Source organism: Pseudomonas sp. (genome assembly GCF_036387035.1).
Taxonomy (GTDB): Bacteria; Pseudomonadota; Gammaproteobacteria; order Pseudomonadales; family Pseudomonadaceae; genus Aquipseudomonas.
Window position 1 is genome coordinate 1 of record NZ_DASVUM010000105.1, and the last position, 57247, is coordinate 57247.

Consider the following 57247-nt stretch of genomic DNA (forward strand, 5'->3'; position numbering starts at 1 on the left):
GACTGCGCACGTCTTTGCGACAGTTTCTGGTTGTAGGCATCGCTGCCCACGCTGTCGGTGTGGCCGCTGACGTGGAGTTGCACGTTCGAGGCTTCGGTTTTGAGCTTGGTCGCGACCATGTCCAGTTGCTGTTTGTCACCGGGTGTCAGCGTGGCTTTGTTGAACTCGAAGTGCACATCACGGATCGTGATGGTTTCTTCTTTCGGCAGCACTACCGGGGCGGCCATGGGTTCAGGGGCCGGGGTCACGATCGGGCAACCGGTGGCATCGACCGGAGTGCCTTTCGGCGTGTCCGGGCACTTGTCCTTGCTGTTGAGGACGCCGTCACCGTCGTCATCGCCATCACCGTGGACCCAGCAATACGCGCCGGCCATCACACCCACTGCGCCGCCGAAGCCTGCCGCCACCGACGCACTCTGGAAGGCGCCGATCGCCGCGCCGCTCAGCGCGCCACCTGCCGCACACAGAGGCCAATCGGTCTTTTGCAAGCCCGCACAACCCGTCAATACACTGGTAACCAAAATCAGAGGTAACGCTGTCCGAATCATGCTCATACAGTTCTTCTCCTTTGGTATCGGCTAAAACCGACTGAAGTGCAGTAAAGACGCGTGTGGAGCCGTTCGCCACCCAGATGACAGGGGTTTTACGGGATTTCGCCGCACAACTGGGACTCTTCCTTGGGGAATAGCCTTTTGCCTTCACTCCGTACGCTTTGTCATATCCCGAAATCGAAAAGTTCAAGCACTAGGCCGCTGTCGATTGGCGCGCTAACCTTGCCCGCCTGACTGAGGATCTCCAATGACTGACCGCTTTTCCAGCCGCACGCCGCAACAGGCCTTGGCCGCCCTCCTCGACCGCTATGCGCCGAAGCGTCTGCTGCTGATTGGCGCCGAGGGTTTTCCGGCGTTGCAGGCGTTTTGCGAAGCGCATCCGCAGACCGAACTGGCTCAGGCGGGTCCCGGGCTTCTACCCCCGGATCTGGCCGGGCAGCGCTTCGACCTGGCGCTGGTGGTCGACTGCCTGGAGCACATCCCCAAACGTGCCGGGCTAGAGCTGTTGGGCGGCATCCGCAACCTTAATGCCAGCCGGATCGCCGTGCTGGCGGATCTTGATGCCTGCGGCTGGCAGCCGACAGACTTCTACTCGCTGGCCCTGCAAGCCAGTGAATGGTTTTCCCGTGAGGAACAGGTCCTCACCCTGTTCACTTACGATCTGCGCGAATACAAACAGGTGCCGGACTGGCTGAACGCGAAGTTCTGGGCCAACCCGGAAAACTACGGCAAGTACTGGTGGTGAGAATCGCATCATGAGCAGCGCGACATGCCCTTGCGGCAACGGCAATCTCCTCGAAACCTGCTGCGGCCGTTACCACGCCGGTCACCCCGCGCCGTGCGCCGAAGCGCTGATGCGTTCGCGCTATAGCGCGTATGTGCTGGGCCTCGTCGATTACTTGCTCGACACCACATTGCCGGCGCAAAAGGCCGGGCTGGATCGTGATGCGATAAGCCAGTGGAGCGCCCGGAGCACCTGGCTGGGCCTTGAGGTCGAGGGCGCCGAGTTGATCGGCAGCCAGCCTGAACATGCGTTCGTGACATTCACCGCGCGCTGGCACGATGCCGACGGCGAGCACCGCCACCGCGAGCGCTCGGCATTCGTGCAGCATCAGGGCCGCTGGTATTTCATAGACCCTACGGTGTCGCTCAAGGCCGGTCGTAATGACGCCTGTCCGTGCGGCAGCCAACAGAAGTTCAAGAAGTGCTGTTCGGCGTATCTGAGCTGATCTCCACACCGCAAGACATCACCAATCATTCAATCACGGGCAGCCCTCATGCCAGCCTGATGTGGGAAACGTCCGGCACCAGCACGTGCTCGACCGGCCTGTCCTGACCCAGATCGGCGCCCGCCGGGGCCAGGCTCAAACCGGACAGGTCCAGCTGGGGCGCACGCGGCGGCGTTTTCGGGTCTTGCACGTCCTGCCCCGGTTCAGACAGCGTGAAATCAGGCGCCTCGACGTCGACGAATGCTGCCATGTAGACATCGCGTGGCTTGACGCTGGCTTTGCGCATCGGTGTGGTGTCAGTGCTCGGCCCCGTCGGGCTTGAGGGCTTGCGCGTCCAGGTCGGCTGGTCCGGCGGAGGCGCCAGTTCCACCTCTTCCACTTCCACCAGACCCGGCGCTTCCACCACCGGGGCCATTGGCACGACTTGCGCCATCGCCCCCGCACGTTCAAGGGTCGCGCGGTACTTTTCGGCCGCGGCCTCATCCAGGTTGTTTTTCAGGACCAAGCGACGACCGGAGAACAACAACGCGATGCGCTGAGCGTCCGCCTGGAACAGCTTGGCCATGTTCGCCTCCACCCGATCCGGCTGTGCGCCCGGGACCAGTTGGCCGGAAAATACGATTTCATAGAGCTTCATGGTCAATACTCCTTCGACACATGGCGCGAGTATGGCGCAGGCTGTGGAGAACGGCGAGTCACGTGCAGTGGCCGTCAGACCGGGCATATCAGACCGGACATAAGGGAGCGACCCATGATGTATGCAGCACACGTCCTCAGAATCGCAGGCCTCTGCGCGTTGCTGGCGCTGTCCGGCTGCTCGACCTGGATCACGGGCGGTTTCGAAGACCCCGACGTCAAATTGCTCAAGGTTGAAGTGGTCAAGGCCAAGTTGTTGCGCCAGGACTTCAAGCTGCGCTTCAGGGTGGACAACCCCAATGATTCGAGTCTGCTGGTCCGCGGCCTGCGCTACAAGATCCTGCTCAACGACATGTTGCTCAGCGAAGGCGTCTACAGTGACTGGTTCATCGTCAAAGCCAACAGCCACAAAAACTTCTCTGTGCCCATCCGCACCAACCTGTGGGAACACCTCAAAGACATCTCCAAGGTCCTCGGCAAGCCCAATCAACCGGTCCATTACCGTCTGGAAGGCAAGCTCAAGACCGGATTTTTATTCGGACACAGCGTGCGCATCGGGCGCAATGGCGACATAATCCCCGGCGATTTGATTCCGGAGTGACCCCATGAACCAGCAAGCCCACGTACACGGTCCCGATTGCGACCACGATCACGATCATGCTCACGCTCACGACCATCATCATGACCACGGCCACGTGCATGGCCCCCATTGCAACCACGCGCCTCAAGAGCCGGTGCGCAACACGCTCAAGGACGTCGGCCGCAATGACCCCTGCCCTTGCGGCAGCGAGAAAAAATTCAAGAAATGCCACGGTGCTTGATCGCCGTACCCTGTTCCACGGCCTGAATCTTCAGGCCGTTTTTATGTGTGCGATAGGCGTTTGAGCGCACAAAGCTGCCTCAGTCTGGATGGCATGCCGGAACAACCTCCGCTGCGCACCGAAACGCCCGAAAATAAACTCCCTTCTCCGGCTTGCGTGGCGCCCGCCTGCTCTCTAACGTAGCGCCTTTTCTACGTCCACCCCCGCAGGAGCTTCATCATGGCCTCGCCAGCCCTTTCAACCTTGAAAACGCGCATGAGCGCGGCCGCTGCCATGATCGGGTTCCTGAGCCTGGCCGGTTGTCAGCTGGGCGGTGAAGACCGCGACAGCCTGCCGCCCGCCAGCGGGGTGTTCGCCATTAAAGGGCTGGCGCAAAACGTTTCGATTCGCCGCAATAATCTGGGAATGCCGCTGATCGAAAGCAGCACGTTCCATGACGCGCTGTTCACCCTCGGGTATGTCCACGCCAGTGATCGCATCACGCAAATGATGCAGATGCGCCTGCTCGCCCAAGGCCGACTGTCGGAAATCGCAGGGCCGGGCGCCCTCGATCTCGACCGCATGATGCGCGCCGCCAATCTCAAACAAACCGCCGGCCAGCTGTACAACGCCTCTTCGCCGCGCCTCAAGCGCTTCTTCGAGGTCTACGCCCGCGGCGTCAACGCTTACCTGTTCCGCTATCGCGACAAGCTGCCGTCTGACCTCGCGGATTCGGGTTACAAGCCTGAATACTGGAAGCCGGAAGACTCTGCGCTGATCTTCAGCCTGCTCAACTTCAGCCTGTCGGTGAACCTGCAGGAAGAGCTTTCATCGCTGGTCCTCGCGCAGAAAGTCGGCCCCGACAAGCTGGCCTGGCTGCTGCCGACGTACCCCGACGAAGCACTGCCGTTCGCTGAAGCCGACAAGCTCAAAGGCCTGAACCTGGGCAGCCAACTGCCGGGCCTGAGCGATCTGGACAAAGCGGCGCAGCAGCTGTCCGACCTCAACCTGCTGGGCGTTTCAGCCTCGAACAACTGGGTGATCTCGCCCCAGCGCGCGCGTGCTGGCAAGAGCCTGTTGGCCACCGACAGTCAATTGGCGCCGACCCTGCCGTCGATGTGGAATTTCGTGCAGATCCGCTCGCCGAAATACCAGGCCGCAGGCGCGACTGTAGCGGGCCTGCCGCTGGTGTTGTCGGGCTTCAACGGCAAACTGGCCTGGGGAATGGGCCCGGCGATGGGCGATAACCAGGACCTTTTTCTGGAGAAGCTCAAGCGCGAAAACAACCGCCTGATGGTCATAGCCGACGGCAAGTGGGTGGCGGCGGGTGCGCATGAGGAAACTTACTTCATCAAAGGCCAGAGCCCGGTGCGCGAGCCCGCGTACGAAACCCGTCATGGCCCGCTGCTCAACGCAAGCGCTGCTCAACTGGCCAGCGGTTTGGGCATTGCACTGCAGACGCCAGACGCCAAGGACGACAAAACCCTCGACGCCCTCTTCGACCTGACCCGTGCGGCAAACGTCCAGCGCGCGTTCGACACCACCCGGGAAATCCGCGCCATTACCCTGAACATGGTGTTCGCCGATGCGTCCAACACCGGTTGGCAAGTGACCGGCAAATACCCGAATCGGCGCGACGGGCTCGGCCTGATCCCGTCGCCGGGCTGGGATGGCCGGTTTGACTGGGACGGTTACGCCGACGCCATGCTGCATCCCTACGATCAGGACTCGCAACAAGGCTGGATCGCCACAGCCAACCAGCGCACCGTGCCGAAAGGCTATGGCATGCAATTGTCCAATTCGTGGGATTACCCGGAGCGCGCCGAGCGCATCGCTGAACTGGCCAACGCCAGCAAGCAGGACACGCGCAGCACCGTCGGTATGCAGTACGACCAGACCACGACGTTTGCCGCCAAACTCAAGAAAATGTTCGCCGCGCCCGGCATGTCTGCGCCGCTTAAACAAGCCATCGACGCATTGCCAGCGCCAGACCGCGACAAAGCCCGCGAAGCGCTGGGCCGCCTGATGGCGTTCGACGGACGGCTTTCGCCTGTTTCTGCGGATGCGGCCGTTTACGAGCTGTTTTTGCAAGAAAGCGCGCGTCAGACCTTCCTCGATGAACTTGGCCCGGAAACCAGCCCAGCCTGGAAGGCTCTTGTGCAGAGTGCGGACTTGTCTTACTCGCCACAGGCCGACCACCTGCTGGGCCGTGAAGACAGTCCGTACTGGGACGACGTGAAAACGCCGCAGAAAGAAGACAAACCCGCCATTCTGGCTCGCAGCCTCGCTGCCGCGATTACTGTGGGCGAGAGCCAGTTGGGCGCCGATCACAAAGCCTGGCAGTGGGGCAAACTGCACCAGATCGTCTGGACCTCCCAAAGCGCCCAACTGACCGCCGCGCTGGGCGGAAGCAAAGCAAGCGTAATCAAAGGCCCGATCGCCACCGGCGGCGACCACACCACGCTTAACGCTTCGGGTTTCCACTGGGGCCAAGACTTCAACGCAGCCGTCGTCCCGGCCATGCGCATCATCGTCGACTTCGCCCAGCAAGAACCGATGATGGCGCAAAACGCCGCCGGCCAATCCGGCAACCCCGCCAGCCCCTACAACGCCAACGGCATCGACCCTTGGATGAAAGGCCTGTACATGTCAGTGCCGATGCAACCCGAGAACTTCGAAAAAGCCTACGGCAAACAACGCCTGACCCTGACGCCCGGCAAGTAAATCGCGGCGTGTTCCAGGATGACGCGGAGCGTCAAACAATGCGTTCCCACGCAGAGCGTGGGAACGCTCTAGCGCACAGCGTGGGAACGATCCCGTGTTGAACCGCATAAAGAGAGGGTGCCCAAACCGGCCCCTTCCCGGCTAAAGCCGGTCCCACTAAAAACAGCAGCGCGTGCAGCCAGTTGGACCGGATGTACCCGTCCCTTGCCGGCTAAAGCCGGTCCCACAAAAAGCAATGCGCGCATCAATAAGACCGGCGGCGCCCCGTAGGACCGGCTTTAGCCGGGAAGCTTTTGATCCGCTTTTGATCTTCAGACACAGATAGCCCAGTCACCGCCAATCGCGACTTGGGTGCAGGCTGAACGCAGGTCTCGCGCAGCGGGCCGAGCCGCATGGAGGCGGCGAGAGCGCCGTCAGGACATGGATGTCCGTTCGGCGCGGGCCCACGGAGCGAGATCGGAGTGAAGGAACCCCGACGCAGGAGGGGCCAAACCAGGAGCAAGCACCCTTGGTTACTTGGGGTGCCTTTCCAAGTAACTCGCCGAAGGCGAAACCCGAGGCCGTTAGGCCGACGCTCTTGATCTGGATCTACATCCGGATCCAACCGAGATTCTGGATAAACACGCAGCGATACGAAGCACCTCGACCGAACTTCTGCGACCCGCCACCGCTCTACCTGACAAGTCCCCAAACCGGTCAAACCATGGATCTCGTCATTGCTCGCCCCGAAGGCCTTTACTGCCCGCCCGGTGATTTCTACATCGATCCGTGGCGCCCGGTCGAACGCTCCGTCATCACCCACGCCCACGGCGACCACGCCCGCACCGGCAACCAGCATTACCTCGCCGCCGCGCCAGGCGAAGGCATCTTGCGCTCCCGACTCGGCCAGGACATCAACCTTCAAACCCTTGCCTACGGCGAAAGCATCACCCACCACGGCGTCAAACTCAGCCTCCACCCAGCCGGCCACGTCCTCGGCTCCGCCCAGGTCCGCCTCGAATACCAGGGCGAAATCTGGGTCGCCTCCGGCGACTACAAAGTCGAACCCGACGGCACCTGCGAACCCTTCGAACCCGTGCGCTGCCACACCTTCATCACCGAATCCACCTTTGGCCTGCCGATCTACCGCTGGCAGCCCCAGTCGGAAATTTTCGCCGGCATCAACGAATGGTGGCGCGCCAATGCCGCCGCGGGTAAAGCCAGCGTCCTGTTCGCCTACTCATTCGGCAAAGCCCAACGCATCCTTCACGGCATCGATTCCAGCATCGGTCCGATCCTCGTCCATGGCGCCGTCGAACCGCTGAACCGCGTCTACCGTGAAGCCGGCGTGCGCATCCCGGAAACCCAATACGCCGGCGACTTCAAGAAAACCGATCCCGCGTTGCGCAGCGCCCTGATCGTCGCGCCGCCCTCGGCCGGCGGAAGTACCTGGATGCGCCGTTTCGGTGAATTCAGTGACGCCTTCGCCAGTGGCTGGATGATGCTGCGCGGCACCCGACGTCGGCGCGGCGTCGACCGCGGTTTCGCCCTCTCCGACCACGCCGACTGGCCGGGCCTGCTCTGGGCCATTGAAAACACCGGCGCCGAAAGGGTCATGGTCACCCACGGCTCGGTGGCCGTGCTGGTGCGCTACCTGCGTGAATCCGGGCTCGACGCCCAAGGCTTCTCCACCGAATACGGCGACGAAGAAGACGACGCAGCCGCCAAGACCGAGCCCACAGAAGAGGCCGCCCCATGAAGGCCTTCGCCGAACTGTATTCCGACCTCGATGCCACCACCTCCAGCAACGCGAAACTGGCGGCCATGCAGGCTTATTTCAGCAAGGCAGCGCCCGAAGACGCAGCCTGGGCCGTGTATTTCCTGGCGGGCGGACGGCCAAGGCAACTGGTGCCGACGCGCATGTTACGTGAGCAGGCGCTCCTGCTGTCTGGATTGCCGGAATGGTTATTCGAGGAGAGTTATCAGGCTGTGGGTGATCTGGCAGAGACCTTGTCACTGCTGCTCCCCCCAGCCAGACACAGCTCGGAAGAAGGCCTGGCCAGCTGGATGGAAAACCACCTGCTGCCCCTGCGTGGCTTGCCGCCGGAAGAACTGCTTGAGCGATTACCCACGTTCTGGTCGCAACTGGACCCGCAAAGCCTGATGGTCTGTCTGAAACTCATCACCGGCAGCTTCAGGGTCGGCGTCTCCAAGCTGCTGGTCACCCGCGCCCTCGCCGCGCTGGGCGATATCGACAGCAAGCGCGTGGCCCAACGGCTCGTGGGCTACACCGATCTTTCTCATCGCCCCAGCGCCGAGGGCTATTTGAAGCTGATCGTCGAAGAATCGGCAGACGAACACGCTCAACGCGGCGGCCGGCCGTACCCGTTTTTTCTCGCCCACTCCTTGCAGCAACCCGTCGATCAATTCGAGGGCCTGCTGGGGGCCGCCGAGAATTGGCAGGTGGAATGGAAATGGGACGGCATCCGCGCGCAAGTGGTCAAGCGCGAAGGTCGCTTGTGGATCTGGTCCCGCGGTGAAGAGCTGGTCACGGACCGCTTCCCGGAACTGCACAGCCTGACCCAGTGTTTGCCCGACGGCACCGTGATCGATGGCGAAATCGTGGTCTGGAAAGCCGCGCCTGCGCCAGGCCCGGAAGACAGCGACTTTGCCCTGGAAACGCCTGCGCCCGGTACGCCTGGCGAAGCCACCCCCTCGGTGCAGCCCTTCGCCCTGCTGCAACAACGCATTGGCCGCAAGACCCTGGGCAAGAAGATTCTGGAAGACGTCCCCGTGGTCGTGCTGGCCTATGACCTGCTGGAGTGGGAAGGCCACGACTGGCGTAGTCGCCCGCAACACGAACGGCGCACGCAATTGGAACAGGTCATTGCCGATGCCCGCAGCCCGGTTCTGATGCCCTCCCCTGTGTTGACCGGCACGGACTGGCTGGACCTCGGCCGGCAGCGCGAGGCTTCGCGGAGTCTCGGCGTGGAAGGGATGATGCTCAAGGCACGGGATTCCATGTACGGCGTGGGCCGCACCAAGGACATGGGCGTGTGGTGGAAATGGAAAATCGATCCATTCAGCGTTGATGCTGTGCTGATCTACGCCCAGCGCGGCCATGGCCGTCGCGCCAGTCTGTACAGCGATTACACGTTCGCGGTCTGGGACGGCCCGCCGGAGTCCAGTGAACGGACACTGGTGCCCTTCGCCAAAGCCTACTCGGGCCTGACCGATGAAGAGATGCGCAAAGTCGATGCGATCATCCGCAAGACCACCGTCGAGAAGTTCGGGCCGGTCCGAAGTGTTACCCCGACCCTGGTGTTCGAGCTGGGCTTCGAGGGCATCGCCCTGTCGAAACGGCACAAGAGCGGCATCGCCGTTCGCTTCCCCAGAATGCTCCGCTGGCGACTCGACAAACCGGTGGCCGAAGCCGACAGCCTGGCGACGCTGCAAGACCTGTTGTCCTGAGCACCGTCGCGGTGCGCGGACCTGGTTCAAGGTCATCCCAAATGCGCTGAAATGGGGCGCATCTCACGGCCAACATTCCGATACCAAGCCCCGCCAGGCGTTTCGAATCTTCACCGAACGTCACTGAGCCGGCCGGGCCACCCCATCGCTGCAACTTTTTCGCCCACTCTCAACGGGATACGGCTACTCTGCCGGTGCCTGCGGGACCCCAAAAAAAGGCAAAAGATGGCGCTGAGTCATCATTGCGACAACTCCGTACATTTAAAACGCGCGTTCGTTTGTTTGGTTCGGAAATTGCTGTCTATTTGCGGTCTGGCTTTTGCCGGTAGCAAGCCTTCGCGTGTTCCCAACGCTCAATTTGGTTTTAAGGACTGAACGATGAAAAAAGCATGGCTGACCCTTTCCGCACTCGCCATCTGTCTGGCCGCCGGTAACGCAATGGCCAAGGAGTACAAGGAGCTGCGTTTCGGCGTCGATCCTTCCTACGCGCCATTCGAATCCAAAGCCGCCGATGGCAGCCTGGTGGGCTTCGATATCGACCTGGGCAACGCGATCTGTGCTGAACTGAAGGTCAAGTGCAAGTGGGTCGAAAGCGATTTCGACGGCATGATTCCTGGCTTGAAAGCCAACAAGTTCGACGGCGTGATTTCTTCCATGACCGTGACCCCGGCCCGAGAAAAAGTCATCGACTTCTCCAGCGAACTGTTCTCCGGCCCTACCTCGCTGGTCTACAAAAAAGGCTCCGGCCTGAGCGCTGACACCGCGTCGCTCAAAGGCAAGACCGTGGGTTACGAGCAAGGCACCATCCAGGAAGCCTACGCCAAGGCCGTTCTGGACAAGGCGGGCGTGAAAACCCAGGCCTATGCCAACCAGGACCAAGTGTATGCCGACCTCGTATCGGGTCGTCTGGACGCATCGGTTCAAGACATGCTGCAAGCCGAGCTGGGCTTCCTGAAGTCGCCACAAGGCGGTGACTACGAAGTCAGCAAGCCAATCGACGATCCTCTGCTGCCAGCCAAAACCGCGGTCGGTATCTCGAAAGGTAACAAGGACCTGAAAGCGCTTTTGGACAAAGGCATCAAAGCACTGCACGATGACGGCAAGTACGCCGAGATCCAGAAGAAGCACTTTGGCGATCTGAATCTGTACAGCGGTAAATAAGCAAACAGACGCCCGTCAATTTCAGCCAGAATCCCCCGCTGAAGTTCACGGGCGTTTTTTATTGACTGTATAGGTTGCACATGTTCGAAACTCTCCTGCAAAACCTGGGACTGTCAGCGTTCAGCCTGAAAGGCTTCGGCCCGCTGCTGCTGCAAGGCACCTGGATGACCGTCAAATTATCGGTAATGTCGCTGCTGCTGGCCATTGTGCTCGGCCTGCTGGGCGCCAGTGCCAAACTGTCAAAAGCCGCCGTGTTGCGCGTTCCGGCTCAGGTCTACACCACCCTGATCCGTGGCGTACCGGATCTGGTACTAATGCTGTTGATTTTCTACAGCCTGCAAACCTGGCTGACCACGCTGACCGAAGCGATGGAATGGGATTACATCGAAATCGATCCGTTCTCTGCTGGCGTCATCACATTGGGCTTCATTTATGGGGCGTACTTCACCGAGACTTTCCGCGGTGCGATTCTTGCCGTACCGCGCGGACAGGTCGAAGCCGCCACGGCCTACGGGCTTAGCCGCTCCCAGCGCTTTCGTCTGGTCGTGTTCCCGCAGATGATGCGCTTCGCTCTGCCGGGCATCGGCAACAACTGGCAAGTGGTGCTCAAGGCCACTGCGCTGGTGTCGATCATCGGCCTGGCTGACCTGGTCAAGGCCGCGCAGGACGCCGGCAAGAGCACGTATCAGCTGTTTTATTTCCTGGTGCTCGCCGCACTGATCTATCTGGTCATTACCAGCGTCTCCAACTTTGCCCTGCGCTGGGCCGAACGACGTTATGCCGCCGGTAGCCGGGAGGCTCAGCGATGATCGAATTGCTCCAAGAGTACTGGCGCGCCTTCCTTTATACGGACGGCCAGAACATCACCGGCCTGGCCATGACGATGTGGCTGCTCAGCGCCTCCATCGCCATTGGTTTCATCGTGTCGATTCCCTTGTCCATCGCCCGCGTATCGCGCAACCCGCTGGTGCGCTGGCCGGTGCAGTTCTATACCTACTTGTTCCGAGGGACGCCGCTCTACATTCAGCTGCTGATTTGCTACACCGGGATTTACAGCATCGCCGCCGTGCGCGAGCAGCCCATGCTCGGGGCGTTTTTCCGCGACGCGATGAATTGCACCATCCTGGCCTTCGCCCTGAACACCTGCGCCTACACCACGGAGATTTTCGCCGGTGCGATTCGCAGCATGAACCACGGCGAAGTCGAGGCGGCCAAGGCTTACGGTCTGACCGGCTGGCGTTTGTACACCTACGTGATCATGCCGTCCGCGCTGCGCCGCTCGCTGCCTTATTACAGCAACGAAGTGATCCTGATGCTGCACTCGACCACCGTGGCCTTTACCGCCACCGTGCCGGACATCCTCAAGGTCGCGCGCGACGCCAACTCGGCCACCTTCCTGACGTTCCAGTCGTTCGGCATCGCGGCGCTGATCTACCTTACCGTCACGTTCATTCTGGTGGGCCTGTTCCGATTGGCGGAACGCCGCTGGCTGGCCTTCCTCGGCCCGACTCACTAGGAACCCTGCATGCGACACCAGACCCATGATCTGCTGGCCCCGGTGCCAGGCACCGCGCGGCAGATCCACAGTTTTCACTACGGCCCGGAACACGGCGCCTGCAAGATTTACATCCAGTCGTCACTGCACGCCGACGAACTGCCGGGGATGCTGGTTTCCTGGTATCTGAAGCAGCGATTGGCCGAGCTCGAAAACGCCGGGCAGTTGCTCGGCGAAGTGGTGGTGGTCCCGGTGGCCAACCCCGTTGGTCTTGAGCAGGTCCTGATGGACATGCCGCTGGGCCGCTACGAGCTTGAAAGCGGGCAGAACTTCAATCGCCGCTTCGTCGACCTCGGCCAGCAGGTTGGCGATGAGGTCGAATCGCGACTGACCGATGATCCCGAGCAAAATGTCGCGCTGATTCGCAACACCTTGCTGACGGCACTGAACGACTGCGTCGGCAGCACTCAGCTGGAGTCCCAGCGCCTGACGCTGCAACGCCTGGCCTGTGACGCCGATGTGGTGCTGGACCTGCATTGTGATTTCGAATCTGTCGAGCACCTGTACACCACGCCTGAGGCCTGGCCGCAGGTTGAGCCGCTTTCGCGTTATCTCGGGGCACAGGCCAGCCTGTTGGCGACCGACTCGGGTGGGCAGTCCTTCGACGAATGCTTCACCCTGGTCTGGTGGCAGCTGCAGCAACGGTTTGCCAAGCGCTTCCCGATCCCGCTGGGCAGCTTTTCCGTGACCCTGGAGTTGCGCGGTCAGGGTGATGTCAATCACGCCCTGGCCAGCCGCGATTGTCAGGCGATCCTCAGCTACCTGATGCACCACGGCGCCATTGCCGGCGAGCCGGTTGCGCTGCCTGAACTGATTTACCCGGCGACGCCGCTGGCCGGCGTCGAACCTGTCGCCACGCCGGTTGGGGGTCTGCTGGTGTTCTGCACACTGCCCGGCGAATACGTCGAGGCGGGGCAATTGATCGCTGAGGTCATCGACCCGATCAGCGACACAGTGACCCCGATCCGCACGGCCAACGCCGGCCTTATGTACGCCCGCTCATTGCGACGCATGGCGACCGCCGGCATGGTCATCGCCCATGTCGCCGGCAACGAAGCCTACCGCAGCGGCTACTTACTTTCTCCTTGAGGACTGCCCTTCATGTACAAACTGACCATCGATGGCCTGCATAAAAGCTACGGTGACCACGAGGTGCTCAAAGGGGTATCGCTGAAGGCCAGCGTCGGCGACGTGATTTGCCTGATCGGCGCCAGCGGCTCGGGCAAGAGCACGTTCCTGCGCTGCATCAATTTTCTCGAGCAACCCAATGACGGCGCCATGAGCCTGGACGGCCAGCAAGTGCGCATGGTCAGCGACACCGGCGGCATGCGCGTCGCTGACCCCGCCGAGCTGCAGCGGATTCGCACGCGCCTGGCCATGGTGTTCCAGCACTTCAACCTGTGGAGCCACATGACGGTGCTGGAAAACATCACCATGGCCCCGCGCCGGGTGCTCGGCGTGTCGAAGGTCGAAGCCGAGGCCCGCGCGCGCAAATACCTGGACAAGGTCGGGCTGCCCTCACGCGTCGCCGACCAATACCCTGCGTTTCTCTCCGGCGGCCAGCAGCAGCGCGTGGCCATCGCCCGGGCGCTGGCAATGGAACCGGAAATCATGCTGTTCGACGAACCCACCTCAGCGCTCGACCCGGAACTGGTAGGCGAAGTGCTGAAGGTGATTCAAGGCCTGGCTGAAGAAGGCCGGACCATGATTCTGGTGACCCACGAGATGGGCTTCGCGCGCAAAGTCGCCAATCAGGTGGTGTTTCTGCATCAGGGCCAGATCGAGGAAATGGGCCACCCTGACGACGTGCTGGGCAGCCCGAAAAGCGAGCGCCTGCAGCAGTTTTTGAGCGGCAACCTGAAATAACCGGCGGGTCAGTATTGATAGCGCCGGCGCATTGCCGCCGGCGATATCGATCCAAACGGATATTCCATCAAACTATTGCATCCTTTCAGCGGTCTCTGACTTAACCCCTCCCAGAGCCTGCGCATGCCTAAAGCCGTCAATTTCGCCAAGCGCTGGTTCGCTGAGCGTGGCTGGAAACCCTTCCCGTTTCAGAAAGAAGTCTGGGCGGCGGTGGCTCGCGGCGAGTCGGGCCTGTTGCACGCCAGCACGGGTGCGGGCAAGACGTACTCGGTATGGTTTGCCGCCCTCAACCAATTCGCCCGCACCGTGCCCGAGCCCGCTGATCAGAAGCCGCGCAAGCGCAAGCCTGTTGCTGCGCCGCTCAGCGTGCTTTGGATCACGCCCATGCGCGCCCTCGCCGCCGACACGGCGCGCGCGCTGGAAGCCCCGCTGCACGACTTGCAGATCCCCTGGAGCGTCGGCCTGCGAACGGGCGATACCAGCAGCAGCGAACGCGCCAGGCAAGGGCGACGCCTGCCCTCCGCGCTCATCACCACGCCAGAAAGCCTGACCCTGCTCCTGACCCGCGCCGATGCGCAGGCGACAATGTCGACACTGAAGATGGTTGTCGTCGATGAATGGCACGAGCTGATCGGCAACAAACGCGGCATCCAGCTGCAACTGGCGTTGGCGAGGCTGCGCCAGTGGAATCCGGCGCTGGTGGTGTGGGGCCTTTCCGCGACCCTCGGCAACCAGGCGCACGCGCAGCAGGTGCTGGTGGGCGATCACGGCACCACCGTCCACGGCAAAGTGGTCAAGGAGTTGATCGTCGACACACTGCTGCCGCCGTCCATCGAGCGCTTCCCCTGGGCCGGACACATGGGACTGCGGATGCTTCCGCAGGTGCTGGCCGAGGTCGACAGCTGCGCCAGTTGCTTGCTGTTCACTAACACCCGGGCGCAGTCGGAAGTCTGGTATCAGGCGCTGCTTGAAGCGCGCCCGGACTGGGCCGGACTGATCGCCCTTCATCACGGCTCGCTGTCCCGGGAGGTTCGCGACTGGGTTGAGCGCGCGCTGAAAGAAGGCCATCTGAAAGCCGTGGTCTGCACCTCCAGCCTCGACCTCGGCGTGGATTTCCTGCCGGTCGAGCGCGTGCTGCAGATCGGCTCGGCGAAGGGCGTCGCACGGTTAATGCAACGTGCCGGACGTTCCGGCCACGCGCCCGGGCGGCCGTCACGTATCACGCTGGTGCCCACCCACAGTCTGGAGCTGGTAGAGGCCGCCGCGGCCCGCGACGCGGTCAATGCGCGCTTGATAGAACCTCGCGAATCGCCCCACAAGCCGCTGGATGTGCTCGTACAGCACTTGGTGAGCATGGCCCTCGGCGGCGGCTTTACGCCTAACGCGCTACTGGCCGAGATCCGCAGCGCTTGGGCGTACCGCGACCTGACGGATGAGGAATGGGAGTGGGCGCTGGCATTCGTGCGCTACGGTGGCCTGTCGCTGACGGCGTACCCGGACTATCGCCGCGTCGAGCCCGACGAAGACGGCATCTGGCGTGTTCCGGATGCGAGGCTGGCTCGCCGCCACCGCATGAGCGTGGGCACCATCGTCAGCGACGCCAGCATCAACGTGAAGTATTGGAGCAAGGGCGGCGGTGGCGGGTCGCTTGGCAGCGTCGAAGAAGGGTTCATCGCCCGATTGAAACCCGGAGACGGGTTTCTGTTCAGCGGGCGCCTGTTGGAGTTGGTGCGCGTTGAGAACATGACCGCGTACGTGAAAAAGGCGACGGGCAAGAAAGCCGCAGTGCCACGCTGGAATGGTGGGCGGATGCCCCTTTCCAACGAACTGGCAGACGCCGTCGTGGAGAAATTCGATGCCGCTGCCCGGGGCGACTTCAGCAGTCCCGAGATGCACATCGTCAGCCCACTGCTCGAAGTGCAACGGCAATGGTCAGCATTGCCGCGCAAGGACACGCTGTTGGCCGAAGTGCTGAAGTCCCGTGAAGGCTGGCATTTGTTTCTGTACCCCTTCGCCGGGCGGCATGTGCACCTGGGGCTGGCGAGCCTGCTGGCCTGGCGACTGAGCCGCGACACGCCGCTGACGTTCTCCATCGCCGTAAACGACTATGGCTTCGAGTTGCTCAGCGCCACCCCGATCGACTGGAACGAGCGCCTCACGACCCGGCTGTTTTCCGAAGACGAGTTGCTCGCCGATATCATTGCCAGCCTCAACGCCGGTGAACTGGCACTGCGCCGGTTCCGGGAAATCGCACGCATCGCCGGGCTGGTATTTTCGGGCTATCCCGGCGCTCCGAAGAGCAATCGGCAACTGCAGGCCTCCAGCGGTCTGTTCTTCGAAGTGTTCAAACAATACGACGCGGGTAATTTGTTGCTGAGCCAGGCTCAAGAAGAAGTGCTGCGGCAGGAGCTTGATGTTGCCCGTCTTGAGCAAACCCTTAGCCGTATCAACCAACGGACCCTGGATTTACACGTGATCAAACGCCCCACCCCCATGGCCTTTCCGCTGCTGGTCGAGCGAATGCGCGAAAGCCTGAGCACCGAGAAACTCTCCGACCGCATAACGCGCATGGTCAGTGATCTGGAAAAGGCCGCAGGGCCTGAGGTCATGACGTGAGGCCGTACCTCTCCATCCAGCTAGCGGGTGCGGAGCTTTGGTTACTGGCGGACAAAGCCATCTATTACCCCGCCGAGCGTGCGCTACTGATCGCCGACGCCCACTTTGGCAAAGCGGCGGCCTATCGGCGTCTGGGCCAGCCGGTGCCCCATGGCACCACAGACGACAACCTCCAGCGCCTGGATGCCTTGCTGGACAGCTATGACTGCGAGCGGCTGATTTTTCTGGGGGATTTTCTGCACGCCCCGGAATCCCACGCAGCGGGCACTCTGTCCGCCATTCAGGCGTGGCGCGACAAACATCACACCCTGGGCATTACATTGATTCGGGGGAACCACGACAAACGTGCCGGCGACCCGCCCCCGGAGTTGCGCATCGACGTCGTCGAGGAGCCAATGTTCCTCGGGCCCTATGCGCTACAACATGAACCTGACCCGCACCCTGACTTTCATGTCCTGGCGGGCCACGTGCATCCGGCCTACCGGTTATACGGACGCGGACGCCAGCGGTTGCGGTTGCCCTGCTTCTACGTGTTGCCGCGCGTGAGCCTGCTCCCGGCGTTCGGCGCGTTCACAGGGGGCATGAACATCGATCGGGCCGAGAACAGCAAGGTTTACGTGGTGGGGGATGGAGCGGTGTGGGAGGCGGTTTAAGAAAAACCGGACGACGGCATCACGCACTTTTATGGATGAGCGGGCATTACAACAGGAAGTGTCCCGCCGCTGCACAAACAGCGGCGGAGCGGAATCAGGCCACCGGCGCGGGAGGCGGCTCGTCTGGCAATGTAGGCACGCCACCTTCGTCAGGCTGCGGATTTTCGTTCGGGCTATCCGGATCTGGCTGGCCGGGAATGCCTGCGGCAACCATGTTATTGAGGTGCGGATGCGCTAACAGCGACCAAGCCAGCAACCCAACCTGATTGGGACTCGGGTCGGTTACATTGCTGCTGGTGTTGATGTGTCTCTTCATAGGGCACTCCTGAGCGTTGGCCCCAGCCGCATGGTGCGGATGGGAACAGTTCAGTCAATAGAGTGCGAAATCCGAGACAAATTCACTGACGAGGTGACAAACGTCGCGATTACGTGCGTGGGAGGGTAACGCCGCGCTGGCCTTGATACTTGCCGCCACGGTCCTTGTAGGACACTTCACACTCTTCGTCGGATTCCAGGAACAGCATCTGAGCGACGCCTTCATTGGCGTAAATCTTCGCTGGCAACGTCGTGGTGTTGGAAAACTCCAGAGTCACGTGACCTTCCCACTCAGGCTCAAGGGGCGTGACGTTGACGATGATGCCGCAGCGCGCGTAGGTGCTCTTGCCCAGGCAAATCGTCAGGACGTTACGCGGAATGCGAAAATATTCGACGGTGCGAGCCAGTGCAAACGAGTTGGGGGGAATGATGCAGACGTCACTTTTGATGTCGACAAAACTTTTTTCATCGAAATTCTTCGGGTCGACGGTGGCCGAATTGATGTTGGTGAACACCTTGAATTCGTCGGCACAACGTACGTCATAGCCGTAGCTTGAGACACCGAAAGAGATCACCCGATCGGCGCCTTCGCCGCGCACCTGACGCTCCACGAACGGCTCGATCATGCCGTGTTCCTGCGCCATGCGGCGAATCCACTTGTCCGATTTGATGCTCATGGCGGTGTCCTGAATAGCGAGGTGAAAAAGATGTCCGGTATCTTACCGGGCGAACGCTCCGGGTTCAAAGATTGCGCGCCGTGCGCATTAAAGGCGTTGCGCCATACTCAGAAAAAATCGCGAAGAGCCCCTTTGCACATCCGAAAAAAAGGGGTAAGGTGGCTCCACTGTGTTGCTTGTGTCACTGAGAATATCTACACGATGTTGAATTTCGATCCAACCATCTCCAAGAATTTTTCCTGCTCTTTGCACTCAGTCTCGGCCAGGGCACTTCCTGAGTCGCAGTTAACTTTGTCCAAGGAGATACACCATGTCTAATCGCCAAACTGGTACCGTTAAGTGGTTCAACGATGAAAAAGGCTTCGGCTTCATCACTCCACAATCCGGTGACGACCTGTTCGTTCACTTCAAAGCAATCCAATCTGACGGCTTCAAAAGCCTGAAAGAAGGCCAGCAGGTCTCTTTCGTCGCTACCCGCGGCCAGAAAGGCATGCAAGCTGAAGAAGTTCAAGTTATCTAACTTGTACTGATTTGCTTAAAAGACCCCGCCCTCAAAAGCGGGGTTTTTTTATGCCTGTCAGAAAGGCATCCGTGCCCGTCTTTTCTACACCCTTCAGCTTCGATCCTCCACCGCGAAGTGCCGACCCTCTCAGCACATCGCGTCTGTAGCCTTTTTTGATCCAGCGCCTCAATCGTCGCTTTCAGAGATGCTCGGCAACTCCGCAGCTGCGGCTTCCTGCAGCACGATGCGCGCACCCACATGACGGGCCAGTTCCTGATAAACCATCGCGATCTGACTCTCAGGCTCGGCAACCGCCGTCGGCTTGCCGCTATCGGCCTGCTCGCGAATCAGCATGGACAGTGGCAGCGAGGCCAGCAGCTCGACGCCGTACTGCGTCGCCAGCTTCTCCCCGCCGCCTTCGCCAAACAAATGCTCGGCATGCCCGCAGTTTGAGCAGATATGCACGGCCATGTTCTCGACCACACCTAGCACCGGAATGTTGACCTTGCGGAACATCTCAACGCCCTTTTTCGCGTCCAGCAGCGCCAGGTCCTGCGGGGTCGTAACGATGACTGCGCCCGCGACCGGGACTTTCTGGGCGAGGGTCAACTGGATATCGCCAGTGCCCGGCGGCATATCGATGACGAGATAATCGAGATCATTCCAGGCCGTCTGGGTCACGAGCTGCAGCAGCGCGCCGGAGACCATCGGTCCTCGCCAGACCATCGGCGTGTTGTCGTCGGTCAGAAACGCCATGGACATCACCTCAATGCCATGGGCTTCGATGGGCACGAACCACTTCTGATCCTTGATCTTCGGGCGTGTGCCCTCGGCAATGCCAAACATCACACCCTGGCTGGGGCCATAGATGTCGGCGTCGAGAATACCCACGCGAGCGCCTTCGCGCGACAGCGCCAACGCCAGGTTTGCCGCCGTCGTGGACTTGCCCACGCCACCCTTGCCCGACGCGACGGCAACGATGTTCTTCACGTTGGCCAAACCGGGGATCTGCCCGAGGGCTTTGTGCGGGTGAATCACTGACGCGACCTGAACACTGGCCGATGCGACGCCGTCCAGCCCTTCAATTGCCATCTGCAGCGTCTGCGCCCAGCCGTTTTTGAACAACGCGGCCGCGTAACCCAGTTCCAACTGGACGGTCACGCGATTCCCATCGATCTCGATGGCGCGCACGCACCCGGCGCTGACCGGGTCTTGATTCAAATAAGGGTCGGTGTACTGGCGAAGGACGGCTTCCACCGTTGCGCGATTGACGGCGCTCATGGGTGACTCCCCTGAAAGAGTGACTAAAACAGGCGGCCATCCTACCTCTTATGTCCGACAAGGGCGCGATGACGTTTCCCTTCAATCCTTGAAGCAGATTCCGACATGCCGCGCGGGATGAAAAAAAACGCTCAGACCTTTATAGTGGCCGACCTCCGTTTCACTTCAAGTAGCCGAGCCCAATGTCCGAGCCACGCAAGATTCTCGTCACCAGCGCCCTGCCCTATGCCAATGGTTCCATTCACCTTGGCCACATGCTCGAGTACATCCAGACCGACATGTGGGTGCGCTTTCAGAAGCACCGCGGCAACCAGTGCATTTATGTGTGTGCGGACGACGCCCATGGTTCGGCAATCATGCTGCGCGCCGAAAAAGAAGGCATCACGCCTGAGCAGCTGATCGCCAATGTGCAGGCCGAGCACAGCGCCGACTTCGCAGACTTCCTGGTGGATTTCGACAATTTCCACTCGACCCACGCTGACGAAAACCGCGAACTGTCGAGCCTGATCTACACTCGCCTTCGCGACGCCGGCCATATCGCCACACGCTCGGTGACACAGTATTTCGACCCGGAAAAGAAAATGTTCCTGGCCGACCGCTTCATCAAAGGCACCTGCCCGAAATGCGGCACCGAAGACCAATACGGCGACAACTGCGAGAAGTGCGGCGCCACCTACGCCCCGACTGATCTGAAGGACCCGAAGTCCGCGATCTCCGGCGCGACGCCAGTGCTTCGAGACTCCAAGCATTTCTTCTTCGACCTGCCTGCGTTCGACGCCATGCTCAAGGGCTGGACGCGAAGCGGCACGTTGCAGGACGCCGTGGCGAACAAGCTCTCCGAGTGGCTGGACTCCGGTCTGCAGCAGTGGGACATCTCCCGCGACGCGCCGTATTTCGGCTTCGAGATTCCCGATGAGCCGGGCAAGTACTTCTACGTGTGGCTGGATGCTCCGATCGGCTACATGGCGAGCTTCAAGAACCTGTGCGCCCGCCGTCCGGAGCTGGACTTCGACGCGTTCTGGCACAAGGACTCGACCACCGAGCTCTACCACTTCATCGGCAAAGACATCGTTAATTTCCATGCCTTGTTCTGGCCAGCAATGCTCGAAGGCTCGGGCTTCCGCAAGCCTACCGGTATCAACGTGCACGGCTACCTGACCGTCAATGGCCAGAAGATGTCGAAATCCCGCGGCACCTTCATCAAGGCGCGTACGTACCTTGAACACTTGTCGCCGGAATACCTGCGGTACTACTACGCGGCCAAGCTGGGCCGTGGCGTCGACGATCTGGACCTGAACCTTGAAGACTTCGTGCAAAAGGTCAACTCTGACCTGATCGGTAAAGTGGTGAACATCGCCAGCCGTTGCGCGGGCTTCATTCACAAAGGCAATGCGGGCTTGCTGGTTGCCGGTAATGCAGAACCCGAATTGACCGATGCGTTTCACGCCGCAGCGCCGAGCATTGCCGAGGCGTACGAGGCGCGTGATTTTGCGCGGGCGATGCGTGAGATCATGGCGCTGGCCGACCGCGCCAACGCCTGGATCGCGGACAAGGCGCCCTGGTCGCTGGCCAAGCAGGAAGGCAAACAGGACGAGGTTCAGGCGATCTGCGCCCTGGGCATCAACCTGTTCCGTCAGTTGGTGATCTTTCTGAAGCCCGTGCTGCCCCATCTTGCCGCGGACGCCGAGCAGTTCCTCAACGTGGCGCCGCTGACGTGGAATGATCACCAGACCCTGCTGAGCAATCATCAGCTCAACCCGTTCCAGCCGCTGATGACCCGTATTGACCCCGTAAAGGTGCAAGCCATGACCGACGCATCGAAAGAAGACCTGGCCGCAAGCGCCACTGATACAGGTGCGGCACCACAGGGTAACGGTGAGCTGACGAAAGACCCACTCTCCCCCGAGATCGACTTTGACGCCTTCGCGGCGATTGATTTGCGTGTCGCGCTGATCGAGAAAGCCGAGCACGTCGAAGGTGCCGACAAGCTGCTGCGCTTGACCCTGGATATCGGCGACGAGAAGCGCAACGTCTTCTCCGGCATCAAGAGCGCGTACCCGAACCCGTCCGAGCTGGAGGGCCGACTGACCATGATGATCGCCAACCTGAAGCCGCGGAAGATGCGCTTCGGCATCTCGGAAGGCATGGTCATGGCGGCGGGTCCCGGCGGTGAGGAGATTTACCTGCTGAGCCCTGACAGCGGCGCCAAGCCGGGCCAGCGCATCAAGTAATCCGCCCCGAACCGTACCATTCTGCACGTTATCGACGGCCCGCTCGGGTCGTCGATCTGGTCCAAGCATGAGCCTGATTCAGCGCATCGACGCCCTGTTGCCGCAAACTCAATGCGGGAAGTGCGGCCATCCAGGTTGCAAGCCGTACGCCGAGGGCGTGGCGACCGGCGAAGCCATCAACAAGTGTCCACCCGGTGGCGATGAGACCATTGCAGCGCTGGCTCGACTGCTCGATGTGCCCGTCCTGCAACTCGATATCGAGCGTGGCAGCGCGCCGGCGCAAGTGGCTTTCATCCGTGAGGCAGAGTGCATCGGTTGCACCAAGTGCATTCAGGCCTGCCCTGTGGACGCCATCGTTGGCGCCGCCAAACTGATGCACACCGTCATCGTTGACGAGTGCACGGGCTGCGACCTGTGCGTTGCCCCCTGCCCGGTCGACTGCATCGACATGCTTCCGTTGCCGGCGGACTCCGTGCCTTTCATTGGCGGTCACGCCACGGATGAGACGCAGCGAGCCGCCAGAGCCGTCAAACGCAGTCGTGGACGGCATCGCTTCGACGCGCGCGCCGACCGGATACAACGCGAAGAACAGCGACGCCAGACCGAGCGCCTGGCCCGGCAGCAAAGGACTGGCATGCCTGCCGCGACTGCGACTGCGCAGCCAAATCCGGCGCAGGCTGCCCTGGCACGCCTCCGCGCAACGCCATCGAATGGGAGTGACACTGCCTTGAAGCAGGCTCGCGCACAGGTCGCCATGAGCAGAGCGCAACTGTTGAAATCGCTGAAAGCCTTTGGTCACCCGCCCATCGCCGAACACGCCGCGCAGCTCGTGCAATTGCAGCGCAGTCTTGACGAGGCCGAGCAGGCGCTCGCTCGATTGCAGCACCCGGCGCCGACAGCACCGTCTTCTCAGGAAACACCCACGCCATGAACGCCGTAAAACGCCTCGAGATCTTTCGTCGTTTGCACGAAGACAATCCCGACCCCAAAACCGAACTGGCCTACACCACGCCGTTCGAGTTACTGATCGCCGTCATCCTTTCGGCGCAGGCTACCGACGTCAGCGTCAACAAGGCCACGGCACGCCTGTACCCGGTCGCCAATACACCCCAGGCGATTTACGCATTAGGTGTCGAGGGTCTGTCTGCCTACATCAGGACCATCGGTCTGTATAACAGCAAGGCCCGGAACGTGATCGAAACGTGCCGCCTGCTGATGGAACGACACGATGGGGAGGTGCCGCAGAGCCGTGAGGCCCTTGAAGCGCTCCCCGGTGTGGGCCGCAAGACCGCGAACGTAGTGTTGAACACGGCGTTTCGCCAACTGGCGATGGCCGTCGACACGCACATCTTCCGTGTCAGCAACCGCACCGGCATCGCGCCCGGGAAGAATGTGGTGGAAGTTGAAACCAGGCTGATGAAGTTCGTGCCCAGGGATTACCTCATGGACGCGCACCACTGGCTGATCCTTCACGGGCGTTACGTCTGTATCGCGCGTAAGCCGCGATGCGGAAGTTGCCGGATCGAGGACCTGTGCGAGTACAAGGCGAAGACCTCGGACGATTGAACGATAGCGTCTGAGGGCTTCGATCGATATAAAAAAACGTTTTTACCCGCGCAGTTTTTGTCGCTATAAGGAGCGCCAACGACTATTCACGCCTGAGGCTGAATCATGAGCGATGAAAAAGACACCATCGAAGTTGACGATGACTTCGTGATTGAAGAACCGGAAGAAGTCACGCCCGTACCAGCAGAGACCGCCAAGACCAATCTCAGCAAGCGCCGCACCATCGATAACATGCTCGAAGAGCGTCGCCTGCAACGACAGCTTGCGGATTATGATTTCGATTTCTGACGCTCATTCCAGGCGCTGTGCCTGAAGCCTCTCCAGACAGAGAGGCCTGGGCAACAGCCATGAGCGCATAGCGCTGCGTCGCAGCACCGCATTGCTCAGCCATCAAACAAGCCCGTTGCGCTGCGCGAGCTCGATGAGGTCGACCAGCGAATGCGCATTAAGTTTGAGCAACAGGCGCGTTTTATAGGTGCTGACGGTTTTGTTGCTCAGGAACATGCCGTCGGCGATCTCCTTGTTGGTCTTGCCTCGCGCCAACTGCTGCAGCACCATCATCTCCCTTCCGGAAAGACGGTCCACCATCTCCGCCTCACTGGCATTGCCCAGACTGGATCGCACCGTATGCAGCGCCTGATTGGGGAAGTAACTGTAGCCGGACAACACCGCTTTGATGGCGCTGAGCAATTCCGTCAGATCCTGCTGCTTGCAGACATAACCCGCCGCGCCAGCCTGCATGCACCGCATTGAAAAATGCCCGGGTGCCTGGGAAGTCAGAATCAGCACTTTGAAAGCCAGTGTCATTGCCGACAATCGGGCGATAACCTCCAGGCCGTCAAGCTTGGGGATACCGATGTCCAGAATGACAATGTCCGGCAGGTGCTCGCGCGCCAGTTGTAACGCATCCACGCCGTTATCCGTCTCGGCAATGACTTCGTAGCCATGACGTTCCATCAACATGCGTACGGCGAGCCTAATGACAGGGTGATCATCCACGATCAACACTTTATTCATGAGCAGTCCATTCTTCGCTGTTCGAATTTTCAGAGCCCGCACAATAGCTTAGTCGTTTAGTGCTTTGCATGGCGCTCCTCCCTGCAGACCAGCAGGCAAAGACCTTTCTCACTCAACCAACAGAAAAATCCTACAAAACCTGCCCTATCCGCACTATTTGCAACAATGTTCAATCACGTATCAGTACGTGACAGCATAATTTACGAGATCGCAAGCGGTTATTTTTCAATCCTGAATACGCTGTGCATTTTGGCGATATGAATGCAGGCGGCCTGCTCATGCTGCCCCAACGTCGAGCGGCAACACGCAGCCGCCGTCGACGGCTTTCATTATCAGGAAAAACTAAGGCTTTCGTGATGCCATTGAAATCGGCTTCCTTTGAAGAGGTGACTCATGCAGCCGGTTAGCCCGTCGACCTTGAGCGTTATGGCCTCAGCATATGCCCATCTCACCGGACCGCCAGTAAACAAAAATCATGAAATATTGCAGGTCATGTGAGAGCGGGCCACAGGCACACACTTGCTTAACGTGTACTGGAATAATCGAAGGGTTTCATTACATATCAAAATTTCGAAATGACCTACATTGAATTCAGAAATATCCGAATCGGCGAGACAAATTAGCAACGCTTATTTCCGTCAGGCGTTGGTGAAGAGAGCAAAAGCAGTGACATTACTAGATGACCTGCGCAGTGTGCAGGTCAATCAATGCTGACCGCATTGCGCCACTTCACGGAACTGTAGGGCTGACCCGCCTTTCACGTAATACTATTCACCGCATAACTTCCAGCGCTTTCAAGCCATTCCAGAAAAATACTACATAATTACCGGACCCTTATGACAAACATAAACACCACCCAAAGCTTTTAAAAAACTGAACCGACGGTTTTTCAGCTTTTTACTTGCCAAACCTATTACCAGTCGTTACTTTTTGATAACACTCTCGTTCAGCCCATTGTTAGTTAGTGCCTTTCTTCACCCTATAAGATTATTGCGTTTATATATCTGCATCTTTGCGGTAATTCAGGCACTGACTGCATCGGCCGAACAAGCCATTCCGTGTTTAAACGCGCTCACGCGTAAACGTCCCCTGTGTCTAAGGCTGTTTACATTGATATGTTCAAAGGAACCTACCATGACCAAGAAAATAAAGTACGCCCTCGGCGCCAGCAGTGACCCTGTCAAACTCGCCGAGGCGGTAGAGCGGTACGTTTCTCAGGGTGGCGTCATCAACGTGATTGCAGAAGGCGAGTCGCGGGAAACCGAAGCGTGCAGGCAGACTCGGGAAGCCGATCCCGACGCTGAGCGGTGTACCAAGATCGATCTGCTCAAGGGGCTTGTGGCAAAGGGTGCCGGCGTCGCAGCGCTGCAATACTCCCTGCGCATGAACCAGAAGGACATCAAGCGGCTGGCCAACGAGAACGGCCTGAAGATTCGTTGCTGCCAGCCTGTTCGTCGTTCACGCACTTCCCGGCAACGAGCGCCGGCAACAATAGACGACGCTACTGCCGGGCATGCCATGCATTACTCAGCGTTGGGCTATACCGTTCCCGAAATTGCTCAACTATTGGGTATTGGCGTGCGCGATGTCCTCGACATCGGTAAAGCCTATCGTTTTGAGTTCCGAACAACTTCCCGCGAAGATTCAGGCGAGAAAAACGCTGGCGACGACGCCGATTGCCCCCGTGGCTCATGAGCGATAACCAAGGGCACGACCGCGTTGTTTGACGCGTAGAAAGGAAAGAATTAATCGGGTCAGCGTTAACGCAGGAAGTGATGGCGTTAAACCGGCCATCTCACAGCAAGGGAGGCAAGTGATGAGTGCAGCCCCGGACGGGGCTGCACCTCGGTCATACGCTTGCTCAGAACAACTTGCGGCCGTTGTTCGCCGCGATACGCATGCGCAGCGCGTTGAGCTTGATGAAACCGGCAGCATCGGCCTGGTTGTAAGCCCCGCCGTCTTCTTCAAAGGTTGCGATGTTGGCGTCGAACAGGGAATCGTCGGACTTGCGACCGGTCACGATCACGTTGCCCTTATACAGCTTCAAGCGCACGACACCATTCACGTGGGCCTGCGAGGCATCAATCATTTGCTGCAGCATCAGACGCTCAGGGCTCCACCAGTAGCCGGTGTAGATCAGGCTGGCGTACTTGGGCATCAGTTCATCCTTGAGGTGAGCGACTTCACGGTCCAGGGTGATCGATTCGATCGCACGGTGAGCGCGAAGCATGATGGTGCCGCCCGGGGTCTCGTAGCAGCCGCGGGACTTCATGCCGACGTAGCGGTTCTCGACGATGTCCAGACGACCGATGCCGTGCTCGCCGCCAATGCGGTTCAGCGTGGCAAGAACGGTAGCCGGGGTCATCTCGACGCCGTCCAGCGCAACGATGTCGCCGTTGCGGTAGGTCAGCTCCAGAAACTGTGCCTTGTCCGGCGCGTTCTCCGGCGACACTGTCCAGCGCCACATGTCTTCTTCGTGCTCGGTCCAGGTGTCTTCCAGCACGCCGCCTTCATAGGAGATGTGCAGCAAGTTCGCGTCCATCGAGTACGGGGATTTCTTCTTGCCGTGACGTTCGATCGGGATTGCGTGCTTCTCGGCGTAGTCCATCAGCTTCTCGCGGGACAACAGGTCCCACTCGCGCCATGGAGCGATCACTTTCACGCCAGGCTTCAGCGCATAAGCGCCCAATTCGAAGCGGACCTGGTCGTTGCCTTTGCCTGTAGCGCCGTGGGAAATGGCGTCAGCGCCGGTTTCGTTGGCGATTTCGATAAGACGTTTGGCGATCAGCGGACGCGCAATGGAAGTACCCAGCAGGTACTCGCCTTCGTAGACAGTGTTGGCGCGGAACATCGGGAACACGAAATCACGCACGAATTCTTCGCGCAGGTCGTCGATGTAGATTTCTTTGACGCCCATGGCTTGTGCCTTGGCGCGTGCCGGCTCGACTTCTTCGCCCTGACCCAGGTCAGCGGTGAAGGTCACCACCTCGCAGTTGTACGTATCTTGCAGCCACTTGAGGATTACCGAAGTATCCAGGCCACCGGAATACGCGAGAACTACCTTGTTTACGTCCGCCATGCCATCACTCCAACGCGTTGTACGGAAAGCCGACGAGTTTACCGTTCACGCGCAGGAATTTACAGTGTCGCGACAGCTTCTGACGGCAAAGCGACAGATTCTGTCAGTCAGACGACTTGAAGCCCATCCTCAAGAGGTCTTGGCGGGTGCCGCACTGGCGGCTGTCGCAGGCGCCGGCGATGGAGCGGGTGCAGCGACAGGCGGCATAGCGGGTGTCTGCTGCGCCACGCGTTCAAGGTGGATATTCACACGGCGGTTGCGCGCACGGTTGGCATTGTTGGTGTTGGGCGCCAGCGGGTACTGCTCGCCATGGAAGCGCAGGGTGATCTGTTCTTCCGGGACGCCCTGGGCCTTGAGGTAGTCCATGACGGACAGCGCCCGACGCCGCGACAGATCACGGTTGGTCAGCCGGTTGCCGCTGTTGTCGGAGTGGCCGTCGAGTTCCACATGATTGACGGTCGGATCAGCCTTCATATAAGCCAGCACGGTGTCCAGCTTGCGTTTGGCGGAAGCGTCCAGCTCAATGCCGCCGCCGGGAAAGCCGATCTCGGACTGGCGCACTTGTTCGAAATTCATTGGCAACAGCTTCGCCGTACAGACTTGAAACTCACCGTAAGCCTTGCTGAATTTGACCGGCAACAGACGGACTTCCATCGCGCCGCCACCGTCGCGCAGGGAATGACGAATCACCGGGCTGCGCCCTTCCATCAGCCCTGCGATAAGCCGCGTGGCCTGGGCTTGATTGGTATTGAACGGGATCTCGCCATTGCCGACTTTCACCGCGCCCAGATTGAGGTCACTGCGACCCGGCTGCCAGGGCGCTGCCGCTGCAATCAGCGTCGCCGATCCGGACGCCAGGCTGTAGCCATTCGCCTTCAGTCGAAACGTGGGCTGCTCACCCGCGCGACGTACGAATTCCCCTGCACCGAAATCAGCGATCGGCTGGGTCAGCCGGCACTCGAACTGATCACCTTCCACCTTCCACTCAATGTTCTCCAGACGGGTCTGGAATGTGAGCGCCATGGCCGGCAGGCTGGCAAACGCGCTGAGCAGGGCTAGATATCGCTGGCGCACGGGCGGCTCCACTAAATTCACGTGTAACAAGATTTATGATCTGACACGTGGCTATCGGTAACTTCCCGCGAAACTTGATAGCGAGTGCCTGGAGGAGTCTTTTCCGGTAGCATTCCCAGCGAGTTTGACCCGCCTGGAATCCCCAATGTCCGAACGCCTGACCCTCCTGCGACCCGACGACTGGCATATCCATCTTCGAGATGGCGCTGTATTGCCTCACACCGTCGCCGACGTAGCGCGCACTTTTGGCCGCGCGATCATCATGCCGAACCTCGTGCCGCCGGTCCGCAACGCGGAGCAAGCGGACGCCTACCGTCAGCGCATCCTAGCCGCGCGCCCGCCAGGCAGCCGCTTCGAGCCGCTGATGGTGCTTTACCTGACCGACCTGACGCAGCCCCAAGAGATTCGCGCCGCGAAGGTCAGTGGTTTCGTGTATGCCGCCAAGCTGTACCCGGCAGGCGCGACCACCAACTCCGACTCGGGCGTGACCAGTGTCGACAAGATCTTCGCGGTGCTTGAGGCCATGGCTGAAGTGGGCCTGCCTCTGCTCATCCACGGCGAAGTGACCCGCGGCGATATCGATGTCTTCGACCGCGAAAAGATTTTCATCGATGAACACATGCGTCGTGTCGTCGAGCGTTTCCCGACGCTGAAAGTGGTGTTCGAACACATCACCACCGCCGACGCCGTGCAGTTCGTCAATGAAGCGTCAGCCAATGTGGGAGCCACTATCACGGCGCACCACCTGCTGTATAACCGCAACCACATGCTGGTGGGCGGTATCCGGCCGCACTTTTATTGCCTGCCGATCCTCAAGCGCAATACCCATCAGGTCGCGCTGCTTGATGCGGCCACCAGCGGCAACAGCAAGTTCTTCCTCGGGACTGACTCGGCGCCTCATGCGCAGCACGCCAAGGAGGCAGCCTGCGGTTGCGCCGGCTGCTACACCGCGTTTGCGGCCATCGAGCTTTACGCCGAGGCGTTCGAATCACGCAATGCGCTGGACAAGCTCGAAGGTTTTGCCAGTCTGCACGGTCCGGCCTTCTACGGCCTGCCCGCCAACACCGACACCATTACCCTGGTTCGTGACGAGTGGACGGCGCCCGCCAGCCTGCCGTTTGGCGAGCTTTCTGTTATTCCGCTGCGCGCCGGTGAACAACTGCGCTGGCGCCTGCTTGAGGAACACGCGTGAGCGAAGATCATTACGAAGACGAGCAAGAAGGCTCCGGCGGCGGTACAGGCTCCCGGCATCCGATGGCTGCGCGTTTTCGCGGTTACCTGCCCGTTGTCGTTGACGTAGAAACGGGTGGATTCAACTGCGCCACCGATGCGTTGCTGGAGATCGCCGCCACCACCATCGGCATGGACGAGAAAGGCTTTGTCTTTCCAGACCACACGTATTTCTTTCGTGTCGAACCGTTCGAGGGCGCCAATGTTGAAGCCGCGGCGCTGGAGTTCACCGGCATCAAGCTGGATCACCCGCTGCGTATGGCGGTGAGTGAAGAAACGGCGCTGACGGACATCTTTCGCGGTATCCGCAAGGCGCTGAAAGCCAATGGCTGCAAGCGTGCGATCCTGGTCGGTCACAACGCCAGCTTCGATCTGGGCTTTCTCAACGCAGCGGTAGCGCGGCTGGACATGAAGCGTAACCCGTTCCACCCCTTTTCCAGCTTCGACACGGCGACGCTGGCGGGCCTGGCATACGGTCAGACGGTCCTCGCGAAGGCCTGTCAGTCCGCGGACATCGATTTCGACGGCCGGGAGGCCCATTCGGCCCGTTACGACACCGAAAAGACGGCTGAGCTGTTCTGCGGCATCGTCAACCGCTGGAAAGAAATGGGCGGCTGGCACGACTTCGACGACTGAGTCGATGGTGTTGCACCCTAAAAGAACCGGCCCACGTGGCCGGTTTTTTATGGGCTGGATTCCTGGCGGTGACCAGCCTGAAATCGTCGGCGCCTGGACTGGCCCCTTCCCGGCTAAGCCGGTCCCACTAAAAGCATCGCATCCAGCCAGCAGGACCGGCTTCGCGCGGGAAGGCCTCTTCATAAAAGCATGCAGTGGGGCCGGCTTCATCCGGGAGCTTTTATTTGCCTGCGCGTATAGCCCAGATGACGTATTCGGAAAATCAGCTATACATGCAAAGTCCCAACAAATTTTGCCCCACATACGATCTGACCGCTCATCGGCGGTCATGCGAAGAAGGCGGAGTAGTTTTGACAAGCATTCTCATTAACATTAGTATCCCTCGCATTGAGCCAATCACTCAGCGACGGTTTCTTATATGTATGTCTGCCTCTGCCAAGGTGTTACCGACGGACAAATCCGTGAAGCAATCATGGAAGGATGCTGCAGCTATCGTGACGTCCGCGAAACGCTGGGTGTCGCCAGTAAGTGTGGGAAATGTGCCTGCCTAGCCAAGGAAGTGGTGCGTGAAACCCTGACCGAGCTGCAATCCAGTCATGCCGCCCTTGCCTATCCCGCAGAATTTTCAGCCGCCTGATTCAACGCTTTCAAATGAAACCGGACCTTGTCCGGTTTTTTTATGCCTTTAATTCAATTGCTTAGCGACGAGATGCGGAACACAAACATTCTTATTCCTATTTATTTTCACTTATTATTCAATAACTTAGGTTTGACAGAGTTATATCAGGGGCTCAGACTTGCCGCCAGCATTACCCATATCTACGACGGGACCCGATCATGAAAGGCGACATCACAGTCATCCAGCATCTCAACAAGATCCTCGGTAACGAGCTGGTCGCAATCAATCAGTACTTCCTGCATGCGCGCATGTATGAGGATTGGGGCCTGAACAAGCTGGGCAAGCACGAGTACCATGAATCCATCGACGAGATGAAGCACGCTGACAAGTTGATCAAGCGCATCCTGTTTCTGGAAGGCCTGCCGAATCTGCAGGACCTGGGCAAGATCCTGATCGGCGAACACACCAAGGAAATGCTTGAGTGTGACCTGCGCATCGAGCGCAAAGGCCACGCCGACCTGAAAGCCGCCATCGCGCACTGCGAAACCGTTGGCGACTTCGGCAGCCGCGAGATGCTGGAAGACATTCTGGAATCGGAAGAAGAGCACATCGACTGGCTGGAAACCCAGCTGGGGCTGATCGATAAGGTGGGTATCGAAAACTACCTGCAATCGCAGATGGGCGAAGAGGACTGATTTTCGTCCCCGACAACGCCCAATAAAAAGCCCCGCATCTCGACAGAGAGCGGGGCTTTTTTACGGCTGCCGAAATCAGGCAGTGGTGTTCTTCGCAACAGCGGCTTTGACCAGCTCCTGCAGCGAACCGTCGGCCTGCATTTCAGTGATGATGTCACTGCCGCCGACCAGCTCACCGCCGACCCACAGCTGCGGGAAGGTAGGCCAGTTGGCGTACTTCGGCAGGTTGGCACGGATTTCCGGGTTTTGCAGGATATCGACGTAGGCGAACTTTTCGCCACAGGCCATCAGTGCCTGGGAAGCCTTGGCCGAGAAGCCGCACTGTGGGGCATTCGGAGCGCCTTTCATGTAAAGCAGAACGGTGTTGCTGGCAATCTGGTCTTTGATCGTTTCGATAATATCCATGGAGCACCTCGGCTAAACTTTACGACTGTATGTGTCGACACGGTGCCGCATTCTAAACGATTCCCTAGCATAACGCTCGGTCTTGGCCTTCATCGACTCGTGAAGATGATGGCCGTCATGCCGCTGCGACCGTCACCGGCACGCCATTGAGCACGGCGTTCCCGGAAATCGCATCCAGCGCCCGCTCGTCGGTCAGGTCATTCGCGCTTTCGCCCGGCTGGGCCGTCGCAATGTCCATTTTCACGCCTGGCCGGCCGTGGCCCCAGCCATGGGGCAGGCTGACGACGCCGCGCATCATCTCCGCACTGCCCATCACTTCGACCTCGATCACGCCTACCCGCGAGCTGACCCTCACCCGCTGACCGTCCATTAAACCCCGGCTGAGCAAGTCGTCGGGGTGCATCAGCAACTGATGGCGCGGCTTGCCTTTTACCAGACGATGGTAATTGTGCATCCAGGAGTTATTACTGCGCACATGGCGTCGGCCGATGAGCATTAAATCATCGGCTTGAGGTAAGGGTCGAGCAGCGAAACGGGCGAGGTCGGCAAGAATCACCGCAGGCGCGGCCTGCACGCGCTGGTTGGCCGTTTTCAGGCGCGCGGCCAGGTTCGGCTTGAGCGGGCCCAGGTCCAGACCGTGGGGATGCTGGGCCAGTGTTTGCAACGACAATTTCTGCGAGGATGCCTCGCCGTAAAGCCCGGCGCGCAGACCGCGATCGACCATGGCCGCCGGCGGCATCGTCGGTTTAAGCTCGCGGCCGGTTTTCACCGCGAACGCTTGAGCCAGGCCCACGAAAATTTCCCAGTCGTGCAGCGCGCCGGGCGGCTTGGGGAGAATCGCACGGTTGAAGCGGGTGACGTTGCGCACCGCGAACATGTTGAAGGTCGTGTCGTAGTGGTCGTTTTCCAGTGCAGAGGTCGACGGCAAGATAAGGTCAGCGTGCCGAGTGGTCTCGTTGATGTACAAATCGACGCTGACCATGAACTCAAGGCCCTCAAGTGCCATGTCGAGCCGACGACCATTGGGCGTCGACAATACCGGGTTGCCGGCCACGGTTATCAGCGCCCTCACCTGCCCTTCGCCCGGCGTCAGCATTTCCTCGGCCAGTGCAGAAACAGGCAGTTCACCGCCGTACTCGGGCAACTGTGAAACGCGGCTCTGCCAGCGGTTGAAGCTGCCCCCGGAAGTCGATGCCACCAAGTCCAGTGCAGGCTCGGTGCACAGTGCGCCGCCGACGCGATCAAGATTACCGGTGACCAGATTGATCAATTGCACCAGCCAGTGGCACAGCGTGCCAAACGCCTGGGTGGAAATGCCCATGCGCCCGTAACACACCCCGCTTTTGGCAGCGGCAAAGTCCCGCGCGAGCTGTCGGATCTGCTCGGCAGGCACGCCGCAACGAGGGCTCATGGCGTCGGCATTCATTTCGCTGATCGCCGTGCGCACATCGTCCAGGCCATCGATCGCAAGATGAGTTTCACGGGTCAGGCCTTCGGCGAACAGCGTGTGCAACACGCCGAACAGAAACGCCGCGTCGCCGCCCGGACGGATAAAGAGGTGCTGGTCGGCAATGGCGGCGGTCTCACTGCGGCGCGGATCGACCACAACCACCTTGCCACCGCGGGCTTGAATGGCCTTGAGGCGCTTCTCGACATCAGGCACGGTCATGATGCTGCCGTTCGACGCCAGCGGATTGCCACCGAGGATGAGCATGAAATCGGTGTGATCGATGTCAGCGATAGGCAGCAACAGGCCGTGGCCATACATCAAATGACTGGTCAGGTGATGAGGCAACTGGTCAACAGAGGTAGCGGAGTAGCGATTACGGGTTTTCAGCAACCCGAGGAAATAATTGCTGTGGGTCATCAGCCCATAGTTATGCACGCTGGGATTGCCCTGGTACACCGCCACCGCGTTCTGGCCATGACGCGCTTGAATGTCGGCCAGGCGCTCGGCAATCAGATCAAATGCGGCCTGCCACTCGATCGGCTGCCAGTCGTTGCCAATGCGCTGCATGGGACGCTTGAGGCGATCGGGATCGTTCTGGATATCCTGGAGTGCGACTGCTTTGGGGCAGATGTGCCCGCGGCTGAACGTGTCCTGCGCATCCCCCTTGATCGAGGTGATCAGCAGAGTGGCGTCGTCTTGCAGGGTGGTTTCGAGGGTGAGGCCACAGATCGCCTCGCACAGGTGGCAGGCACGGTGGTGGAGAGTCTTGGTCATCGCCAGTCTCGAGTTTTTATAGGGCGATCAACTCGATCGCGGATACAAAACTATGGGACTTGCCCGGGCGATGCGCCAGAAATGTCAGTGCCGTGAATCAGACAGCATCAGGCGAGCCGATAGCTCGCCCGATCAGGAAAGATCCCTCAGGATCCGGTACCGCCGATGGGTGTCACCACCTTGCGCTGCATCTGCACTTCATGAACGGTTTCGATCTGTTCCTGGGACAGCTGGACGCCGGTGAGTTCGCCGATCAGTCGCCAGTGTTCGTCGAGTCCGGCACTGATGGTTGCCATGCGATCAATCATGCGACGCCCCGCAGAGCGCGTGACCTCGTCTTCGCTGCGCATCAGTTCGAACGACATCGACGTCATGGACGCCGTGAGGTGCGTGAGGGTTCGAGCCGTAAGCCCGAGCAGTTCCGTCAGTTGTTGCTCTTTTGAATCCATTCCCCACCTCTTTAGGAGGACATAAGCGGCCTTTATAACCCACGCCGATGGTTTAGGAAACGTCCGGGTTTCCGTGGCGTGAAGCATGTCGCATAAGGCTGCGCAGTGGTTTGCGACTGTTACGGATCAGGCAGCAATCGAGGCGATGCCGGAGGGCGTCACACACGATGCGTCAGATCAGGACTAATGCGATGGCGAATGGCCTTCGCAGAGCTGCAACTGTAGCACTTCGTTACATGAAAAGCGTCCTGCGAACGCCGCTTTCAGGCGACCGAACGTCCGACCGCCATTTTCCATCACGCCGGGCCTTGGCATCAGGCGACATTTTCTTATACCCTCGCGCCTTCCCTATTCGTCGCCCCGTGCGGCTTTCGCCGCAGGTCTCGCCCGTTTTTCCCCTAAAACCCGGCTTTGAGGATCTGCGGTCTGTTGCAGACAAGGTAGTTAATGATGAGCGCAAGGCACTTTCTCTCGATGATGGACTACACCCCCGCTGAGCTGGTCGGGGTGATTCGTCGCGGCGTTGAGCTGAAGGACCTGCGAAATCGAGGCGTGCTCTTCGAGCCACTGAGGGGGCGCGTTCTGGCAATGATCTTCGAGAAATCCTCGACGCGGACTCGGGTTTCCTTCGAGGCCGGAATGATCCAGCTCGGCGGTCAGGCCATCTTTCTCTCTCCTCGGGACACCCAGCTGGGCCGTGGCGAACCGATCGCCGATGGCGCACGGGTCATGTCCCGGATGGTCGATGCGGTCATGATCCGCACCTTCGCCCATAGCAACCTCACCGAGTTCGCAGCGCATTCCCGTGTGCCGGTGATCAACGGCCTGTCCGATGACCTTCATCCCTGCCAGCTGCTTGCCGACATGCAGACATTCCTCGAACACCGCGGCTCCATCCAGGGCAAGACCGTGGCGTGGATCGGCGACGGCAACAACATGTGCAACAGCTATATAGAAGCCGCGATTCAGTTCGATTTTCAGCTGCGCATCGCCTGTCCGGAAGGCTACGAACCCAGTGCGCATTTCATGGCTCTGGCCGGCGACCGCGTGACCCTGACCCGCGACCCGCATGAAGCGGTGCAAGGCGCGCATCTGGTCAGTACCGATGTGTGGACGTCCATGGGGCAGGAAGAAGAAGCCGCCAGGCGTCTGGCCCTGTTCAAGCCCTTCCAGGTGACCCGCGAGATGCTGGACCGCGCCGCTGACGACGTGATTTTCATGCACTGCCTGCCCGCGCACCGTGGCGAAGAGATCAGCGACGATCTGCTGGACGATCAGCGTTCCGTGGCGTGGGATCAGGCGGAGAACCGGCTGCATGCACAGAAGGCCCTGCTCGAGTTCCTCGTGGCCCCGGCCTACACAGCGGCATGAGCCATCCCCTGCTGCTGACACTGCATGACCTTGCCTGTGGCTATGGGGACCAACGCGTGGTGCAGAACCTCAATCTGCACCTGAACGCGGGTGATATCGGCTGCCTGCTGGGTTCTTCCGGCTGCGGTAAGACCACCACATTGCGCGCCATCGCCGGGTTTGAGCCTGTGCATCACGGCCAGATCACGCTGGCGGGCGAAGTCATCTCCCGCGCCGGATTCACCCTGGCACCAGAGAAACGCCGCATTGGCATGGTGTTTCAGGACTACGCCCTGTTCCCGCACCTCACGGTCGCTGACAACATCGCCTTCGGCATCCGCAATCACCCTCGTCAGAAGCAGGTGGTTCGGGAAATGCTGGCGCTTGTGAATCTGGGCGCACTGGGCGCGCGCCATCCCCACGAGCTTTCCGGTGGGCAGCAGCAACGTGTGGCGCTGGCTCGTGCCTTGGCACCGGAGCCGCAGTTGCTGCTACTGGATGAGCCGTTTTCGAATCTGGATGGCGAACTGCGTCGACGCTTGAGCCACGAGGTACGTGACATTCTCAAAGCCCGGGGCACGAGTGCGATTCTGGTGACACACGACCAGGAAGAGGCATTCGCCGTGAGCGACCACGTTGGCGTATTCAAGGATGGCAGGCTGGAGCAGTGGGATACGCCTTACAACCTCTATCACGAGCCAGCGACGCCTTACGTCGCCAGCTTCGTCGGTCAGGGCTACTTCATTCGGGGGCAACTGATCGATGCCGAATCGGTGCAGACTGAACTGGGCGTGCTGCGGGGCAACCGTGCCTATGCCGGCGCCCGAGGCACGCCCATGGATGTTCTGTTGCGTCCGGACGATATCGTTTATGCGCCTGACAGCCCGATCAAGGCGCGCGTTGCGAGCCTGACCTTTCAGGGCGCCGCTACCTTGTACCGTTTGCAGCTGCCGACCGGCACGCAGCTGGAAGCGTTGTTTCCCAGCCATGTGGATCTGCGCGCCGGGGATCAGGTCGGCTTCGAAGTCTCTGCCGAGCATCTGGTGCTGTTTCCCGCCTCGGGCAGCGTCCCCGTGCATCGCAACGGGGCGGCCTGAGGGCTGGTCAACAAGGCCAGGCGTTTAGCCCAGCACCAGCGTGCCGCTGGCCACCAGCGTCGCATGCCCGCCGATCTTCACGCGGTCACCCTCCAGACGGCAGAACAGCTCACCTCCCCGCGCTGACGCCTGGTAACCCGTCAGGCTGAATTTGTTCAAGCGGGCCGACCAGTAGGGAATCAGGCTGCAGTGAGTCGAACCCGTCACCGGGTCCTCATTGATACCAATGCCCGGCGCGAAGTAGCGCGAGACAAAATCGTAGCGTTCACCGTCACCCTTGGCCGTCACGATCACGCCGGGCCACGGCAAACGCGCGATGGCGTTGAAGTCGGGCTTGCAATCGCGAACCGCCTGCTCCGACTCCAGCACCACGACCAATTCCGCCGCGCTGAGCACGTCGACGACTGCCATACCCAAAGCACGCTCGATCTCCACCGTCACGCCCTGTTCGGCGGGGGGCATCGAGGGAAAGTCCAGCACCAGCCGATTATTTTCACGGCTCACACTCAAGGGCCCGGCTTTGCCGATGAAGTGGATCACCTCCGCCTTCTCCGCGTACTTTTCGAACAACACGAACGCGCTGGCCAGGGTCGCATGCCCGCACAGCGGCACTTCATCGGTCGGGGTAAACCAGCGTATGTGCCAGCCGGCGGCTTCACGGACGAGGAAAGCGGTCTCCGACAAGTTGTGCTCTGAGGCAATTTGTTGCATCAGTTGATCGGAAAGCCAGGCGTCGAGGCGGTAGATCATCGCCGGGTTGCCGGAGAAAGGGCGGTCGGTGAAGGCGTCGACCTGATGAAATTCAAGTTGCATGGAAGGCATCCCCGATTAATAAACGCGGCAACCCGGCTCGGGTGCTGCGGGTCTGCGGCCAGCATCGCCGCGTTGAAGGGCCAGGCATTTCTGACGCACCCGGCGAGTCATTCCCGGCCGATCCGGGCAAAGCTCGCACCGGTGTGTTGTGCAAGTACGGCGGCGGGCAGTTCGACTTCAAGCCCGCGCCGACCCGCGCTGACAAAAATGGTGGGCAACGGTTGAGCGGACTCGTCAATGAAGGTGCGCAGCCTCTTTTTCTGCCCCAGCGGGCTGATGCCGCCGAGCAAATAGCCCGTGGCACGCTGTGCGGCGGCCGGGTCAGCCATCTCGGCCTTCTTCACGCCCGCTGCATGGGCCAGGGCTTTCAGGTCCAGCGAGCCCACGACCGGCACCACGGCCACCAGCAGCTCGCCTCTTTCGGTGCTGGCCAGCAAGGTCTTGAACACCTGAGCGGGGGGCAAATCAAGCTTTTCCGCCGCTTCCAGGCCATACGATGCAGCTTTGGGATCGTGCTCGTAACTGTGCACGCGATGTTCGGCGCGAACCTTTTTCAGTAAATCCAATGCGGGGGTCATGCAGCGCTCCAGACAGCCAGACACTTACTTGTTTGCTGACGATACTTTAGGCCATCAATCGTCGAAATGCCTGCGTTTGCGAAGGACTTATCCACTAATATCCGTGACTCGGAACATTCATCAACTGCGTTCACTTTCGACCTTTGACAAGGTTCGTTTACGTCTATATTTTTTCGAATACGAATATCCCGCTTGCTTCCTTGATGCCATCCCGGTATCAGTGCGCACAGGCACCTACGGACGGCAGTTTCCGGACACACGCTTTATCACCAGGCATTCGACATGACCGACACCGAAAACAAGAATTACATCATCGCTCTGGACCAAGGCACCACCAGCTCCCGCGCCATCATTTTTGACCGTGACGCCAACGTGGTCAGCAGCGCCCAGAGCGAATTCGTTCAGCATTATCCCCAGCCTGGTTGGGTCGAGCACGACCCGATGGAGATCTTCGCAACCCAGACCGCGTGCATGACCAAGGTTCTGGCGCAAGCCAATCTGCACCACAACCAGATCGCCGCCATCGGAATCACCAATCAGCGTGAAACCACGGTGGTCTGGGAAAAGGACACCGGCCGCCCGATCTACAACGCTGTGGTCTGGCAGTGCCGCCGCAGCACCGAGATCTGTCAGCAACTCAAGCGCGACGGTCTGGAAGACTACATCCGGGACACGACCGGTCTGGTCATCGACCCGTACTTCTCCGGCAGCAAGCTGAAGTGGATTCTTGACCACGTCGAGGGCAGCCGTGAGCGAGCCCGCCGTGGCGAACTGCTGTTCGGCACCATCGATAGCTGGCTGATCTGGAAGTTTACCGGCGGCAAGGTGCACGTCACCGACTACACCAACGCGTCGCGCACCATGATGTTCAACATCCATACGCTGGAATGGGACCAGCGCATGCTCGACGTGCTGGGTGTGCCTCGGGAGATGTTGCCAGAGGTCAAGTCGTCGTCCGAAGTGTATGGCCACAGCAAAAGCGGTATCGCCATCGCCGGGATTGCCGGCGATCAGCAATCGGCCTTGTTCGGCCAGATGTGCGTCGAGCCCGGTCAGGCGAAGAACACCTACGGCACAGGTTGCTTCCTGCTGATGAACACGGGCAAGAAAGCCGTGAAATCCAGCCACGGCATGCTCACCACCATCGGTTGCGGTCCGCGAGGCGAAGTGGCGTATGCGCTGGAGGGTGCGGTGTTCAATGGCGGCTCCACTGTGCAATGGCTGCGTGACGAGCTGAAAATCGTCAACGATTCCATCGACACCGAATACTTCGCCACCAAGGTGAAGGACAGCAACGGCGTTTATCTGGTGCCGGCCTTCACAGGCCTGGGCGCGCCTTACTGGGACCCGTATGCCCGCGGCGCGCTGTTCGGTCTGACCCGTGGCGTGAAAGTCGACCACATCATTCGGGCGGCGCTGGAATCCATCGCCTATCAGACCCGCGATGTGCTCGACGCCATGCAGCAAGATGCCGGCGAGCCGCTCAAGGCCCTTCGCGTGGACGGTGGCGCCGTTGCGAACAACTTCCTCATGCAATTCCAGGCCGACATCCTCGGTACACCGGTTGAGCGCCCTAAGATGCGCGAAACCACGGCACTGGGCGCGGCGTACCTGGCCGGTCTGGCGATCGGGTTCTGGAGCGGCCTGGATGAGCTGAAGGGCAAGGCGGTCATCGAGCGCACGTTCGAACCGCAATGCGATGACGCCGAGAAGGAGAAACGCTACGCCGGCTGGCGCAAGGCAGTGGACCGCACCCGTGATTGGGAACCGCACGAAACAGCCGAATAAGCGCGGTACTTAACGGAGCGGCAGACGCATTTTTTCCGGCTGACAGGTAATGGCTGCCTGCGGCATCATGGGCGCCCGTGCCCGAAGGATAAAAAATGAATCTGCCACCCCGTCAACAGCAGATCCTCGAGCTGGTCCGTGAGCGCGGCTACGTCAGCATCGAGGAAATGGCGCAGCTGTTCGTCGTCACCCCGCAAACCATCCGCCGCGACATCAATCAGCTGGCGGAAATGAACCTTCTGCGTCGCTACCACGGCGGCGCGGCCTACGACTCCAGCATCGAAAACACCGCTTACGCCATGCGTGCCGATCAGATGCGCGATGAAAAACAGCGCATTGCCGAGGCCATCGCCGCGCAGATCCCAGATCACGCGTCGCTGTTCATCAACATCGGGACGACGACAGAATCGATCGCCAGGGCGCTGCTCAATCACAACCATCTGAAGATCATCACGAACAACCTGCACGTGGCGTCGATCCTCAGCGGCAAGGATGACTTCGAGGTGCTGCTGGCCGGCGGTAATGTGCGGCGTGATGGCGGCGTGGTCGGTCAGGCGAGCGTGGACTTCATCACGCAGTTCAAGGTTGATTTCGCCTTGGTGGGCATCAGCGGGATCGACGAAGACGGCAGCTTGCTCGACTTCGATTATCAGGAAGTGCGCGTTTCCCAGGCGATCATCGCCAACGCGCGCCAGGTGATTCTGGCTGCGGACTCCAGCAAATTCGGGCGTAACGCGATGGTACGTCTGGGACCGATCAGCCTGATCGATTGCCTGGTCACGGATCAGACGCCTGTGCCCGCACTGGCGCAGCTGCTCACGCAGAACAAGATCCGGCTGGAAGTGGTTTAACGGCCTGAGCTGCACGCGGGCGCGATGAGCGCGCTCGCTCCCTCCCCCGATGTTCACTTTTGTTCTTTTCCCCAAGCTCCCATCAGTATTTTCAATGAATCCTGTGTGGCTGCGCGCCTGTTATTGCGCTACTATTTTCGGAAATGAACATAAATGTTCGAATTCGCCCCTTCCGTCGCGCCGAATTCGAAAATGATTGAACGATCAGGAGGCCCCGATGGCCCAGTCCAGTTTGCCGACTCCCCCTCTTTCCGAGGTCTACGACGTTGCCGTGATCGGTGGCGGCATCAATGGTGTCGGCATTGCAGCAGACGCATCGGGCCGGGGCCTCTCTGTCTTTCTCTGTGAGAAGGACGACCTTGCCAGCCACACCTCTTCGGCCAGCAGCAAGCTGATCCACGGTGGCCTGCGTTATCTTGAACACTACGAATTCCGTCTGGTACGCGAAGCGTTGGCCGAGCGCGAAGTGTTGCTGGAAAAAGCGCCGCACATCGTAAAACCCATGCGCTTCGTGCTGCCACACCGCCCCCACCTGCGCCCTGCGTGGATGATCCGCGCCGGGCTGTTCCTGTATGACCACCTGGGCAAACGCGAGAAGCTGGCTGCGTCGAAAACCATCCGCTTCGGTGCCAACAGCCCGCTGAACAGCTCGATCACCAAGGGCTTCGAGTACTCCGATTGCTGGGTTGACGATGCACGCCTGGTCGTCCTCAACGCCATGGCCGCTCGGGAAAAAGGCGCGCACATTCACACGCAGACCCGCTGTTTGAGCGCCCGTCGCGCCGACGGTGTCTGGCACATGGACATGGAGCGCGCCGACGGCAGCTCGTTCTCCATTCGCGCCAAAGCGCTGGTGAATGCGGCCGGTCCATGGGTCGCCAAGTTCATCCGTGAAGACCTCAAGCTCGAATCCCAGTACGGCATCCGGCTGATTCAAGGCAGCCACCTGATCGTGCCTAAACTGTATGAAGGGGAAAACGCCTTCATTCTGCAGAACGAAGATCAGCGCATCGTGTTCGCCATTCCTTACCTGGAACGCTTCACCATCATCGGTACGACTGACCGTGAGTACACCGGTGACCCGGCGAAGGTGGCGATCACCGAAGGCGAAACCGATTACCTGCTGAAGATCGTCAACGAGCACTTCAAAAAGCAGCTCAGCCGCGCCGACATCCTGCGCAGCTATTCGGGTGTGCGTCCGTTGTGCAACGACGAATCGGACAACCCCTCCGCGATTACCCGCGATTACACCTTGGCGTTGTCGGGCAGCGCCCAGGAAGCGCCGATTCTCTCGGTGTTTGGCGGCAAGCTGACCACCTACCGCAAGCTGGCGGAATCGGCGATGCAACAGCTCGCACCGTTCTTCCCGCAGATGAAGCCAAGCTGGACAGCGAAAGCCAGTCTGCCGGGCGGCGAGAACATGACCACGCCGCAGGTGCTGGCTGCCGAGCTGGAGCAGCGCTGCAGCTGGCTCACGGCCGAAACCGCGAAGCGTTGGGCGATCACCTATGGTTCGCGTAGCTGGCGCATCGTCGAAGGCGTGCAGGGGTTGAGCGAGATGGGCGAGCACTTGGGCGGCGGTCTGTACAGCCGCGAGGTGGATTACCTTTGCAGCGAGGAGTGGGCGACCAAGGCCGACGACATTCTCTGGCGCCGGACCAAGCTTGGCTTGTTCACCAATGCCCAGGAGCACGAGAACGTCCAGCGGTACCTGGACAATGTCGCAAGCAGCAACAGGGCTATTGACCGGCTTGACTGGTCAGTGTCGGCACCAAAGATCCACGCATAATTTGCCAGACCGAATTCCCGGCTAACGCCGTCCTACTGAAATGACGAGATTTTGTAGGACGGGTTTTAGCCGGGAAAGCGTCAGACAGCACACCGCAAAACATACGTCTCAACACGCGCCACCCCACCGTTATCATTCGGATTCCCGAACACACTGCCCCATCCGATTCGGAATCCCGGACGGCCGGCCCGCCCTGCTAGATCCCCTCCTCCATAAATAGCCAACACTTTCATACGCTTAGCCTCGCCCCCATCTCTGGCATGACTCATGCTCTACACTCCTCACGATTGCTTCGATGTAGCGGATCGCCTGACTGGGCCGCCGTTGAAGCGCTCTGAAACGATAGGGCCGTCCAACACCGGTCCAATAAAAAAAACAATGTCGAGGAAAACCAGATGCGCATCGTTCCCCAACTCCTGGGCGCAGCCATTGCTGCCGCTTTGATCACCACCCCCGTTTTCGCTGCTGAACTGACTGGCACTCTGAAAAAAATCAAAGAGTCCGGCACCATCACCCTCGGTCACCGCGACTCCTCTATTCCTTTTTCCTACATCGCTGATGCTTCCGGCGTGCCAGTGGGTTACTCCGCTGACATCCAGCTGAAGATCGTTGAAGCGATTAAAAAAGACCTGGACATGCCTGACCTGAAGGTCAAATACAACCTGGTCACTTCTCAGACCCGTATTCCGCTGGTGCAGAACGGCACCGTCGACGTTGAATGTGGTTCGACCACCAACAACGCCGAGCGCGCCCAGCAAGTCGACTTCTCTGTCGGCATTTTCGAAATCGGCACCCGTCTGCTGAGCAAGGCTGACTCCTCTTACAAAGACTTCGATGACCTCAAGGGCAAGAACGTCGTGACCACCGCGGGCACCACGTCCGAGCGCATCCTCAAGGCCATGAACGCCGACAAGCAGATGGGCATGAACGTGATCTCTGCGAAGGACCACGGCGAGTCGTTCCAGATGCTGGAGTCGGGCCGTGCCGTCGCCTTCATGATGGACGACGCCCTGCTCGCCGGCGAAATGGCCAAGGCCAAGAAGCCAACCGACTGGGCCGTGACCGGCACCCCTCAATCGTACGAAATCTACGGTTGCATGGTTCGCAAGGAAGACCCTGCGTTCAAGAAAGCCGTCGATGACGCCATCGTGGCGACCTACAAATCGGGCGAGATCAACAAGATCTACGACAAGTGGTTCACCCAGCCGATTCCACCAAAAGGCCTGAACCTGATGTTCCCGATGAGCGAGCAGCTCAAAGCGCTGATCGCCAACCCGAACGACAAGCCGGCGCCGGACAAGAAGGCCTGAGTCCTTCGCTCCGCTATCCTGAAAACGTGAAAAGCCTGTCTTCCGGAAACGCCCTGCGTTTCCGGAAGTCGCTACCTGGCGTCTGCGTGCATAACGATCGATCAGAGGGGAGACCCTGATGAATTACAACTGGGACTGGGGCGTGTTCTTCAAGTCCACGGGCGTCGGCAGCGAGACCTATCTGGACTGGTACATCACCGGGCTGGGCTGGACCATCGCCATTGCCGTCGCCGCCTGGATCATTGCGTTGTTCCTGGGCTCGGTGCTCGGGGTGATGCGCACGGTGCCAAACCGCATCGTTTCGTCGATTGCCACGATTTACGTGGAAATTTTCCGTAATGTGCCACTGCTGGTGCAGCTGTTCATCTGGTACTTCCTGGTGCCGGATCTGCTGCCCGAGAACCTGCAGGAGTGGTACAAGCAAGACCTTAATCCGACCACCTCGGCGTTTCTGAGCGTTGTCGTGTGCCTGGGCCTGTTCACCGCCGCACGTGTGTGCGAGCAAGTGCGTACCGGTATTCAGGCGCTACCGTTGGGGCAGGAATCTGCGGCGCGCGCCATGGGTTTCAAGCTGCCGCAAATCTACTGGAACGTGCTGCTGCCGCAGGCGTACCGGATCATCATTCCACCGCTCACCTCCGAATTCCTCAACGTGTTCAAGAACTCGTCCGTGGCGTCGCTGATCGGCCTGATGGAATTGCTCGCGCAAACCAAGCAGACCGCCGAGTTCTCCGCGAACCTGTTCGAAGCCTTCACCCTCGCCACGTTGATCTACTTCACCCTGAACATGAGCCTGATGTTGCTCATGCGTCTGGTCGAGAAGAAAGTCGCGGTACCGGGCCTGATCTCCGTGGGGGGTAAATAATGGACTTCTCTGGAGTGATCCCGGCGATCCCGGGCATGTGGAACGGCATGCTCATGACCTTGCAGTTGATGGTCATGGGCGTCGTGGGTGGCATCATCATCGGCACGATCCTGGCCCTGATGCGGTTGTCGTCCAATAAACTGGCCTCGCGTGTCGCCGGCGCCTACGTCAACTATTTCCGCTCGATTCCGCTGCTGCTGGTCATCACCTGGTTCTACCTGGCGGTGCCGTTCGTGCTGCGCTGGATCACCGGCCAGGACACGCCGATCGGTGCGTTCACCTCCTGCGTCGTGGCGTTCATGATGTTCGAGGCTGCGTACTTCTGTGAAATCGTCCGTGCCGGTGTGCAGTCGATTTCCCGTGGCCAGATGGGCGCCGCTCAAGCGCTGGGCATGACGTACGGCCAGATGATGCGCCTGATTATCCTGCCGCAGGCGTTCCGCAAGATGACCCCGCTGCTGTTGCAGCAAAGCATCATCCTGTTTCAGGACACCTCGCTGGTCTACACGGTCGGTCTGGTCGACTTCCTCAACTCGGCACGCTCCAGTGGCGACATCATCGGGCGCTCCAACGAGTTCCTGATCGTCGCCGGTCTGGTGTACTTCACGATCAGCTTCGCCGCGTCGCGCCTGGTCAAGTTCATGCAAAAAAGGTTAGCCGTATGATTTCCATCAAAAATATCAACAAGTGGTATGGGGACTTCCAGGTGCTGACCGATTGCAGCACGGAGGTCAAAAAGGGCGAAGTGATTGTGGTCTGCGGACCGTCGGGCTCTGGCAAGTCCACGCTGATCAAATGCGTCAACGCGCTGGAGCCGTTTCAAAAAGGCGACATCGTGGTCGATGGCACGTCGATCGCTGATCCAAAGACCAACCTGCCGAAACTGCGTTCGCGCGTCGGCATGGTGTTCCAGCATTTCGAGCTGTTTCCGCACCTGACCATCACCGAAAACCTGACCATCGCGCAGATCAAGGTGCTGGGCCGCAGCAAGGAAGAGGCCACCAAAAAAGGCCTGCAATTGCTCGAACGTGTCGGCTTGTCGGCCCACGCGCACAAGCATCCGGGGCAGCTTTCGGGTGGCCAGCAACAGCGTGTGGCGATCGCCCGCGCGCTGGCGATGGACCCGGTGGTGATGCTGTTCGACGAACCGACTTCCGCGCTCGACCCTGAAATGGTCAACGAAGTGCTCGACGTCATGGTGCAACTGGCCCATGAAGGCATGACCATGATGTGCGTGACCCACGAAATGGGCTTCGCCCGCAAAGTGGCGGATCGGGTGATCTTCATGGACAAGGGCCAGATCGTCGAAGACTGCGAGAAGGAAGAATTCTTCGGTGACGTCAACGCGCGATCCGAGCGGGCTCAGCAATTCCTCAACAAAATCCTGCAGCACTAAAAGCATTAGCCCTTCGAGGGCACACAACCACCGGCTGCTCGTTCATCTGTGATGAACGGGCGGCTGGTCGGTCCAGGACGACTGTGATGAAATGCGACCCCCCTCTCCACCGCGCCGCGCCGCCATCACTCGCCGTGAAACCCCGACTGATTCGCCATCTGTTCGTGCCGCCGCTGATCATCCTCCTGATGATTGCGCTGGGTTACGTCACGTATTTGTACAGCGAGAAGAACGCCGTCAAGGCGCTGGGCGAAAACGGTCAGCGTCAGCTGGAGCTGCATGCGCGCACCGTCGAGAGCGAAATCAACAAGTACAACTACCTGCCCAGCGTGCTGGAGCTGGAATCCAATGTTTCCGACCTGCTCAACAACCCGTCCGCGGAGTTGCGCGCCAGGGTCAATGATTACCTCGAAGGCCTGAACCGGCGCAGCCGCAGTCGGGCCATTTATGTACTGGACACCACCGGCCGAGTGCTGGCGACGAGCAACTGGCGCGATGCCGACAGTTACCTCGGTGAAGACTTGTCCTTCCGGGCCTATTATCAAGACGCGATTCGCGGCCTGCCCGGGCGGTTTTATGGCATCGGCAGCACCACCGGGGAGCCGGGTTATTACCTGGCTCACGGGCTTGAAGAGAAAGGCAAGATCATCGGCGTCGCGGTGATCAAGGTCAGGCTCGAAGCGCTGGAAGAGCGCTGGCAGCGGGCGCGTCTGGAGGCGTTCGTCAGCGACGAGAACGGCATCATCATTCTCTCCAGCGACCCTGCGCGACGCCTGAAATCAGTCCGCCCGCTGACCGCCGATATCAAAGAGCGACTGGCGCGCAGCCTGCAGTATTACTGGTTTCCGCTCAACGAACTGGTGCCGCTGGAACGTGAGTCGATTGCCGATGGCGTGGAGAAGCTGACCTTTCCCGCCAACAGCAGCGTCGACCATGAGCACACGGTGGTGAGCTATCTGGCGCAGACCCGCGAACTGGCCGACACGCCCTGGCACCTGACCCTGCTGACGCCACTGGAAGACCTGCGCCGGGAAGCCGCCAATCAGGGCATGCTCGTCGCCGTCGCCTGTGCACTGGTGGCGTTTCTGCTCATTGCCTGGAACGAGCGGCGCAAGGTGATCTCGACCCGCCTCGCCGCCCGTGAAGCGCTGGAGCAGGCGAACAACGAACTTGAGCGGCGTATCACCGACCGCACCGCCGACCTGCGCGCCAGCAATGAACGCCTGAAGGGTCAGATCCGCGAACGCCGCCAGGCCGAAGAAACCCTGCGACAGGCCCAGGACGAACTGATCCAGGCCGGCAAACTCGCCGCCATCGGCCAGATGTCGACCAGCATTGCCCATGAGCTGAATCAGCCGCTGGCCGCGCTGCGCACGTTGTCGGGCAACACCGTGCGGTTCCTCGAACGCGGCGCGCTGGACACAGCGAGCGCCAATCTGCGCACCATCAACGATCTGGTCGATCGCATGGGCCGCATCACCGCAAGCCTGCGCGCCTTTGCCCGACGCGGAGAAGACAAAGGCCAGGCGTCACTGGTCAAGGCGGTCGAGGCTGCGCTGCAATTGCTTGCGGCCCGCCTCGACAGCGCATCGCTGGACCTGCATCAACAGATCGATGATGTCGAACTGGCCATCGACCAGACCCGACTGGAGCAGATATTGGTCAATCTGATCGGCAACGCGCTGGACGCCATGCAGGCACAGCCGCTGCCGGTTCTGTGGCTGGAGGGGGACGTGTTCGAGGGCCGCTACCGATTGCGCGTGCGGGACAACGGCCACGGCATCGATGCCGAAGCGCGCAAGCATCTGTTCGAACCGTTCTTTACCACCAAACCCGGCGAACAAGGGCTGGGCCTGGGTTTGACGCTGTCCGCCAGCCTTGCCGCCGCAGCAGGCGGCACCCTCAATGCCGAAGACCCGGCCGAGGGCGGCACGATGTTTGTGCTGGTGTTGCCCCTGGTGGATCGCCGGGCGGCGGGTGTATGAGAGATCCGTGCCCCCCCAGTCTCTGTGGGAGTGATCTTGCTGGCGAAGACGGCATTCCAACCGCTGCGGACGGGCCTACTGTTCGCGAGCAAGCCCGCTCCCACAATTCGTATGTTAAGCAATGATCAAAACTGACAGACCGCTCTCGCTGGCAAGCCCTGGAATCAACCATGAACACTGATCTGACGGTCCTCATCGTCGAAGACGACCCGCATGTCCTGCTCGGCTGCCAACAGGCACTGGCGCTGGAAGATATTCACAGCCAGGGCGTGGGCAGCGCAGAAGAAGCGCTGGCGTTGGTCGGTGAGAACTTTGCCGGCATCGTCGTCAGTGACATCCGCCTGCCAGGCATCGACGGACTGGAGCTGCTCAAGCGCCTGAAAGAGCGCGACCGGACCCTGCCCGTTGTGCTCATTACCGGCCACGGCGACGTGTCTATGGCGGTGGGGGCGATGCGCGATGGCGCCTATGACTTCATGGAAAAGCCCTTCTCTCCCGAGCGGCTGGTCGATGCGGCCCGTCGCGCCCTGGAGCAGCGTGGGCTGGCGCGGGAAGTCTGGTCGCTGCGTCGGCAACTGGCCGAACGCGATTCGCTGGAAGGCAAGATCATTGGCCGCTCCCAGGCGATGCAGAACCTGCGCGCGCTGATCGCCAACGTCGCCGACACCTCGGCCAACGTATTGATCGAAGGCGAAACCGGCACCGGCAAAGAACTCGTCGCCCGTTGCCTGCACGACTTCAGCCGCCGCCATAACCAGCAGTTTGTTGCACTGAACTGCGGGGGCTTGCCGGAAAGCCTGTTCGAGAGCGAGATCTTCGGTCACGAGGCCAACGCATTTACCGGCGCCGGCAAACGCCGCATCGGCAAGATCGAACACGCGCATAACGGCACGCTGTTTCTCGACGAAGTCGAAAGCATGCCCATCAACCTGCAGATCAAACTGCTGCGGGTATTGCAGGAGCGCACGCTGGAGCGACTGGGCTCGAACCAGAGCGTGGCGGTGGACTGCCGGGTGATCGCCGCGACCAAGTCAGAGCTGAGCGCGCTGAGCAAAGCGGGCCAGTTTCGCAGCGACCTCTATTACCGGCTGAACGTGGTGACGCTCGAACTGCCGCCGCTGCGCGAGCGCCGCGAAGACATCCTGCAATTGTTCGAGCATTTCCTGCAGCAATCGTCTCTGCGCTTCGACCGCGAATCGCCAGCGCTGGATGCTCACACTCGCTCGGCGTTGCTGGCCCATGACTGGCCGGGCAATGTGCGCGAGCTGCGCAACGTCGCCGAGCGCTACGCGTTGGGCCTGCCCGCGTTCAAAACGGCGGGCGCGGAAGTCGCGACCCAGCGCCTGGATTTCGCCGAAGCCGTGGAAGCGTTCGAAAAGAACCTCCTCGGGGAAGCCTTGCAGCGCAGCGGCGGAAATCTCAGCCAGGCCAGTCAGGAACTGGGCATGGCCAAAACCACGCTGTTCGACAAGGTCAAGAAATACGGGTTGGGGTAAACAACGTACCCGTTGTGATTCTGGCGGTAGGCGCGTGGCTTGTCCCGCGATCGGCTGCGCAGCAGTCGTAAAACCGGACAACTCGGTTCTCCCTTGGAGAACCGCCGTCAGCGGATTGGCTGCCGCTTCGCGCCAGATCGCGGGACAAGCCACGCTCCTACAATTCGTGCGAAGGCAGGGTTTATCAGGGCGTCGCGGGAAATTCAGTGCTGCCGACAAGCTCGTCAACCTCAGCCGCCGTCGGGGCGGTCGCCGGGCCCCAGCGGGTGACGGCGATGGCCGCGGCTGCATTGGCGCGCAGTGCCGCCTCCCCTGCCGCAAGCCCCGCAGCCAACCCGGCCAGCAATACCCCGGCATGGGCGTCACCGGCGCCGTTGGTATCGATGGCCGTTACCGGAAAGCCGTCCACGTGTCGCGTCTCGGAACTCTGACGAGTCCAGCAACCGTTCGGCCCGTCGCGCACCACTATCAGGGCACCGTGACACAGCCAGCCTTCCAGCGTGTCGAGTGCCGCCTCGATCGTATTGCACCCGGTGAAGCGCAGCGCCTCTTCGGCATTGCTGGTCCACAGGTCGATCAACGGCAAAACGTCCTTCACTCCCGACATTTCCGGCGAGCCGATCAGCGGCCCCGGATCAAACACGACGCCCGCACCCGATGGTAACTGCGAAAGCCAGTCCAGCAGCGTCGAGACCTTATTCTCGTGCAGCAAGCTGTAGCCGCTGACAAACACATAATCCTCAGGCTGCACCGCGACGCCGCGCAGGTCATCCGCTGACAGACCGCCCTCGGCACCCACACAGGAAATAAACGAGCGCTCGGCCGAAGGTTCGATAAGCGCCACCGAGAGTCCGGTGTCCTGAGCCGTAGAAGCTGGCGCCGCGACGTCAATGCCTTCTGCCGCCATGGCCTGCCGCGCCAGGTCGCCGAAGCGCCCTGCGCCGTGGCGGCCGAGGTAGAGGGTTGGCAGACCGTTGCGGCGCGCAGCGGCCATGACGTTGAATCCCCCTCCTGTTTCGAATGCTGCGGAGCGGGCGAGCACGTCTCCGCCGGAACGAGGCAAGGCATCAAGGGCCATGACCAGATCGACCACGACCTGACCGGTGTAAAGCAATCTAGCGGGCATGAGCGACCTCTTGAGCAACAACACGGCGATCCCGGGCACCGCCCAGCAACGCATACAGACCACCTGCCACCACGAACGTCACAATCCAGCCCAGCCCGTTATGGCCGAACCATGAGTCGGAAAGCACACCTTTAAAAAGCACATTCTCTGCCGTGGTCGCAACGGTGGTGAAGCTGTAGCCAAGGACGATGGCCAGGGCCCATGCACCCAGGGCGCGCCACTCGATGCCGCCGCGATACCAATAGGCGCTGCGCGGCGAAACGTCCATCAAGTCGGCGGGTGAATAGTAGTGACGGTGGATCAGGTCAACGACGAAGATTCCGACCCACGCTGTGATCGGCACCGCCAGCATCGAAATGAACGTGATGAAAGGACCGTAGAAACTGTCGGCGATCAGCATGAAATAAATCGAACCGGCAAAGATCGCCACGATATCCACAATCACCGCATGCACGCGCTTTATCCTGAGGCCCAGCGTCAGTGTGGTCAGCCCTGCCGAGTACACCGACAGGTTGTTGGAAAGCAGCAGGCCACCGAACGCGGTGATCAGGTACGGCACCGCCGTCCAGGTCGGCAGCAGTTCACGAATCGCAATGATCGGATCGGTGGCCGATGCCAAGTGATCGTTGCCGACCGACAGAAGCCCGCCGAGGGTGATCAGCAATATCAGCGGGATGCCCGCGCCGAAAGCGGCCGACGCCACCAGCCGCGTGGCCTTGACGCTGCGATGCTGGTAGCGCGACATGTCGGCACCTGCATTGGCCCAACCGATGCCCGTGCCCGCAGCCATGGTGCCGATCCCGATGATCATCGCGCTCGCCGGTGCAGGCGCGGCATTGAACACGGCGGCCCAGTCGATGTGCGCGATCAGGAAGCCACCGACGACAACGTTCAACGCGCCAAAAATGTATGTCGCCCATTTCTGTATGACCAGCAAAGTGGCGTGGCCCAGGCCGGAAACGGTCAGCGTCATCAGCACGAAAATGGCGATGAAGACGAGGGTCAGCCCCGGGGCACTCTTGGCCTCCACGGGCGTGGCGAAGAGGATTGAGCACAGCGACAGCAGCACGAATGCCGCCGTTGTGGTGTTCACGGTTTCCCAACCCAGACGCGACATCAACGAAACAACGGTAGGACCGATATTCCCGCGTACCCCGAAGATGGCCCGCGACAGCGTAAGGCTAGGCGCCCTGCCCCGGCGACCTGCGATGGAGATGACCCCGACGACTGCAAACGATCCGGCAGCACCCAGGATCGCTACGATGATCGCCTGCCCGATCGACAGCCCGCGAAACGCCACGAGCGTGGCACCCAGCGGCAAACCGAGAATGCTGATGTTGGCCGCGAACCAGACCCAGAAAAGCTGCAACGGATGACCGTTGCATTCGTTTTCCGGAACCGGTTCGATGCCGCGTGTTTCTAGCTGACCTGCGCCTTGAACGGCGTTGCTTGATGTCATGTGAATGCTCCTGTGCCATTTGTTCTGGTTGTGGGCAGTGCGCAAAGCAAACGACATCCGTGTCAGCGTGGGCTTTTGCAGGCTGCAAAAACCCTGACTCGCCGCTGCATAGAGCCGCGAGGTAGGTCTTGTTCTTATACGGGCTGGCGTCGGTCGGGTCAGACCCCGCGCAGGGACAGTAACTGCTCGACGACGGGATGAAGGTCGAGTCCGTTGACGGTCTGGATCTGTTTGATCAACGACCCGGGCCAGGCGCCCATGCCTTCACAGGCGCCGAGCATCGCACCGAGAATGGCGGCGATGGTGTCTGTGTCGCCGCCCAGACTGGCGGCCATGCATAGCGCATCGAATGCCGATAGCTGGCGCTGCACGACCTGATGCGAAAGAGCGAACGCGGCGACGACCGACTCCTGCGAGGCGACCGACGTGCCGATCACGTCATAAATCAGTTCGGGCAGTTGCTCATTGCTGCAACCGGTACACAGCTGCTTGGCCCACTCGATCCGGGGAGCGATGCGCCCGCCGGCGATCCAGTAACCGAATCGCTCGGCTTGCAGGGCGATGCGCGTACCCACTTCAAGGGCTTCGCTGAGACTGGCACCGCTGATGCCCGCCGAGACAACCGCCGCAACAGCGGCCGCGCTGGAGATGCCGAGATTGGTGTTGTGCGTGACCTGGCAAGCCTGTTTCACCGCCTCGACGAAGCGCGCTTCGTCGCACACATCAAAGGCAATGCCCACCGGCGTGATGCGCATGGCCGCTCCGTTGGTGGTGCCGAAACGCCCGGCTTCTTCAGGACTGTGCCCGGCCAGAATCATCTCGATGGCGCGCTTGGTCGAGGGACCCAGCAGGTCTTGCGAACCCTTGGCCTGCATCACCGCTTCCCAGTCGATCAGGCTCTGCGCCAGATCCGAAGGCTCGATGCGCCCTGCTCCAGCGACCAGCAATTCAGCGACCAGAACCGCCTGTTCGGTGTCGTCGGTGATCGACCCGGCGGCCATGTTCGGCGCAATCGGCTGATCGGCAGCGGCGGCCTGCAGCGTGGTGATGCGGTTGAAACGCTGCCTGATCTGCTCGCGATTCAGGGACTGCGTCGGCATGCCCAATGCGTCGCCCAGCGCCAGTCCGTAGAAAGCGGCCAGGGCTCGGTCGCGCATGTCGATCAGTGCAGTCATGTGGGTGATCCAAAAGCCAGATGCAGACGAAAATGCACGGGGTCCAGAAGGCTTTCCACGTGCTCCATGAAACGTTCGCGGCGATCAAAGGTGGTGCGCGTCGCCTTGAGAAAAACCGAGCCCGGCTGACGCAACATCAAAGCCGCGTCGTCGTTGCTCAGCGGCTCGGCGCCGATCCACTGGTCGCCACGATCACCGACGTAACCGTGGGCGGCGAGCGTTACCGTCAACGAATCCTCGATCAGCCCGTCGCGGGGCAGATTCTCAAGGCCGTCACACGCGGGGATCAGCACGCGCTCCAGGGAAACCACGCTGCCGTCGCCTGCCGTTCGACGACGGTCCAGCGCGACGAACTCGGCCCTGCCAAACCGGCCCGCCAGGTCGGGCCGATGCACCGCCACCAGCCGCAGGATCTCGGTGCTGACCTGAGCGCCCGTGTCAGCCAGGGCTTGCGCCCAGCCGGCGCGCTGATCCAGCGATATACCGTCGTAGGTCACAATCGAGCCCACGCCGGTTTGCGTGGCGATGTAATTGCGCCGCTTGAGTTCGGACAACGCCTCGCGCAGCGTGCCACGGCTGACGTTGAATTCCTGTGCGAGCAGATTCTCGCCGGGCAACAGTTCGCCCGAGCCCATCTGGCCGGTCTCGATGCGTCGGGCCAGCTCATCCACCACGCGTTTTTTCTTGTCGAATCGAACCTGTCTAATCATGTACAAATTGTTATCCGAAAATGGCTCGGCGGAGCAAGCGTTTTTTAGAGAGCGATGGCCGGGTAACTACCGCTGATGACCGCCGGCAGCGCGGCCGACAGAAGGTCCCGGAAGCGAGATAGCCCCGCAGTACCCGCCTGCGCGCTGCGCGTCAGGTTGATTAAGCGTCCCGATCAGCCGAATTGACCACGCTCGCTTCCTCGCCGACGATCTGACGAATGGCGCTAACGAACACGTCGACCGGTTGCCCGCCGGACACCGCGTACTGGTCATTGAAAACGATCGTCGGCACCGAACTCACGCCGCGCGACACCCACAATTGTTCCAGCTCGCGGACTTCGCCGGCGTACTGATCGCCGCTCAGTACAGCCTCGGCGCGTACCCGATCCAGACCGACCTTTTGCGCGATATCCGCCAGCACCTCGTGGCTGGACACATCGGCGTGCTGGCTGAAATACGCGGTAAACAGCGCTTCTTTACACGCGTGTTGCTTGCCTTCCAGTTCCGCCCAGTGGAGCAGTCGATGGGCGTCGAAGGTGTTGAAGATGCGTCGCTCGCCTTGCTTGAAGACAAACCCGAGTTCAGCGCCGCGCTCGCGGATGTTCTCGGCGTTGGCCTGAAACTGCTCGGGCGTCGAACCGTATTTTTCTGCGATGTGCTCGAAAATGTCTTGGCCTTCAGGCGGCATCTGCGGGTTGAGTTCGAAGGGCTGGAAGTGAATGTCGGCGTGAACTTCATCGCCCAAGTGCTCAAGGGCCTGATCCAGCGCGCGCAGACCGATGATGCACCAGGGGCAGGACACGTCGGAGATGAAATCGATTTTCAGGGGTGTGCTCATAGCAGCCTCGTGCGAGGGGGAAAACTTGCACGATACGCCGATCAGGCCGGCGCTCAAACCCTGCAAAGGCGCGCCGGCCGCGGCAAGCCGGTCAGGTGCGCCACTGCATCACCTGCCAGGTCACAGCTGCGCGACGTGGGAGGCGTCCTCGCGATGCTCGCGCAAATAAGGCAAAACCGCCGCCAGCAACGGGGCTTTGAAGGCTTCCTGAAAACGATGGGCCAAACCGGGAATAAGCTTCAGCTGACTGCCCTGAATGTGCGCCGCCACATGAATCCCGTGCATCACGGGGAGTAGCGGGTCAGCGGTGCCATGGACGACCAGCGTCGGCACGCGCAGACGGTTCAACAGCTCCACTCGGCTGGGTTCGGACAGGATCGCCAGAATCTGCCGCTTCACGCCTTCAGGGTTGAACGCGCGGTCGTAGGAAAGCGCCGCTTGATGAAGCAGCGTCTGCCGATCGTCTTTGACCTCCGGGCTGCCCAGCGCCGCCAGAAGATCGGCCTGTTGCTCAAGGGCGGTCTGCCGGTCTGGAGCGCCGCGACGCGCCAGCAGTTGCAGCAATGCCGGGCTGGGCATCGGCAGGCCGGGCGCGCCGGAGCTGGTCATGATGAGCGTCAGGCTCTCCACGCGCCTGGGTGCCATGTCCGCCAGGTGCTGCGCAATCATGCCGCCCATGCTCGCCCCCAGCACATGAAATTGCTGGACGTGGAGCGTGTCCATCAGGCCGAGCGCGTCCTGAGCCATGTCCGTCAGCGAATACGGCGCCGACACCGGCAGGCCGATTTTGTAGCGCAGCACTTCATAGGTGAGGTTGGCGCTCGGGGGCGACTGGACCCACGTCGACAACCCGACGTCCCGGTTGTCGTAGCGAATGACTCGAAAACCCTGCTCACAGAGGGCGACGACCACCTCGTCGGGCCAGTGGATCAGCTGTCCGCCAAGGCCCATGACCAACAGCAGCGCCGGATCGGCATCGCGCCCGATGCTTTGATAGGCCAGATGCACGTCATTGAGCTCGGCCACTTGCGTGGGGACGTCAATATCGCATCGAGAGGCCGCAAAAGACGGCAGGCCGCACAAGAGCGCAGCCAGAAAAAGTAAAACCCGCATGGAAAAACACCGACACACAGAACCCCAGTAGGCCGCGAGTCTGATGAAGTGTGCTCAAGCGCGCTGCCACAGTTGCGTGACAGTTTGATGAAGAGGGCCGAGCGGTAGCAAAACGGTCATCTCGCGCTGGATTCACGCTGCTGCGGTTTGCGCTATCGACCCTGCGACCCAGAGGTTATCGGCAAAGCGCAGCTGAGCCTCCTTGACCACCTCCAACGCGGCATCAGCGTTGGTTCCGGCCACGTCCCGCTCACCTGCCACCCCCAG

53 protein-coding genes and 2 pseudogenes (1 of these 55 cut by a window edge) are annotated in these 57247 nt (G+C 60.5%); 35 read left to right on the forward strand and 20 right to left on the reverse strand.

The genetic code is table 11. From position 1 onward, the window contains the following. A partial coding sequence (locus VF672_RS09700; protein ID WP_331104097.1) for an OmpA family protein occupies positions 1-554 on the reverse strand: 554 nt, incomplete at its 3' end. A 244-nt stretch (positions 555-798) separates the two neighbouring features. Here VF672_RS09700 and VF672_RS09705 point away from each other — a divergent pair. Beyond that, positions 799-1296 carry a DUF6231 family protein gene (locus VF672_RS09705; protein ID WP_331104099.1) on the forward strand — a complete coding sequence of 166 codons (498 nt, stop codon included), beginning with the start codon at positions 799-801 and terminating at the stop codon, positions 1294-1296. 10 nt (positions 1297-1306) lie between these two features. Continuing rightward, positions 1307-1780: a YchJ family protein gene (locus VF672_RS09710; RefSeq protein WP_331104101.1), complete on the forward strand. Its 474-nt coding sequence runs from the start codon at positions 1307-1309 to the stop codon at positions 1778-1780. 46 nt (positions 1781-1826) lie between these two features. Here VF672_RS09710 and VF672_RS09715 read toward each other — a convergent pair whose 3' ends face one another. Continuing rightward, a complete protein-coding gene (locus tag VF672_RS09715; RefSeq protein ID WP_331104103.1) occupies positions 1827-2417 on the reverse strand; it encodes a hypothetical protein in 591 nt (196 codons plus the stop codon). Between the two features lie 114 nt (positions 2418-2531). Here VF672_RS09715 and VF672_RS09720 point away from each other — a divergent pair, with 114 nt between their 5' ends. The 12 genes from VF672_RS09720 (at position 2532) to pdeM (ending at position 17241) form a co-directional block, all read left to right on the forward strand. Further along, positions 2532-3017 carry an LEA type 2 family protein gene (locus tag VF672_RS09720; protein ID WP_331104105.1) on the forward strand — a complete coding sequence of 162 codons (486 nt, stop codon included), beginning with the start codon at positions 2532-2534 and terminating at the stop codon, positions 3015-3017. A 4-nt stretch (positions 3018-3021) separates the two neighbouring features. After that, the gene (locus tag VF672_RS09725) at positions 3022-3237 is read left to right on the forward strand and encodes an SEC-C metal-binding domain-containing protein (RefSeq protein WP_331104107.1); all 216 of its coding nucleotides are present in this window, start codon (positions 3022-3024) and stop codon (positions 3235-3237) included. Positions 3238-3456: 219 nt separating this feature from the next. Continuing rightward, positions 3457-5940: a penicillin acylase family protein gene (locus VF672_RS09730; RefSeq protein WP_331104109.1), complete on the forward strand. Its 2484-nt coding sequence runs from the start codon at positions 3457-3459 to the stop codon at positions 5938-5940. A gap of 703 nt (positions 5941-6643) precedes the next feature. Then, on the forward strand, positions 6644-7678 hold the full coding sequence (locus VF672_RS09735) for a ligase-associated DNA damage response exonuclease (protein WP_331104111.1): 1035 nt from the start codon (positions 6644-6646) through the stop codon (positions 7676-7678). Beyond that, on the forward strand, positions 7675-9390 hold the full coding sequence (locus tag VF672_RS09740) for an ATP-dependent DNA ligase (protein WP_331104113.1): 1716 nt from the start codon (positions 7675-7677) through the stop codon (positions 9388-9390). The genes VF672_RS09735 and VF672_RS09740 overlap by 4 nt, the downstream gene beginning before the upstream one ends. A gap of 378 nt (positions 9391-9768) precedes the next feature. After that, a complete protein-coding gene (locus VF672_RS09745; RefSeq protein WP_065992580.1) occupies positions 9769-10551 on the forward strand; it encodes a transporter substrate-binding domain-containing protein in 783 nt (260 codons plus the stop codon). Positions 10552-10631: 80 nt separating this feature from the next. Beyond that, a complete protein-coding gene (locus tag VF672_RS09750; RefSeq protein ID WP_331104117.1) occupies positions 10632-11360 on the forward strand; it encodes an ABC transporter permease in 729 nt (242 codons plus the stop codon). Beyond that, the gene (locus VF672_RS09755) at positions 11357-12067 is read left to right on the forward strand and encodes an ABC transporter permease (protein WP_065992577.1); all 711 of its coding nucleotides are present in this window, start codon (positions 11357-11359) and stop codon (positions 12065-12067) included. Before VF672_RS09750 ends, VF672_RS09755 begins: the two co-directional genes overlap by 4 nt. Before the next feature lie 9 nt (positions 12068-12076). After that, entirely contained in the window at positions 12077-13195 is a 1119-nt protein-coding gene (locus VF672_RS09760; RefSeq protein WP_331104120.1) for a succinylglutamate desuccinylase/aspartoacylase family protein, read from the forward strand. 12 nt (positions 13196-13207) lie between these two features. Next, positions 13208-13972, forward strand: a complete 765-nt coding sequence (locus tag VF672_RS09765) for an ABC transporter ATP-binding protein (protein ID WP_331104123.1) — start codon at positions 13208-13210, stop codon at positions 13970-13972. Positions 13973-14095: 123 nt separating this feature from the next. Beyond that, on the forward strand, positions 14096-16588 hold the full coding sequence (locus VF672_RS09770; RefSeq protein ID WP_331104125.1) for a ligase-associated DNA damage response DEXH box helicase: 2493 nt from the start codon (positions 14096-14098) through the stop codon (positions 16586-16588). Next, positions 16585-17241: a ligase-associated DNA damage response endonuclease PdeM gene (gene pdeM, locus VF672_RS09775; RefSeq protein WP_331104127.1), complete on the forward strand. Its 657-nt coding sequence runs from the start codon at positions 16585-16587 to the stop codon at positions 17239-17241. Before VF672_RS09770 ends, pdeM begins: the two co-directional genes overlap by 4 nt. Before the next feature lie 94 nt (positions 17242-17335). Here pdeM and VF672_RS09780 read toward each other — a convergent pair whose 3' ends face one another. After that, positions 17336-17557: a hypothetical protein gene (locus VF672_RS09780; RefSeq protein WP_331104129.1), complete on the reverse strand. Its 222-nt coding sequence runs from the start codon at positions 17555-17557 to the stop codon at positions 17336-17338. Positions 17558-17666: 109 nt separating this feature from the next. Beyond that, positions 17667-18233, reverse strand: a complete 567-nt coding sequence (gene dcd / locus VF672_RS09785) for a dCTP deaminase (RefSeq protein WP_002554836.1) — start codon at positions 18231-18233, stop codon at positions 17667-17669. 310 nt (positions 18234-18543) lie between these two features. Here dcd and VF672_RS09790 point away from each other — a divergent pair, with 310 nt between their 5' ends. Further along, positions 18544-18753: a cold-shock protein gene (locus tag VF672_RS09790; RefSeq protein ID WP_014336857.1), complete on the forward strand. Its 210-nt coding sequence runs from the start codon at positions 18544-18546 to the stop codon at positions 18751-18753. 168 nt (positions 18754-18921) lie between these two features. Here the strand turns inward: VF672_RS09790 and apbC are convergent, their stop codons facing one another. Next, positions 18922-20016: an iron-sulfur cluster carrier protein ApbC gene (gene apbC, locus VF672_RS09795; RefSeq protein ID WP_331104145.1), complete on the reverse strand. Its 1095-nt coding sequence runs from the start codon at positions 20014-20016 to the stop codon at positions 18922-18924. A 182-nt stretch (positions 20017-20198) separates the two neighbouring features. Between apbC and metG the strand changes: the two genes are divergently transcribed. The 4 genes and pseudogenes from metG (at position 20199) to VF672_RS09815 (ending at position 24101) form a co-directional block, all read left to right on the forward strand. Next, complete coding sequence (gene metG / locus VF672_RS09800; RefSeq protein WP_331104147.1) at positions 20199-22247, forward strand: methionine--tRNA ligase; 2049 nt, start codon at positions 20199-20201, stop codon at positions 22245-22247. Positions 22248-22314: 67 nt separating this feature from the next. Then, positions 22315-23154 (forward strand): annotated as a pseudogene (rsxB, locus tag VF672_RS09805) (electron transport complex subunit RsxB); the annotation flags it as partial. A 20-nt stretch (positions 23155-23174) separates the two neighbouring features. Further along, on the forward strand, positions 23175-23813 hold the full coding sequence (nth, locus tag VF672_RS09810; protein WP_331104149.1) for an endonuclease III: 639 nt from the start codon (positions 23175-23177) through the stop codon (positions 23811-23813). A 105-nt stretch (positions 23814-23918) separates the two neighbouring features. Then, positions 23919-24101, forward strand: a complete 183-nt coding sequence (locus VF672_RS09815; protein WP_331104151.1) for a PA3496 family putative envelope integrity protein — start codon at positions 23919-23921, stop codon at positions 24099-24101. 102 nt (positions 24102-24203) lie between these two features. On the opposite strand, the gene VF672_RS09820 is transcribed toward VF672_RS09815, so the two are convergent. Beyond that, a complete protein-coding gene (locus tag VF672_RS09820) occupies positions 24204-24830 on the reverse strand; it encodes a response regulator transcription factor (protein ID WP_037012286.1) in 627 nt (208 codons plus the stop codon). A 1134-nt stretch (positions 24831-25964) separates the two neighbouring features. Here VF672_RS09820 and VF672_RS09825 point away from each other — a divergent pair. After that, positions 25965-26525 carry a hypothetical protein gene (locus VF672_RS09825; protein WP_331104153.1) on the forward strand — a complete coding sequence of 187 codons (561 nt, stop codon included), beginning with the start codon at positions 25965-25967 and terminating at the stop codon, positions 26523-26525. Between the two features lie 166 nt (positions 26526-26691). On the opposite strand, the gene VF672_RS09830 is transcribed toward VF672_RS09825, so the two are convergent. Both VF672_RS09830 and VF672_RS09835 read right to left on the reverse strand, forming a co-directional pair. Continuing rightward, on the reverse strand, positions 26692-27909 hold the full coding sequence (locus VF672_RS09830) for an argininosuccinate synthase (protein WP_331104155.1): 1218 nt from the start codon (positions 27907-27909) through the stop codon (positions 26692-26694). Between the two features lie 129 nt (positions 27910-28038). Continuing rightward, positions 28039-28983, reverse strand: coding sequence for a flagellar protein MotY (locus VF672_RS09835; RefSeq protein WP_331104157.1), 945 nt, complete (start codon positions 28981-28983; stop codon positions 28039-28041). Positions 28984-29128: 145 nt separating this feature from the next. Between VF672_RS09835 and pyrC the strand changes: the two genes are divergently transcribed. The 4 genes from pyrC to bfr all read left to right on the forward strand — a co-directional run bounded on the left by pyrC (position 29129) and on the right by bfr (position 32163). Then, a complete protein-coding gene (gene pyrC, locus VF672_RS09840) occupies positions 29129-30175 on the forward strand; it encodes a dihydroorotase (RefSeq protein WP_331104160.1) in 1047 nt (348 codons plus the stop codon). After that, positions 30172-30849: a ribonuclease T gene (gene rnt / locus VF672_RS09845; protein WP_331104162.1), complete on the forward strand. Its 678-nt coding sequence runs from the start codon at positions 30172-30174 to the stop codon at positions 30847-30849. The genes pyrC and rnt overlap by 4 nt, the downstream gene beginning before the upstream one ends. 418 nt (positions 30850-31267) lie before the next feature. Further along, complete coding sequence (locus VF672_RS09850; protein ID WP_265388658.1) at positions 31268-31486, forward strand: bacterioferritin-associated ferredoxin; 219 nt, start codon at positions 31268-31270, stop codon at positions 31484-31486. Positions 31487-31686: 200 nt separating this feature from the next. Next, positions 31687-32163: a bacterioferritin gene (bfr, locus tag VF672_RS09855; RefSeq protein ID WP_065992554.1), complete on the forward strand. Its 477-nt coding sequence runs from the start codon at positions 31687-31689 to the stop codon at positions 32161-32163. Positions 32164-32238: 75 nt separating this feature from the next. On the opposite strand, the gene grxD is transcribed toward bfr, so the two are convergent. From grxD to VF672_RS09870, 3 genes are all read right to left on the reverse strand, one after another. Continuing rightward, positions 32239-32568 carry a Grx4 family monothiol glutaredoxin gene (gene grxD / locus VF672_RS09860; RefSeq protein WP_331104167.1) on the reverse strand — a complete coding sequence of 110 codons (330 nt, stop codon included), beginning with the start codon at positions 32566-32568 and terminating at the stop codon, positions 32239-32241. Positions 32569-32683: 115 nt separating this feature from the next. After that, positions 32684-34792, reverse strand: coding sequence for a molybdopterin oxidoreductase family protein (locus VF672_RS09865; RefSeq protein ID WP_331104169.1), 2109 nt, complete (start codon positions 34790-34792; stop codon positions 32684-32686). A 146-nt stretch (positions 34793-34938) separates the two neighbouring features. Further along, on the reverse strand, positions 34939-35241 hold the full coding sequence (locus VF672_RS09870; RefSeq protein ID WP_331104171.1) for a hypothetical protein: 303 nt from the start codon (positions 35239-35241) through the stop codon (positions 34939-34941). Positions 35242-35691: 450 nt separating this feature from the next. Between VF672_RS09870 and argF the strand changes: the two genes are divergently transcribed. Then, positions 35692-36612 (forward strand): ornithine carbamoyltransferase, encoded by a 921-nt coding sequence (argF, locus tag VF672_RS09875; RefSeq protein ID WP_331104173.1) that lies wholly within the window; start codon positions 35692-35694, stop codon positions 36610-36612. Beyond that, on the forward strand, positions 36609-37688 hold the full coding sequence (locus tag VF672_RS09880; RefSeq protein ID WP_331104175.1) for an ABC transporter ATP-binding protein: 1080 nt from the start codon (positions 36609-36611) through the stop codon (positions 37686-37688). Before argF ends, VF672_RS09880 begins: the two co-directional genes overlap by 4 nt. Positions 37689-37712: 24 nt before the next feature. Here the strand turns inward: VF672_RS09880 and VF672_RS09885 are convergent, their stop codons facing one another. Then, the gene (locus VF672_RS09885) at positions 37713-38501 is read right to left on the reverse strand and encodes a PhzF family phenazine biosynthesis protein (protein WP_331104177.1); all 789 of its coding nucleotides are present in this window, start codon (positions 38499-38501) and stop codon (positions 37713-37715) included. Between the two features lie 107 nt (positions 38502-38608). Next, positions 38609-39079: a Cys-tRNA(Pro) deacylase gene (gene ybaK, locus VF672_RS09890; protein ID WP_331104179.1), complete on the reverse strand. Its 471-nt coding sequence runs from the start codon at positions 39077-39079 to the stop codon at positions 38609-38611. Between the two features lie 282 nt (positions 39080-39361). Here ybaK and glpK point away from each other — a divergent pair, with 282 nt between their 5' ends. The 9 genes from glpK to VF672_RS09935 all read left to right on the forward strand — a co-directional run bounded on the left by glpK (position 39362) and on the right by VF672_RS09935 (position 50559). Beyond that, entirely contained in the window at positions 39362-40867 is a 1506-nt protein-coding gene (gene glpK, locus VF672_RS09895) for a glycerol kinase GlpK (protein ID WP_331104182.1), read from the forward strand. 95 nt (positions 40868-40962) lie between these two features. Further along, positions 40963-41718, forward strand: a complete 756-nt coding sequence (locus VF672_RS09900) for a DeoR/GlpR family transcriptional regulator (protein ID WP_331104185.1) — start codon at positions 40963-40965, stop codon at positions 41716-41718. A 217-nt stretch (positions 41719-41935) separates the two neighbouring features. Continuing rightward, positions 41936-43507: a glycerol-3-phosphate dehydrogenase gene (gene glpD, locus VF672_RS09905; RefSeq protein WP_331104187.1), complete on the forward strand. Its 1572-nt coding sequence runs from the start codon at positions 41936-41938 to the stop codon at positions 43505-43507. A gap of 395 nt (positions 43508-43902) precedes the next feature. Further along, a complete protein-coding gene (locus VF672_RS09910; protein WP_037012307.1) occupies positions 43903-44817 on the forward strand; it encodes a glutamate/aspartate ABC transporter substrate-binding protein in 915 nt (304 codons plus the stop codon). A gap of 118 nt (positions 44818-44935) precedes the next feature. Next, positions 44936-45682, forward strand: coding sequence for an amino acid ABC transporter permease (locus tag VF672_RS09915; protein WP_331104189.1), 747 nt, complete (start codon positions 44936-44938; stop codon positions 45680-45682). Beyond that, entirely contained in the window at positions 45679-46347 is a 669-nt protein-coding gene (locus VF672_RS09920; RefSeq protein ID WP_331104205.1) for an ABC transporter permease subunit, read from the forward strand. The genes VF672_RS09915 and VF672_RS09920 overlap by 4 nt, the downstream gene beginning before the upstream one ends. Continuing rightward, positions 46344-47078 carry an amino acid ABC transporter ATP-binding protein gene (locus tag VF672_RS09925; RefSeq protein ID WP_037012313.1) on the forward strand — a complete coding sequence of 245 codons (735 nt, stop codon included), beginning with the start codon at positions 46344-46346 and terminating at the stop codon, positions 47076-47078. Before VF672_RS09920 ends, VF672_RS09925 begins: the two co-directional genes overlap by 4 nt. A gap of 86 nt (positions 47079-47164) precedes the next feature. Continuing rightward, a complete protein-coding gene (locus VF672_RS09930; protein WP_331104190.1) occupies positions 47165-49063 on the forward strand; it encodes a sensor histidine kinase in 1899 nt (632 codons plus the stop codon). Positions 49064-49233: 170 nt separating this feature from the next. After that, entirely contained in the window at positions 49234-50559 is a 1326-nt protein-coding gene (locus tag VF672_RS09935) for a sigma-54 dependent transcriptional regulator (RefSeq protein ID WP_331104191.1), read from the forward strand. A gap of 184 nt (positions 50560-50743) precedes the next feature. Here the strand turns inward: VF672_RS09935 and VF672_RS09940 are convergent, their stop codons facing one another. The 7 genes and pseudogenes from VF672_RS09940 to VF672_RS09970 all read right to left on the reverse strand — a co-directional run. Beyond that, positions 50744-51685, reverse strand: a complete 942-nt coding sequence (locus VF672_RS09940) for a PfkB family carbohydrate kinase (protein WP_331104193.1) — start codon at positions 51683-51685, stop codon at positions 50744-50746. Further along, positions 51675-53144 (reverse strand): purine-cytosine permease family protein, encoded by a 1470-nt coding sequence (locus VF672_RS09945; RefSeq protein ID WP_331104195.1) that lies wholly within the window; start codon positions 53142-53144, stop codon positions 51675-51677. The genes VF672_RS09940 and VF672_RS09945 overlap by 11 nt, the downstream gene beginning before the upstream one ends. A 158-nt stretch (positions 53145-53302) precedes the next feature. After that, the gene (locus VF672_RS09950) at positions 53303-54319 is read right to left on the reverse strand and encodes an ADP-ribosylglycohydrolase family protein (RefSeq protein WP_331104197.1); all 1017 of its coding nucleotides are present in this window, start codon (positions 54317-54319) and stop codon (positions 53303-53305) included. Beyond that, complete coding sequence (locus VF672_RS09955) at positions 54316-55029, reverse strand: GntR family transcriptional regulator (protein ID WP_331104199.1); 714 nt, start codon at positions 55027-55029, stop codon at positions 54316-54318. Before VF672_RS09955 ends, VF672_RS09950 begins: the two co-directional genes overlap by 4 nt. A gap of 160 nt (positions 55030-55189) precedes the next feature. After that, complete coding sequence (locus tag VF672_RS09960; protein WP_331104201.1) at positions 55190-55867, reverse strand: DsbA family oxidoreductase; 678 nt, start codon at positions 55865-55867, stop codon at positions 55190-55192. A 120-nt stretch (positions 55868-55987) separates the two neighbouring features. Beyond that, on the reverse strand, positions 55988-56980 hold the full coding sequence (locus VF672_RS09965; protein ID WP_331104203.1) for an alpha/beta hydrolase: 993 nt from the start codon (positions 56978-56980) through the stop codon (positions 55988-55990). 156 nt (positions 56981-57136) lie between these two features. After that, a pseudogene (locus VF672_RS09970) lies at positions 57137-57247 on the reverse strand (5-methyltetrahydropteroyltriglutamate--homocysteine S-methyltransferase) (its annotated part continues 430 nt past the right edge of the window); the annotation flags it as partial.

Bases quoted from the DNA above. Each gene is read 5' to 3' on its own strand.
- VF672_RS09935 (WP_331104191.1), top strand. From the start codon at position 49,234: ATGAACACTGATCTGACGGTCCTCATCGTCGAAGACGACCCGCATGTC.
- glpD (WP_331104187.1), top strand. From the start codon at position 41,936: ATGGCCCAGTCCAGTTTGCCGACTCCCCCTCTTTCCGAGGTCTACGAC.
- VF672_RS09765 (WP_331104123.1), top strand. From the start codon at position 13,208: ATGTACAAACTGACCATCGATGGCCTGCATAAAAGCTACGGTGACCAC.
- VF672_RS09705 (WP_331104099.1), top strand. From the start codon at position 799: ATGACTGACCGCTTTTCCAGCCGCACGCCGCAACAGGCCTTGGCCGCC.
- VF672_RS09750 (WP_331104117.1), top strand. From the start codon at position 10,632: ATGTTCGAAACTCTCCTGCAAAACCTGGGACTGTCAGCGTTCAGCCTG.
- pyrC (WP_331104160.1), top strand. From the start codon at position 29,129: ATGTCCGAACGCCTGACCCTCCTGCGACCCGACGACTGGCATATCCAT.
- VF672_RS09880 (WP_331104175.1), top strand. From the start codon at position 36,609: ATGAGCCATCCCCTGCTGCTGACACTGCATGACCTTGCCTGTGGCTAT.
- VF672_RS09910 (WP_037012307.1), top strand. From the start codon at position 43,903: ATGCGCATCGTTCCCCAACTCCTGGGCGCAGCCATTGCTGCCGCTTTG.
- VF672_RS09735 (WP_331104111.1), top strand. From the start codon at position 6,644: ATGGATCTCGTCATTGCTCGCCCCGAAGGCCTTTACTGCCCGCCCGGT.
- VF672_RS09900 (WP_331104185.1), top strand. From the start codon at position 40,963: ATGAATCTGCCACCCCGTCAACAGCAGATCCTCGAGCTGGTCCGTGAG.
- VF672_RS09740 (WP_331104113.1), top strand. From the start codon at position 7,675: ATGAAGGCCTTCGCCGAACTGTATTCCGACCTCGATGCCACCACCTCC.
- VF672_RS09790 (WP_014336857.1), top strand. From the start codon at position 18,544: ATGTCTAATCGCCAAACTGGTACCGTTAAGTGGTTCAACGATGAAAAA.
- VF672_RS09825 (WP_331104153.1), top strand. From the start codon at position 25,965: ATGACCAAGAAAATAAAGTACGCCCTCGGCGCCAGCAGTGACCCTGTC.
- VF672_RS09870 (WP_331104171.1), bottom strand. From the start codon at position 35,241: ATGGATTCAAAAGAGCAACAACTGACGGAACTGCTCGGGCTTACGGCT.
- VF672_RS09965 (WP_331104203.1), bottom strand. From the start codon at position 56,980: ATGCGGGTTTTACTTTTTCTGGCTGCGCTCTTGTGCGGCCTGCCGTCT.
- VF672_RS09710 (WP_331104101.1), top strand. From the start codon at position 1,307: ATGAGCAGCGCGACATGCCCTTGCGGCAACGGCAATCTCCTCGAAACC.
- VF672_RS09960 (WP_331104201.1), bottom strand. From the start codon at position 55,867: ATGAGCACACCCCTGAAAATCGATTTCATCTCCGACGTGTCCTGCCCC.
- VF672_RS09945 (WP_331104195.1), bottom strand. From the start codon at position 53,144: ATGACATCAAGCAACGCCGTTCAAGGCGCAGGTCAGCTAGAAACACGC.
- VF672_RS09760 (WP_331104120.1), top strand. From the start codon at position 12,077: ATGCGACACCAGACCCATGATCTGCTGGCCCCGGTGCCAGGCACCGCG.
- nth (WP_331104149.1), top strand. From the start codon at position 23,175: ATGAACGCCGTAAAACGCCTCGAGATCTTTCGTCGTTTGCACGAAGAC.
- VF672_RS09925 (WP_037012313.1), top strand. From the start codon at position 46,344: ATGATTTCCATCAAAAATATCAACAAGTGGTATGGGGACTTCCAGGTG.
- VF672_RS09730 (WP_331104109.1), top strand. From the start codon at position 3,457: ATGGCCTCGCCAGCCCTTTCAACCTTGAAAACGCGCATGAGCGCGGCC.
- VF672_RS09955 (WP_331104199.1), bottom strand. From the start codon at position 55,029: ATGATTAGACAGGTTCGATTCGACAAGAAAAAACGCGTGGTGGATGAG.
- VF672_RS09850 (WP_265388658.1), top strand. From the start codon at position 31,268: ATGTATGTCTGCCTCTGCCAAGGTGTTACCGACGGACAAATCCGTGAA.
- VF672_RS09885 (WP_331104177.1), bottom strand. From the start codon at position 38,501: ATGCAACTTGAATTTCATCAGGTCGACGCCTTCACCGACCGCCCTTTC.
- metG (WP_331104147.1), top strand. From the start codon at position 20,199: ATGTCCGAGCCACGCAAGATTCTCGTCACCAGCGCCCTGCCCTATGCC.
- VF672_RS09930 (WP_331104190.1), top strand. From the start codon at position 47,165: ATGAAATGCGACCCCCCTCTCCACCGCGCCGCGCCGCCATCACTCGCC.
- VF672_RS09830 (WP_331104155.1), bottom strand. From the start codon at position 27,909: ATGGCGGACGTAAACAAGGTAGTTCTCGCGTATTCCGGTGGCCTGGAT.
- VF672_RS09950 (WP_331104197.1), bottom strand. From the start codon at position 54,319: ATGACTGCACTGATCGACATGCGCGACCGAGCCCTGGCCGCTTTCTAC.
- VF672_RS09770 (WP_331104125.1), top strand. From the start codon at position 14,096: ATGCCTAAAGCCGTCAATTTCGCCAAGCGCTGGTTCGCTGAGCGTGGC.
- VF672_RS09720 (WP_331104105.1), top strand. From the start codon at position 2,532: ATGATGTATGCAGCACACGTCCTCAGAATCGCAGGCCTCTGCGCGTTG.
- VF672_RS09725 (WP_331104107.1), top strand. From the start codon at position 3,022: ATGAACCAGCAAGCCCACGTACACGGTCCCGATTGCGACCACGATCAC.
- apbC (WP_331104145.1), bottom strand. From the start codon at position 20,016: ATGAGCGCCGTCAATCGCGCAACGGTGGAAGCCGTCCTTCGCCAGTAC.
- bfr (WP_065992554.1), top strand. From the start codon at position 31,687: ATGAAAGGCGACATCACAGTCATCCAGCATCTCAACAAGATCCTCGGT.
- VF672_RS09820 (WP_037012286.1), bottom strand. From the start codon at position 24,830: ATGAATAAAGTGTTGATCGTGGATGATCACCCTGTCATTAGGCTCGCC.
- VF672_RS09780 (WP_331104129.1), bottom strand. From the start codon at position 17,557: ATGAAGAGACACATCAACACCAGCAGCAATGTAACCGACCCGAGTCCC.
- VF672_RS09755 (WP_065992577.1), top strand. From the start codon at position 11,357: ATGATCGAATTGCTCCAAGAGTACTGGCGCGCCTTCCTTTATACGGAC.
- grxD (WP_331104167.1), bottom strand. From the start codon at position 32,568: ATGGATATTATCGAAACGATCAAAGACCAGATTGCCAGCAACACCGTT.
- dcd (WP_002554836.1), bottom strand. From the start codon at position 18,233: ATGAGCATCAAATCGGACAAGTGGATTCGCCGCATGGCGCAGGAACAC.
- VF672_RS09940 (WP_331104193.1), bottom strand. From the start codon at position 51,685: ATGCCCGCTAGATTGCTTTACACCGGTCAGGTCGTGGTCGATCTGGTC.
- VF672_RS09915 (WP_331104189.1), top strand. From the start codon at position 44,936: ATGAATTACAACTGGGACTGGGGCGTGTTCTTCAAGTCCACGGGCGTC.
- VF672_RS09745 (WP_065992580.1), top strand. From the start codon at position 9,769: ATGAAAAAAGCATGGCTGACCCTTTCCGCACTCGCCATCTGTCTGGCC.
- VF672_RS09865 (WP_331104169.1), bottom strand. From the start codon at position 34,792: ATGACCAAGACTCTCCACCACCGTGCCTGCCACCTGTGCGAGGCGATC.
- VF672_RS09815 (WP_331104151.1), top strand. From the start codon at position 23,919: ATGAGCGATGAAAAAGACACCATCGAAGTTGACGATGACTTCGTGATT.
- argF (WP_331104173.1), top strand. From the start codon at position 35,692: ATGAGCGCAAGGCACTTTCTCTCGATGATGGACTACACCCCCGCTGAG.
- ybaK (WP_331104179.1), bottom strand. From the start codon at position 39,079: ATGACCCCCGCATTGGATTTACTGAAAAAGGTTCGCGCCGAACATCGC.
- glpK (WP_331104182.1), top strand. From the start codon at position 39,362: ATGACCGACACCGAAAACAAGAATTACATCATCGCTCTGGACCAAGGC.
- VF672_RS09715 (WP_331104103.1), bottom strand. From the start codon at position 2,417: ATGAAGCTCTATGAAATCGTATTTTCCGGCCAACTGGTCCCGGGCGCA.